The organism is Pseudomonas sp. RG1, from assembly GCF_025910115.1.
Taxonomy (GTDB): domain Bacteria; phylum Pseudomonadota; class Gammaproteobacteria; order Pseudomonadales; family Pseudomonadaceae; genus Aquipseudomonas; species Aquipseudomonas atacamensis.
Map to the genome: position 1 here is coordinate 1 of NZ_JAPCIK010000014.1, position 57671 is coordinate 57671.

A 57671-nucleotide genomic window follows, 5' to 3' on the forward strand; every position below is an offset into this window, starting at 1 on the left:
TGCGCCTTCGCGAGCAGGCTCGCTCCCACAGGGTGAAATGTCGTTCTGGAGATTGCGATGAGCTCAACCAAAGACCCCTGCATCAGCCTCTGCAAATTCTCCGACGACATCTGCCTCGGTTGCGGTCGCAGCAAGCGCGAGATCAAGGCCTGGAAGAAGCTCGACAAGGACGACAAACGCACGGTGCTGGCCGAAGCCGCGCTGCGCCTGATCAAACTCGGTGGTGCCGGTCGGCGGAAAAAGAAATAACCGGCAATCGATCAGCTAGTCTCTGATGCGCGACGGCGCACATCCGCGTATGATTCGCGACCCTTCGCCGATCCCTTCGGCCTGGACCCAGTTTTCAATACTTCAGGCGCCGCCTGAACAGACCACACCGGGAGGTGCCCAGATGAGTGACATCAATCAGAAAGACGACCAGGAAATCGGCCCAGCAGGCGAAAAGCTGCAGAAGGTCCTCGCCCGTATCGGCGTCGGCTCGCGCCGTGACGTGGAATCCTGGATCAGCCAGGGCCGGATCAAGGTCAATGGCAAAGACGCCACCCTCGGCCTGCGCGTCGACATGCACGACGCCATCACCATCGATGGCAAAGTGATCAAGCGCGAAGAGGCCGCCGAATCGGTGCGCCGCGTGATCATGTACAACAAGCCCGACGGCGAGATCTGCACCCGTGACGACCCGGAAGGCCGTCCGACCGTGTTCGACAAGCTGCCGCGCCCCAAAGAAGGCCGCTGGATCAACATCGGCCGTCTCGACATCAACACCACCGGTCTGCTGATGTTCACCACTGACGGTGAGCTGGCCAACCGTCTGATGCACCCGTCCTACGAGATGGACCGCGAGTACGCCGTGCGTGTACGCGGTGAAGTCGACGATGAGATGATCGAACGCCTGAAGGCCGGCGTGGTGCTGGAAGACGGTCCGGCGCGTTTCACCGACATTCAACAGGCGCCGGGCGGTGAGGGTTTCAACCACTGGTACCACTGCGTGGTCATGGAAGGGCGCAACCGTGAAGTGCGTCGTCTGTGGGAATCCCAAGGTCTGGTGGTCAGCCGTCTGAAGCGCGTGCGTTTCGGTCCGGTGTTCCTCAACTCCGACCTGCCGATGGGTCGCTGGCGCGAAATGAGCCAGTACGAAGTCGACGTCCTCAGCGCCGAAGTCGGCCTGACGCCGGTGGCAATGCCGCAGCTGAACGCCAAGAGCAAGGACAAACTCGAACGCATGCAGCGCAAATCGTCGCGGCCGATGGCCAAGACCGAGCGCGTACGCACCCTGCGTCCAGCCGCCGGCGCACCGACCGCGCCGCGCCCGAGCCGTGAGCCGCAGATCGAAGGCGAGCGTCCAGGTCGCAAGCCAGTCGCCCGTGACGGCGAGCGCGCACCGCGTCCGGCCAGCGGTCGCACTGAGCGTGGTGAAGGTCGTGCACCGGCCGGTCGCGGTACGCCAGTGGCGGATCGTCCAGCCGACACCACCAACAAGCGCCCGGCCAAACCGGCGCCGAAGCGTCCGGGGATCAAACTGGTCGATGGCGACAAACCGTCGGGCAAGCGTCGCGGCGCACCGGCTGGTTCCGGTCAGCGCCCGGGTTTCGGTCGCAAGAAACCGGAATAAGGCAGCTGTGAGTTACTAGCTGCAAGCTACAAGCTACAAGCTACAAGCTCCAAGCTACAAGCTACAAGCTGAAGCAAAAACGCCAACCTCAGGGTTGGCGTTTTTTTTGTCTGGACGAAAGTCTGTGCTGACACCGATCGTTCCCACGCTCTGCGTGGGGATGCCTCAACGGACGCTCCGCGTTCGGCTTTGGAAGGGACGCGGAGCGTCCCGGGCTGCATTCCCACGCGGAGCGTGGGAACGATCATCTGCGGCTTACATAATCCCCTGTGGGAGCGAGCCTGCTCGCGAAGGCGTCAGTCACCTAAAACACAAACCGCCCGTCAAACACCGGCTTGTCATCCAGCGCCAACACCCCGCCAGAAAAGATCAGGTCCAGGTGATGACTGCCCTTGGCGCCACCGCCTAATCCAAGATGCAACCCACAATGCCGCTCCTCAAACCCGGCATTGCGTGCATATAGATCCTTCACGCCTTCGTTTGTGCCAATCCCCAACTCCTCAATCCGCCGGTTCGACGGGTTGGCATCCAGGTACTTGTTGAAGTCATGCTCAAGCCCCGGCACGTCGGTGGCGATGCGGCTGATGGTCGAGTTCTCGATCCACAGCTCGAGCGGCGATTCCAGCACGCCGTACTTGCGCGCGAACGGGATGGTGCTGAGGAAGGTGCCCTTGAACTTCACATGGCCGTTGATGGCTTCGCTGTGGGTGGCGATTTCGCCGGGGGCGAGGTCGAAGTTGCCGACGCCGTTGATGTCGGTCCACTTCTTGATGCTGCTCATCGGCGTTTCGAACCATGAGCCGTGGTCATCCTTGAAACTCAGCGTGGTCGCTTGGGACATGCGCTGGATCAGGTGACTGTTGAGCCCGGCGATGCGTTGCGGGGTGATGCTGAAGGTGTCGTAGAAATAGTCGCCGTAATCCTTGAACAGCAGCGACTTCTTCCAGTTTTCCGCCATCACCGCTTGCAGCGCACGAACGAATTCCGGGCCGTCGGGGCGTGGGTTGGGCAGGGTGGAAGAGTCGTAGAAGAAAATGTACAGATCGCTGTCGGCAATTGCCTCGGACAGCGCTGTGGTGCTTTCCAGGTCCAGACGCCGGGCACTGAACTGAAAGCGCGGATGCTCGCCGGCCTGTTCGGCAATGGCGCCGGTCAGGGCTTCGTAATCGGCGGTGTGGCCCAGCATGACCTTCGCCGAGTCGAGGCCGGCGAGGGCAGGGTGATGTTCGAGGTAGTAAAGGAAATGCGAGATGGCGCGGGGCTTGTCCATGAATCCTCCCTGACTGACCGGGGAATGAAGCGGCAGGCACGACCGGCCGGACCGTGCCTGCCCGGGATGTCTTACAGAGGCCACATCGCCGTGCCGAACGGAACCACCGCGTCGGCTTGCATCATTTCCACAGCGGCCTCATGGGTTGGCGCTTCAAACCATTCGTCCAGTTGCAGTTCGGTATCCAAGTCTTTTTCCAGTGCTTGCATGGTCGATCTCCTAGAGAATTTCACGGTTTATGACTGACCGGTCGAGGTGGCCGGTGAGACGTGAAAAACCTAGTTGAGGCTTTTTGCGAATGCAAAATTTTATCCATTTAATTTTTAAATAGACTTTTTGTTCTGTTTTTCAGGATCGATTTTCTTTTTTGAAAACAAAAAACTAGGCAGGCGAAATTGATAGCAAGCTAGCTACCGTCAATATGCAGACATCCTTCGGAAATTTCTGATTCGGAAGATATTCGTTACGCGTTGTAAACAAAACGTGACGAATAGGCCCCGCCGGAGCGGTGATTTCCCGCCTCCGCATCGGTTGTAAGGAAAAGCTTCCGTAAGCCGGGAGAACAGCTGCCGCGCAGGGCTCTGGCGCGCTTGTTTCCAGCCTTCAGGCAGGGTGTGATGCGCCCCATGCCTGTCGTGCAGGCGAATAACAAGAAGGAGGCGCAATGGACGCCGCGACTGATTTCCACTTCTCCCCGTGGGACGGTTTTTTCCTCGTCCCCGTCGATGGCCTGCAAAGGCCTGACTCATATTTTGCAGCCGCTCGAGACTGTCGAGGCGGACACATGCAATCCCGGCAACCGACACGCTGATCAGGCGGGTCTGGCAGCAGGGGGTTAGCGGTGTACAATGCGCCGCGTTTTAACTGTGACCCTCTGCGTAATCGCAAAAATCTCGAGGCTATCCGCCTTGTTCACTCCGCCGCGCCACAAGCGTGCCGGGTTCGATTTCGTCACAGATAAAAACAAACAGGTGACGCATGACCGTTGTAAATGAGCTGAACTCCTGGTGCCTGCGCTGGGGTTTGATCGGGGCTGCCTGAAATCGCAACCTTGCAGCAACGTCTACTGAACATCATCAAACCTTGCGTGAGACCTTTTTCATGAGTGGACAACCCTCGCAATCAGGCGAGCTTAAACGCGGCCTGAAAAATCGCCATATTCAACTGATCGCCCTCGGTGGCGCGATCGGTACCGGATTGTTCCTCGGTTCTGCCGGGGTCCTGAAATCCGCCGGGCCGTCGATGATCCTCGGCTACGCCATCTGCGGCTTCATCGCCTTCATGATCATGCGCCAGCTCGGCGAAATGATCGTCGAAGAGCCGGTGGCCGGCTCCTTCAGCCATTTCGCGCACAAATACTGGGGCGGTTTCGCCGGGTTCCTGTCGGGCTGGAACTGCTGGATTCTGTACATTCTGGTGGGCATGTCCGAGCTGACAGCGGTTGGCAAGTACATCCATTACTGGGCGCCGGACATCCCGACCTGGGTCTCCGCTGCTGCATTCTTCGTGCTGATCAACGCGATCAATCTGGCCAACGTCAAAGTCTTCGGTGAAGCTGAATTCTGGTTTGCGATCATCAAGGTTGTGGCCATCGTCGGCATGATCGCGCTGGGCAGCTACCTGCTGGTCAGCGGCCATGGCGGCCCGCAAGCCTCGGTGAGCAACCTGTGGTCCCACGGCGGTTTCTTTCCCAACGGGGTGAGCGGTCTGGTGATGGCCATGGCGATCATCATGTTCTCTTTCGGCGGTCTGGAAATGCTCGGTTTCACCGCCGCTGAAGCCGACAAGCCGAAAACCGTGATCCCGAAAGCGATCAACCAGGTGATCTACCGCATCCTGATTTTCTACATTGGCGCACTGGTGATCCTGCTGTCGCTGACCCCGTGGGACAGCCTGCTGGAAACCCTCAACGCGTCCGGCGATTCCTACAGCGGCAGTCCGTTCGTGCAGGTGTTCTCGATGCTCGGCAGCAACACCGCCGCGCACATCCTCAACTTCGTCGTGCTGACCGCTGCGCTGTCGGTATACAACAGCGGCACCTACTGCAACAGCCGCATGCTGCTGGGCATGGCCGAGCAGGGCGATGCGCCAAAAGCGCTGGCGAAGATTGACAAGCGCGGCGTGCCGGTGCGTTCGATTCTGGCGTCGGCGGCAGTGACGCTGGTTGCCGTGCTGCTCAACTATCTGATCCCGCAGCACGCGCTGGAACTGCTGATGTCGCTGGTGGTTGCGACGCTGGTGATCAACTGGGCGATGATCAGCTACTCGCACTTCAAGTTCCGCCAGCACATGAACCAGACCAAACAGACGCCGCTGTTCAAGGCGCTGTGGTATCCGTACGGCAACTTCGTCTGCCTGGCGTTCGTGGTGTTCATCCTCGGCGTGATGCTGCTGATCCCGGGGATTCAGATCTCGGTGTATGCGATTCCGGTGTGGGTGGTGTTCATGTGGGTCTGCTACCTGATCAAGAACAAGCGCAGTGTGCAGGCGGTGGTGGCTGCAACAGCGAAATAACCTCGCAGGCAGAAACGACAAACCCGGCCAGAGTGCCGGGTTTGTTGTTTTGAAATGGAAAAATCTGGCATCACACCGAACCCTGTGGGAGCGAGCCTGCTCGCGAAAGCGGTCCATCAGAAACATCTGCATCGACTGACACACCGCCTTCGCGAGCAGGCTCGCTCCCACAGAGGTTGAGTGAATCAGGTTATCCTGCACGCTCTGATTACGGACGCTTTTCCATGCTGGTGATTTCCAACAATGTGCATCTGCCGGATGCCGAGATCGAATTGACCGCCATCCGCGCGCAAGGCGCCGGTGGGCAGAACGTCAACAAGGTCTCCAGCGCCATGCACTTGCGCTTCGACATTCCCAACTCGTCGTTGCCGGAGTTCTACAAGGAACGCCTGCTGGCGCTGCGAGACAGTCGTATCACCAGCGACGGCGTGCTGATCATCAAGGCGCAGCAATATCGCACCCAGGAAGCCAACCGCGTCGATGCGCTGGAGCGGCTGGTCGAGCTGATTCTCAGCGCCACCAAAGTGGAAAAGAAACGCCGCCCGACCAAGCCGACCCTCGGTTCGAAGAAGCGTCGGCTGGAGTCGAAAACCAAGCGCGGCAGCATCAAGGCCGGGCGCGGCAAGGTGGACTTCTAAACCTCGCGATACTTCGCCGTGTGCTTGTACAGATAGACACTCAAGCCAAGGCCGCTCAACGCAGCGAAGGCTGCGAACAGAAAGATCGAAGCAAAACCGAACCCCGCCGCAATCGCCCCGGCCAGCGGCCCGGTGATCCCCAGCGACAAATCAATGAACAGCGAATAGGCACCGACCGCCGCACCACGGCTCGAGGCCGGCACCAGATTCACCGCCTCCACGCCCAGCGCCGGGAACACCAGCGAGAAGCCGAAACCGCTCAGCGCCGCACCGGCCAGTGCCCAATGCGCATCCGGAGCAATCCACAACAGCAACAGTCCCAACGTTTCCACCGACAGGCAGGCAATCGCCACGCGGAAGCCGCCGAGGCGGTTGATCAGATTGCCGAACAGCAGCCGCGCGCCGATGAAGCTGGCGCCGAACAGGCTCAGGCACAGCACCGCGTTGTCCCAGTGCTGGGTCGCGTAATACAGGGTAATGAACGTGGCGATGGTGCCAAAACCGATCGAACCCAGCGCCAGTCCGCAGCCGTGAGGGAAGACTTTGCCCAGCACATGCATGAACGGCAGACGTTCGCCGGCAACAATCGGCGCAGCGGTTTTTGGCCATGCCAGCGCCAGACCGAGCAGAGCGAGAAGGATGATGCTCACGCCCATGCTCCACAGCCCCAGCCGGCTCACCAGCCAGACACCGAACGGCGCGCCGATCGCCAGGGCGCCGTAACTGGCGATGCCGTTCCAGGAAATCACTTTCGCTGTATTCGCCGCGCCAACACTGCCGATGCCCCAGCCAATCGAGCCGGAACCGACCAGACTCTCGGCGCTGCCCAACACCAGGCGGCCGATCAACAGGCTGATCAGGCTCAGCAGTGGCAGGTTCGGTGTCCACGCGGAAATCAGCATGAACACACCGCTCAAGCCACAGCCAGCGAGGCCGATCATCACTGCGCGTTTGCTGCCCTGGTTGTCGATGATCTTGCCCGCGTACGGGCGGCTGAGCAGGGTGGCGAGGTATTGCACGCTGATCACCAGCCCGGCGATCACCGCACCGAAACCCAGGTCACTGTGGACGTAGCCCGGCAACACGGCGAGCGGGATGCCGATGTTCAGGTAACCGATGAAGGTGAAAAGGACGATGGAGACTACTTGCAGCGTAACCGCCAGCGGACGCTGGGGCTCGGGTATAGACGACATGGGTAACGATCCACGGGAGCAGCAGATTAGATAGGCTGCTCATGATACCGGCGTGAACCGCTCAAGGGCGGGGAAAAGTAAAACTATTTGCCGGGCGGCGTTTTCAGGATTTCGCCGGGGCGACCAGTTGCGTGGTGACGAGGGCGGCGAGGGCGTTTTCTTCGCTGCCGAAACGCTCGAGCAGGGCGGCCTGTTTCGCGGGTGAGAGGCGATTCCAGATCTCGATCATTTTCTCGGTGGCGCCGATCAGCACGGCAGCTTGGCTTTCGGAGAATTCATCGGTCATGGCGGGCTCGGGTTTCAGGCAGTGTGGAAAGCGCATGTTAGCGCTTTCCACACGGTCTGTACGGCGGGTCTTACTCTTCGCTGTCGGCTTTGCGGCTGTCAGCGGCTTCTTGCGGCTCGGGCTTTTCAGCACCGGCGTGTTGCGGGGTCGTCTGCTCAGGTACGTGCAGGCTTGGGAAGGGGAGATTGGGAATCTCGTGCATGGTTGCGCTCCTCGCTAAGTCTGTTGATAGATCAGGTGCTCCGCGCTTTACAAAGCCTGCGCAGGATACAGCAGGAAAAATGACAATCAGACTTTTAATTCAAATTAATGCGACAGATGGCCGCAGGGCGCGAGATCAACCGAAAACTAAATGTGCTGATCGTTCCCACGCTCTGCGTGGGAATGCCTCAATGGACGCTCTGCGTCCGCTGTTGGGACGCGGAGCGTCCCGGGCTGCATTCCCACGCAGAGCGTGGGAACGATCAGTCGGGCGGGGGGATTATTTGCAGGCGTCGGCGATGGCGTCCGCAAGCAATGCGAGGCGGGTGGCGTCAATGCCGGCGACGTTCGCCCGACCCGAGCTGACCATGTACACGCTGTGCCGCTCGCGCAGGTTCTTCACCTGTTCCGGCGACAGGCCGGTGTAGGAGAACATCCCGCGTTGCACGCCGATGTGCGCGAAACGCTCACGCAAACCGTGGGGTTCCAGCGCTTCGACCAGACCGCTGCGCAACTGCGCGATACGCAAGCGCATCGCTTCCACTTCATCGGCCCAGCGCGCTTTCAGCTCTGGATCGGCGAGGATGGTCGCGACCACCGCCGCGCCGTGATCCGGCGGCGTCGACCACAGATTGCGGGCGATATTGGCCAGTTGGCTGCGGATGTCGATGAGCTTGTCAGCGCTGGTCGCGCAGACGATCAGCGCACCGGTACGGTCGCGATACAGGCCGAAGTTCTTCGAGCAGGAACTGGTGATCAACAGCTCCGGGAGCTGTGCCGCGAACAGCCGAGTCGACCAGGCGTCCTGATCGAGGCCATCGCCAAAACCCTGATAAGCGAAGTCGATCAGCGGCAGCAGATCGCGGCTGCGCACCACTTCAAGCACGCGCTTCCAGTCGTCATGGCTCAGGTCGAAACCGGTCGGGTTGTGGCAGCACGCATGCAGCAGCACCACGTCGCCCTTCGGCACTTCCCTGAGCACGGCGAGCATCGCTTCGACGTCGAGGCGGTTGTCACTTCCCACGTACGGGTAGTGGCTGACCTTGACCTTGGCGGCGGCGAAAATGGTTTCGTGGATCGGCCAGGTCGGGTTGCTCAACCACACGCCTTTGCCCGGCAGGCATTGCGCAATGAAGTCGGCCGCCAGACGCAGGGCACCGGTACCGCCCGGGGTCTGGGTGGCGCCGGCGCGTTGTTCGGCGATCAATGCCGAGTCGCTACCGAGCACCAGTTCGTTGATGACCTTGCCGAACAGCGGATTGCCGTGGCCACCGAGGTAGGTCTTGGTGTCCTGGCTTTCGACCAGTCGTGCCTCGGCGATTTTCACCGCCTCGGGGATTGGCGTCAGACCCTGGGCATCCTTGTAGACGCCAACGCCGAGGTCGAACTTGCGCGGATTGGCATCCTGCGCATAGGCCTCCATCAAACCGAGAATCGGGTCGCCGGGGACCCGGCCGATGGCGTCGAAGTGCATTACTTGCGTCCTTCTGCGGTCTTGGCCACTTCGTCAGTGCGCGCAGCCATGATGAAGTCGTTGCGGTGCAGGCCTTTGATCGAATGGCTCCACCAGGTCACGGTGACTTTGCCCCACTCGGTCAGCAGGCCCGGGTGGTGACCTTCGGCCTCGGAGATTTCGCCGACGGCGTTGGTGAACGCCAGCGCGTGCTTGAAGTTCTTGAACAGGAAAACTTTTTCCAGCTGCATGATGCCGTCGCGTACTTCGATGTTCCAGTCAGGGATCTGCTTGATCAGGATCGGCAGTTCTTCGTCGCTGACTTGTGGCGCATCGGCGCGGCAGGCTTCGCAGTGGGCTTGGTTCAAAGTCGACATGGTGTATTCCTGAAAACGAGTGTGTTTTTTATTAAAGCGCGTGTGCCGCCAATGCCGTCACGCTAAAGCAAAGTGGCGGCCACGGACAGGCGCAATTGTCAGCAAAAGTCGCGGTTCAGGCGGCTTTGGGTTTCGGCGGAAATTTCGGCGCGTGCAAGCCCAGCTGCATGCCTTGGCGAACCATGGCCATGATGTCTTCATGGGCCACGTCGAACAGGCGCTTGAGATTGGGCAGGACGAAGTACAGCGGCTGCAGGATGTCGATGCGATACGGCGTGCGCATGGCTTCCAGGGGATCGAAAACCTGATGCTCGGGCTCGTCCGACAGGCAGTAAACGGTTTCTTTGGGCGAGGACAGAATCCCGCCACCGTAGATGCGCTTGCCTTGCGGGGTGTCGACCAGACCGAATTCGATGGTCATCCAGTACAGCCGCGCCAGATACACGCGCTCTTCCTTGGTCGCTTGCAGGCCGAGCTTGCCGTAAGTGTGGGTGAATTCGGCGAAGTACGGGTTGGTCAGCAACGGACAGTGGCCGAAGATCTCGTGAAAAATGTCCGGCTCTTGCAGATAGTCGAGTTCTTCGCGGGTACGAATGAAGGTGGCGACGGGGAATTGCTTGCTGGCGAGCAATTCGAAAAAGGTCTGGAAGGGAATCAGCGCCGGCACCCGGGCAACCTGCCAGCCGGTGGTCTCGCCGAGCACTTTGTTGATCTCGGCCAGTTGCGGGATGCGGTCGTGGGGCAGACCGAGTTTTTCGATACCGTCCAGGTATTCCTGGCACGCGCGACCTTCTATCACCTTCAACTGGCGAGTGATCAGCGTGTTCCACACCGCGTGTTCTTCGGCGGGGTAGTCGATAAAACCTTGCGCATCGGGCTCGCGAGCCACGTATTGCGTCTGCTTCATGCTGCTCTCCTGCTAGGAAAATCGTTTTTGTTATGTCCAGCGATGGTTAAAGGAATACCCCAGAGCGCGAAGCTGCGCAGCATGTTGAGCGGTGATTGCGTAGGAAAATTCTGCTTGTTTCGTAAATTTATCGTTACGCTTTGTCGGGTGATGCGCATTTACGGTGATTGGCGGGTTTGAAAAGGGTTGGGGCTGTCACATAATCTTGACAACTATCTGCGTGCCTCGACAAAAAACAGTTCGGCGCGCAACGCGTTTCCCTGTGGGAGCGAGCTTGCTCGCGAAAGCGGTGGGCCTGACACATCAATGCAGGATGTGCCGCCACCTTCGCGAGCAAGCTCGCTCCCACACGGGCATTGGTCAATTTCCCAATCTTGTCGGGCCTTTTTCTATGCGCATCAAAGTCCACTGCCAGAACCGCATCGGCATCCTGCGCGACATTCTCAATCTGCTGGTGGCATACGGGATCAACGTTGCCCGCGGTGAAGTTGGCGGTGAGCATGGCAATGCGATCTATCTGCACTGCCCGAACCTGATCAACATCCAGTTCCAGGCGTTGCGCCCCAAGTTCGAGGCGATCGGCGGGGTGTTTGGGGTCAAGCGCGTCGGGCTGATGCCCAGTGAACGCCGACACATGGAATTGAACGCACTGCTCGGCGCGCTGGAGTTTCCGGTGCTGTCGATCGACATGGGCGGCTCGATCGTTGCGGCCAACCGCGCGGCGGCGCAGTTGCTCGGGGTGCGCGTCGATGAGGTGCCGGGGATTCCGCTGTCGCGCTACGCCGAGGATTTCGACCTGCCCGAACTGGTGCGCGCCAACAAGTCGCGAATCAACGGCATGCGGGTCAAGGTCAAAGGCGACATCTTTCTCGCCGACATTGCACCGCTGCAATCGGAGCACGACGACAGCGAGGCCATGGCCGGCGCCGTACTGACGCTGCACCGCGCCGATCGGGTCGGCGAGCGTATCTACAATGTGCGCAAGCAAGAGCTGCGCGGTTTCGACAGTATTTTCCAGAGCTCGAAAGTCATGGCCGCTGTGGTCCGCGAAGCGCGACGCATGGCGCCGCTGGATGCACCGCTATTAATAGAAGGCGAAACCGGCACCGGCAAGGAACTGCTCGCGCGCGCCTGTCACCTCGCCAGCCCGCGTGGACAGTCACCGTTGATGGCGCTCAACTGCGCCGGACTGCCGGAGTCGATGGCCGAGACCGAACTGTTCGGCTACGGCCCCGGCGCTTTCGAAGGCGCTCGCGCTGAGGGCAAGCTTGGCCTGCTGGAGTTGACCGCTGGCGGCACGCTGTTTCTCGATGGCGTCGGCGAGATGAGCCCGCGCTTGCAGGTCAAGCTGCTGCGCTTTCTTCAGGACGGTTGCTTCCGTCGCGTCGGCAGTGATGAAGAGGTCTATCTCGATGTGCGGGTGATCTGCGCAACCCAGGTGGACTTGTCCGAATTGTGCGCGCGCGGCGAGTTTCGTCAGGATCTCTATCACCGCTTGAACGTGCTGTCGCTGCACATCCCGCCACTGCGCGAATGCCTCGACGGTCTGACGCCGCTGGTTGAACACTTTCTCGATCAGGCCAGTCGGCAGATCGGCTGTCCGCTGCCGAAACTGGCCCCGGCGGCGATGGATCGCCTCAGCCATTACCACTGGCCGGGCAACGTGCGGCAGCTGGAAAACGTGCTGTTCCAGGCGGTTTCCCTGTGCGACGGCGGCACGGTCAAGGCCGAACATATTCGCCTGCCGGATTACGGCGTGCGTCAGCCGCTTGGCGACTTCTCCCTCGACGGAAGTCTGGACGAGATCGTCGGGCGTTTCGAAAAAGCGGTGCTGGAACGCTTGTATTCCGAGCACCCGAGCAGTCGGCAGTTGGGCAAGCGGCTGGGGGTTTCGCACACCACCATTGCCAACAAGTTGCGCGAGTATGAGGTTGCCAAAACCTCCGAAAGCTAAATAGAGCCTTTGTGGCGAGGGGATTTATCCCCGATGGGCGGCGAAGCCGCCCCGCTTTTCCTTCCCAGCGACCTCATTTGCAGGCTTGGCGACTGCTGCGCAGCCGAACGGGGATAAATCCCCTCGCCACAGGATCTCCATCCCCCGCCGAACTGAGGATTGCCACTAACCGGCATGACACCGCCGGTTTTTCGTCTTCGACCCATTTGAGATTCCCCCCTCCGATCCCCCCAAGTCCCCTGTTTACCGGGCCTTCGCCCGCCAATAAAAAGTTGGTCTGCAAATTGCTTATGGCTGAGCAGTACAGCGGTGGGCGGCAAACGTCCGGCATGCAGAGGAAACACAGTGGACAAGTACCTTTATGTGGCAATGACGGGCGCCAGCCAGAACGCACTGGCGCAGCGGGCGCATGCCAACAACCTGGCGAACATCTCCACCAACGGCTTTCAGCGCGACCTCGAGCAGGCGCGTTCGATGCCGGTGTTTGGTGACAGCTTTCCGGCGCGGGCGTTTGCCATGAGCGAACGTCCCGCCACCGACTTCACCCCCGGCTCGCTGGTGCAAACCGGGCGTGAGCTCGACGTCGCGGTATCCGGCAACGGTTTCATCGCCGTGCAAAACCCCAGCGGTGGTGAAAGCTACGTGCGCACCGGCAGCCTCAACATCGACGCCCTCGGCGTACTGCGCGCCGGCAACGGCATGCCGGTGATCGGTAATGGCGGCCCGATCGCCGTGCCGCCCGAGCAGCAGGTCGAAGTCGGTGAAGACGGCACCATCAGCATTCGCGCAATGGGCGAAGGTCCGCGCGTCATGGCCGAAGTCGACCGCATCAAGCTGGTCAACCCGGACATCAAGAACATGAACAAAGGCCTCGACGGTTCGATTTACACCAAGGACGGCCAGCCGGCGCAAGCCGACGCCAACGTCAAACTGGTCTCGGGTTTCCTCGAGTCGAGCAACGTCAATGCCGTGGAAGAAATGACTTCGGTGCTGGCCCTGGCCAAGCAGTTCGAGTTGCACGTCAAGATGATGAACACCGCCAAAGACGACGACCAGGCCATGGCTCGGGTCTTGCAGATCAGCTAATTATCAGAACGTCGCGCCGTAAAACAGGCGCACGAGGAGAATCGAATGCTTCCGGCTCTATGGGTTGCCAAAACCGGTCTGTCCGCCCAGGACACCAACCTGACCACCATTTCCAACAACCTGGCGAACGTCTCGACCACGGGTTTCAAACGTGACCGTGCCGAGTTCCAGGACCTGCTCTATCAGATCAAGCGTCAGCCAGGCGCCCAGTCGACCCAAGACAGCGAACTGCCGTCGGGTCTGCAAGTGGGTACCGGTGTGCGCATTGTCGGCACCCAGAAAAACTTCACCGCCGGCAGCCTGCAAACCACCGAGCAGCCGCTGGACATGGCCATCGACGGTCGCGGTTTCTTCCAGATCCTGCAGCCGGACGGCACCACGTCCTACACCCGTGACGGTACTTTCCACCTCGACTCCAATGGCCAGATCGTCAACGCCAGCGGTTTCGCCCTGGAACCGGCGATCATCATTCCGAACGATGCGCAGACCTTCACTGTCGGCCGTGACGGCACCGTGTCGATCACCATCGCCGGCAACCCGGCCTCGCAAGTGATCGGCAATCTGCAGACCGCCGACTTCATCAACCCGGCCGGCCTGCAAGCCGTGGGCAACAACCTGTTCCTGGAAACCGCTGCTTCCGGCGCGCCGCAGATCGGCACCCCGGGCCTCAACGGTTTCGGTACCACGCTGCAGAACACCCTGGAAACCTCCAACGTCAGCACCGTTGAAGAGATGGTCAACATGATCACCACTCAACGCGCCTACGAGATGAACTCCAAGGTGATCTCCACCGCCGACCAGATGCTCTCGTTCGTAACGCAGAATCTGTAATCCAGTCTTTGGGGCGGCCTGAGGTCGCCAGCAACACCGTGAGGTAGGGTCATGAAGCGCTTTGTATCTGTTCTGGCATTGAGTGGGGTCGTCTCGCTCGCGGGCTGCGTCGCCCCGACGCCCAAGCCCAATGACCCTTACTACGCCCCGGTGTTGCCGCGCACACCGTTGCCGGCGGCGGCCAACAACGGCTCGATCTATCAGGCCGGCTTCGAGCAGAACCTGTACAGCGACCGCAAGGCGTTCCGGGTCGGTGACATCATCACCATCACCCTGAACGAGCGCACGCAGGCAAGCAAGAACGCCAACTCGCAGATGGACAAGAACAGCGATAACTCGATCGGCCTGACCTCGTTGTTCGGCTCCAGCCTGACCACCAACAACCCGATTGGTGGTGGCGACTTGAGCCTGAACGCCGGCTACAGCGCCGACCGTTCGACCAAGGGCGACGCCAAGTCCGGGCAGAGCAACAGCCTGACCGGTTCGATCACCGTGACCGTGGCCGACGTGCTGCCCAACGGCATCATCGCCGTGCGTGGCGAGAAGTGGCTGACGCTCAACACCGGTGACGAACTGGTGCGCATCGCCGGCATGGTCCGCGCCGATGACATCGCGACCGACAACACCGTGTCGTCGACCCGCGTCGCCGATGCGCGCATCACCTACTCGGGTACCGGCGCGTTTGCCGATACGAGTCAGCCAGGCTGGTTCGACCGTTTCTTCCTCAGCCCGCTGTTCCCTTTCTAGGTGGCTACGTTGAATCTGAAAAGCCTTATGGTGGCCGCGTTGTTGATGTCTGCGGCGTTCACCGCACACGCCGAGCGGCTGAAAGACATCGCCAGCATTTCCGGCGTGCGCTCCAACCAGTTGATCGGTTACGGCCTGGTGGTCGGGCTTAACGGCACCGGTGACCAGACGACGCAGACCCCGTTCACCCTGCAGACCTTCAACAACATGCTCTCGCAGTTCGGCATCAAGGTGCCGCCGGGATCGGGCAACGTGCAGTTGAAGAACGTTGCGGCGGTGTCGGTGAGTGCCGATCTGCCAGCGTTTGCAAAGCCAGGTCAGCAGGTCGACATCACCGTGTCCTCGATCGGTAACTCCAAGAGCCTGCGCGGCGGCACCTTGCTGCTGACGCCGCTCAAGGGTATCGACGGCAACGTCTATGCGATCGCTCAGGGCAACCTCGTGGTTGGCGGTTTCGACGCTGAAGGCCGTGATGGTTCGAAGATCACCGTCAACGTTCCGTCGGCCGGTCGCATCCCTGGCGGTGCGTCGGTGGAACGTGCGGTGCCGAGCGGTTTCAACCAGGGCAACAGCCTGACGCTGAACCTCAACCGCTCCGACTTCACCACCGCCAAGCGTATCGTCGACAAGGTCAACGACATGCTCGGCCCTGGCGTCGCCCAAGCCATCGACGGCGGATCGGTGCGCGTGACTGCGCCGCTGGATCCGAGCCAGCGTGTCGACTACCTGTCGATCCTGGAAAACCTCGAAATCGATCCGGGTCAGGCGGTGGCAAAAGTCATCATCAACTCGCGTACCGGCACCATCGTCATCGGCCAGAACGTAAAAGTGTCGCCAGCCGCCGTGACCCACGGCAGCCTGACCGTGACCATCACCGAAGACCCGATCGTCAGCCAGCCGGGCCCGCTGTCCAACGGCCAGACCGCCGTCGTACCGCGCTCGCGAGTGAATGCCGAACAGGAAGCCAAACCGATGTTCAAGTTCGGCCCGGGCACCACCCTCGACGAGATCGTCCGTGCGGTGAACCAGGTCGGCGCAGCACCGGGTGACCTGATGGCAATTCTCGAAGCTCTGAAGCAGGCCGGCGCATTGCAAGCCGACCTGATCGTGATCTGAGGCCGGCCACCATGGATATGCGCAAAAGCGGTCTGGTCAGCAGCAGCGATTCGGGTTCCTACTCCGACCTCAATCGTCTGAACCAGCTGAAGGTCGGCGACAAGAACAGCGACGAAAACATGCGCAAGGTTGCGCAGGAGTTCGAGTCGCTGTTCCTCGGCGAAATGCTCAAGTCGATGCGTTCGGCCACCGAAGCGCTCGGCCAGGACAATCCGCTGAACACACCGGCGGCCAAGCAGTATCAGGAAATGTACGACCAGCAGCTGGCGGTTTCTATGTCCCGCGAGGGCGGTGGTATCGGCCTGGCCGACGTACTGATCCGGCAGATGTCGAAGAACAAACCGATGGCGCCGGGCGAGGCTGCGGCCGCGTCCGCCGCCAAGCAGCAGGAAGCGCTGGCCAAGGCCGCCGCCGTGCCGACGCCGATTGCCGCCGGCACCGTCGCCACCGGTCCGCTGTCCCGCGTGAACGGCGAGCGTCCGTTGTGGGCATCGCGCTCGGTGCATGCGCCGAACAACACCGATATTTCCCATCGCAACGACATGGCGCTGATCAACCAGCGGCGTCTGGCATTGCCGCCGAAACTGGCCGATCGCTTGCTCGCTGGTCTGGTGCCGTCGGCGCCGAGCGTGGCCAGTGCCAGCACTGCGGCCGCAGCGACCAACGCCTTGCCGCAACGGGCTGCGACTACCGCCGTCACAGGCTCCGGCGCTTTGTACAACGGCGACTGGCTGGCCCGTGCCGAAGAGCAGAAAGCCGCTGGCGGGCAGATGCAGGTCTACGGCCGCGCCATGGTGCAGATTCCGCTGGCACCGGCGAAGAAGGCCTTCAGTTCCGCCGACGAGTTCGTCAACACCATGCTGCCGATGGCCAAGGAAGCCGCCGACCGCATCGGCGTCGATCCGCGTTATCTGGTGGCGCAAGCGGCGCTGGAAACCGGTTGGGGCAAATCGGTCATGCGCGCTCAGGATGGCAGTAGCAGCCACAACCTGTTCGGCATCAAGGCCAGCAGTAACTGGAAGGGCGATTCGGCCCGCGCGATCACCAGCGAGTTCCGCAATGGCGCGATGGTCAAGGAGACGGCCGAGTTCCGTTCCTACGCCTCGTACAAGGACAGCTTCCACGATCTGGTGACGTTGCTGCAGAGCAACAATCGCTATCAAGAAGTGCTGAAGTCGGCCGATAACCCAGAACAGTTTGTACGCGAGTTGCAGAAGGCCGGTTACGCCACCGACCCGAACTACGCGACGAAGATTTCGCAAATTGCCAAGCAGATGAACAGTTTTGAAAACTACGCTGCGGCGGGTGTCTCCACCACGCCTTTATAAGGCACCAGGTAATAAGGTCTGAACCATGAGTTTGCTCAATATCGGGATGTCGGGACTGTCGGCCAGCCAGTCCTCTCTGGCTACGACAGGCAACAACATTGCCAACGTCGACACCGCCGGTTATTCACGTCAGCAAACCGTGCAGGGCACCAAGTCCTCGCAGCAGTACGGCAGCGTTTTCATCGGCACGGGCACGACCCTGGCCGACGTGCGCCGGGTGTACAACTCGTACCTGGAATCGCAGCTGCACACCGCGACTTCGCTGGACAGCGAATCGGCTGCGTTTCTCAAGCAGGCGACGCCGCTGGACGCCATGCTGTCGGACACCAACACCGGCCTGACCGGTGTGCTGCAGAAATTCTTCACCTCGATGCAGGGTGTATCGACGTCGGCCACCGATGACACTTCGCGTCAGTCGGTGCTGACCGGCGCGCAGGCGCTGACCAGCCGCTTCAATACCCTGGCCAAGCAGCTCAACGACCAGAACACCACGATCAACGGCAGCCTCGGCGACATGACTGCCCAGGTGAACAAACTCGCCACGGCGATCGCCAATCTCAACCAGAAGATCGGCGAAATCTCCACCAGTGGCGGGGCGCCGAACGACCTGCTCGACAGCCGTAACGAAGCCGTGCGTCAGCTCTCCGAGCTGACCGGTGCGCAAGTCGTCGAGCGCGGCACCAGCTTCGACATTTATGTCGGCAGCGGCCAGCCGCTGGTCATCGGCAACACCACCAACAGCCTGAGCATGGTTGCGAGCAAGACCGACCCGTCGCGCATGTCGATCCAGATGGATCGCGGTTCGAGCACCATCGACATCACTTCGGTGATCAGCGGTGGCGAAATCGGCGGTCTGCTGACCTATCGCAAGGAAGTCCTCGACCCGTCGCTTAACGAGCTCGGTCGCGTGGCCCTGGTGATTGCCGATCAGATCAACAGCCAGCAAGCCCAGGGCATCGACAAGAACGGTGACTTCGGCGCGGCGATTTTCAACAACATCAACAGTGCCGCTCTGATCAGTCAGCGCAGCATTGCGAAGGACGGCAACAGCGCCGGTTCGGGCAACCTCGATGTGACCATCAAGGACACCGGCAAGCTGACCACCAGCGACTATCAGGTGACCTTCACCAGTGCCACCGATTACACCGTCAAGCGTTCCGACGGCACCGATCTGGGCGCATTCAGCACTACGACCAATCCGCCGCCAGTGATCGACGGCTTCACCCTGGCCTTGAATGGCGGCGCGCTGAGCGCGGGTGACTCGTTCAAAATCACGCCGACCCGCAACGCGGCGGCGAGCATTCAGACGGTCCTGACCGATCCGAAGAAAATCGCTGCGGCCGGTCCGCTGACCGGCGTCGCCAGCGCCAACGGTCTGGGCACTTACACCCAGCCGACGCTCAGCGACAAGATCGACATCTACAACCCGACCGCCCAGGCTGACATGCAGGCAGCGTTGAAGAATTCGACGCCGGTCAAACTGGTGTTCGGCGCAGCCAGCGGCGGCAGCCAATCGTACAACCTGGTCGACGCCAAGGGCGCGACCATTGGCACCGGTACCATCGTGCCCGGCCAGTCGAACACGCTGAATCTGAAGGTCGGCATCGTCGACGCCAGCGGCAACCCGGTGATGGACACTACGGTCACGCCGAACGTGCAGAAGACCTTCACCGTGCAGACCACCGTGGGCGGCACGCCGAAAACCGGCGAGACCTTCACCATGAACCTGACCGGCGCGGCGTCTTCGGACAACCGCAACGCCCAGGCACTGGTCGCATTGCAAACCAAACAGACCGTGGACACCGGTTCGGCGAGCAAGGGCATCAGCCTGACCGACGCCTACAACACCCTGGTGACCAACGTCGGTACCAAGACCGCCCAAGGCAAGTCCGACAGCGCCGCGACCACGGCGATTCTGGAGAACGCCAAGGGTGCCCGCGATTCGCTTTCCGGGGTCAACCTGGACGAAGAAACCGGCAACCTGGTCAAGTACCAGCAGTACTACACAGCGTCTTCGCAGATCATCAAAGCTGCGCAGGAAACTTTCGCCACGCTGATCAACAGCCTTTAAGGAGTCGTAATTCATGCGCATTTCCACCGCCCAGTATTACGGAACGCAAGCTTCGGATTATCAGCGTAACTTCAACAAGGCTGTCGCCACCGCGAGCGAGGCGAGCAGCCTGCAACGCATCAACACCGCCGCCGATGATCCGATCGGTGCCGGGCGCTTGCTGCAATTGGGCCAGCAGGCAGCGATGCTCGATCAGTACAAGACCAACGTCAACACCACCAAAAGTGCGTTGACCGTGCAGGAGTCCACGCTGGATTCGATCACCACGGCTTTGGCACGGGCCAAGGAACTTGCGCTGGCCGCGAACAACGGCACGATCACCGACAAGGACCGCCAGGCTTACGCCTCGGAACTGGGTGAGATCCAACAGCAAGTGCTGGGCCTGATGAACGCCAAGGATGCCAACGGCAACTACCTGTTCTCCGGTTCGAAAACCGATACCGCGCCGTACTCGAAGAATTCTGACGGCACGTTCAGCTACAACGGCGACCAGACCACCATCGATCTGGGCATCGGCGACGGCATGACCGTGGGTACCAACACCACCGGTTGGGACGCGTTCCAGCAGACCATCAACACCGGCCGCACCAACACCAAAATGACTGCGCCAGCTGTGGATGACGGCCGTGTCGTGCTGTCCAACGGCACCGTCGGCACTGTTGCCACCTACGATGCCAAGTTCACTGCCGGGCAGCCGTACACCGTCGATTTCGTCAGCAGCACCCAGTTGAAGATCACCGATGCGCTGGGCAACGATGTGACCGCCGAGGCGAGCCAGAATGGCCTGATCAGCAACAGCAGCGGCGCCAACCAGACCGTCAGTTTCCGCGGCGTCGATCTCAAGCTGAACGTCAACCTGAAGGCCGGCGATACCAATCCGGACGCCGTTATCGCAGGGCACAGTTTTCAGCTGTCGGCCTCGCCGGACTCGTTCACCACCACGCGTAATCCGGGTAACCCGTCGACCAGCGTGATCACCGGTTCGACCATCACCGATCAGGCAGCCTACACCGCAGCTTTCCCGCAGGGCGGAGCAGTGCTCAAATTCACCAGCGCCACCGATTTCGATCTGTATGCCGCGCCAGTGACCGCCGACAGCAAGCCGGTTTCCTCGGGCACGGTTGCCGGTGGTAACGCCACCGCTGCCGGTGTGACATTCGCGCTGGGCAGCGCGCCGGCCGCTGGTGATCAGTTCTCGATCCAGCCGAACAATCATCAGACCCAAAACGTGCTCGACACCCTGGGCCAGATGATCACCGCGCTGAATACGCCAGTCGATGGCGATCCGGTTGCCAAGCAGAAATTGCAGGGCGCGATGGAGGCAGGCCTCGGCAACATCGATGCCGCTTCCAACCAGATCGGCACCGCAGTCACCACCATTGGTGCCCGCGGCCAGGCGCTGGACATGCAGGCCATCACCAACGACAGCCTGACCACGGCGAACAGCACGACCCAGGGTTCGATCCGTGATTCCGATCCGGCTGAAGTCATGACCCGTCTGACCCTGCAACAGACCATGCTGCAAGCCGCGCAACTGGCGTTCAGCAAGATCAGTCAGTTGGGTCTGTTCAACAAGATCTGATGATTGGCGGGTGCGTGAGCGCCCGCCAACGTTGTGCCTCTGTTAATGATTTTTTGCGGTATCAAGGGCTCGTTTTTGCGAGCGGGCTCGTACCGCCTGTGAGCCCGCCGTGAATTCACTTCCTCTCGTCAGCATTGCCATCCCTGCGTTCAATCCGCGCTTTTTCGAGCGGGCATTGAACAGCGCCGTCAGCCAGACATACGCGCCTCTTGAGATCATTGTCTGCGATGACAGTCGTGGTCGTGAGATCGAAGGGATTGTCAGCGCTGTGGCCGAGCGCTCGGGTGTTGCCGTGCGCTATGTGCGCAACCCGCGCACACTGGGCCTGGTCGGCAATCTCAAGGCGTGCCTTGATCAGGCGCAGGGTGAATTCGTCAAGTTCATGTGTGACGACGACCATCTCTATGCCGCCTGCATCGAGCAGCAGGCGCACGAGATGTTGCGTGAGGAAGTCAGCCTGGTGCTGGCTCAGCGGCTGTTCTGGGACGCCGACGACATCATTCTGCCGGCGCGCCTTGAAAACACTTCGTTGTCACCGGCCAGCGGTCTGTTCAAGGGTGATGACCTGCTGGGCATCTTCGAAAAATTTCCGGTCAATGTGCTGGGCGGTTTCTCCAGCGCCTTGTTCCGTCGTTCGGACCTCGTCGACTTGTTGCCGGCGCTGACTCAGGACGGCCACTGCTTTGTTGCCACCCTGGATTTCGCCTTGTACGTATGCCTGCTGCGACGCGGCAATCTGGCGATGTCGAACACCGTGCTCAGTGCCGAGCGGCTGTATCCGGAGCGCTTGAGTGCTCAGCAGCCGATGAAAGACGCGGTCGAGGTCGAGCGCGAGTGGATTCTGCAAATGCTCAAGGCGCGCAGTGGCGAGTCGGCGCCAGCGCCGGGTTGGGTGCGCTATGTCCCGCTGACCAAGGCTGACGCAATGCCGCGCGTCTGGGAAGAGCTGCCCCTGAGCCGTACGCTGGGTACCAAGCAGAGTCGCCAGGAGTGGTGCGTCGGCATCGATAGCTGGAGCTTCGCCGAACTCTACGCGCACTGGCTGCAGTGCCGCAGTCTCACTGAAGGGCAGCGCAAGTTACTGCCGGAAACTCTGGCCGCCTGGCCACAACAGCCGCGAATAGTGCCGATCGTCATTGATGCCCAGGGCAGTCGCGATGGAGTCGAGCGCACGCTTGAGGCGCTTGCTCGGCAGGACTATGCGCCTGAACTGATTCTGGTGCTGTCCGCTTCCTGTAACGAGGCGACGCTGGATGGGCGCGTGTTCCACATGCCACTGGAAGGTGACGGGCTGGGTCAGATCAACGCTCTGTTGCCCCAACTGGAGGGCGCCGACTGGTTCTACCTGTTGCAGGCCGGTGACCGGCTGATGGTGCCGGCCTTGCTGGTCATGGCTGACCGGATTGCGCACTCGCCGTCGCTCGGTTGCGTGTACAGCGATGAAGGCGGTCTGCGCGACGGTGAGTCCGTGGAACCCGCCTTCAAACCCGATTTCAACCTTGATCTGATGCGCAGCTACCCGTATGTCGGGCGCGCCTTGGCGTTCAAGCGCGAACGCTTTCTGGCGCTGGGTGGTTTTGACACGACGTTCACCGAACTGGCTCCTCACGATATGCTGTGGCGCATGGTCGAAAGCGACGGCACCCAGGTGATCGGGCATGTCGCCGAAGTTCTGCTGGAGTCGCCATTCGATCTGTCGCGGTGGTTGGCCGAGCCAGGCGTCATCGAACAGAACCCTCGTGTGCTCGAAGCGCATCTGCAACGCATTGGCGTTGCCCATGAAATCCGCCGTGGCAGTTGCCAATTGCTCAATCGTGTCGACTATCGGCACGCGCGCCGTCCGCTTGTGTCGATCATCATCGTCACCCGGGATCAGACCGCTGCCTTGCAGCGGTGTGTCGAGACCGTGCTGGAAAAAACCGCCTACGCCGACTACGAACTGCTGCTGGTCGACAACGGCAGCGAAACCGCTGAGGCCAGAGCATGGCTGGACGGCATCGCGCAATTGGGTGGTGACCGAATCCGCGTGCTGACGTACCCGCAGCCGGACAACATGGCTGCCCTGCACAATTTTGCCGTGACCAAGGCTCGTGGCGAATATGTGCTGCTGCTCAATACCTTTGCAGTGATCACCCACGCCGACTGGCTGGACGAACTGCTCAATCATGCGCAGCGCCCGGAAGTCGGCGTGGTCGGCGCCAAGTTGTTCAACCCGGATGGTTATGTGCTGCATGCCGGCATGATTCTGGGGATGCAGGGCGCGGTCGGGCTGCCATTTTATGGACAGTCGCTGCAGTCGGACGGTTATATGTTCCGGCTGCAGGCCACCCACGATCTGAGTGCAGTCGGCGGTGATTGCCTGATGGTGCGCAAGACGGTTTTCGAGGCGGTGGCAGGGCTTGACGAAGAGGATTTGAAGCAGGCGCTGAACGTGGTGGATCTGTGCCTGCGCATCGGCCAGGAAGGCTACCTGGTAGTGTGGACGCCTTATGCCTTGCTGGCTCAGGGCGTGCGCCCGACTGTCGAGTCGACAACTGAGCAAGGCCAGCAACATTTGCACGAGCAGGAGATCTTCTACAAGCGCTGGCTGCCGCGCATTGCCCGCGATCCGGCCTTCAACGTCAACCTGTCACTGCAGGGCGTCGGAGCGACCAGTTTCAGCCTTGAGCCGGGCCTGCGTACGGGGTGGACTGCTTTTTCCAGGCCGCAATTGCCCAACGTACTCGCTGTGCCGATCAATGCCTCAGCCATTGGCCATTACCGCATGAGTCAGCCGCTGATAGAGCTGGAAGCGGCGAACCGGGCCGAAGGGTGTATTCGTTACGGCTTGCCGTCGATCATTGAAATCGAGCGTCAGTCGCCGGATGTCATCGTCCTGCAAGGGCGCTATTCCCAGGGCGCGATCGATGAAATCCCGCCGCTGAAAAAGTTCTGCCATGCCCGGCGCATCTTCGAGCTGGATGACTATGTGATCGATGTTCCGCATCGCAATGCGCATATCCGCAACATGCCCAGCAAGCAGGAAATGGAACGGATGGTGCGCCAGGCGATCAGCCTGTGCGACCGCGTGGTGGTGTCGACTCAACCACTGGCCAATGCGCTGTCGGACATGCATCACGACATTCGCGTAGTCCCCAACATGCTTGCGCAAAACCTCTGGACCGGTCTGCGGGGGCAGCGCCGCACCTCGAAAAAACCTCGCGTGGGTTGGGGCGGAGGCACCAGCCACCATGGCGATCTGGCGGTGATTGCCGATGTCGTGCGTGAATTGGCCAACGAAGTTGACTGGGTATTCTTTGGCATGTGCCCGGATGACCTGCGTCCGTACATGCACGAGTTCCACGGTGTGATTCCTCTGGACGTCTATCCGGCCAAGCTGGCCAGTCTTAACCTCGACCTGGCTCTGGCACCACTGGAGTTTCACATTTTCAATGACTGCAAGAGCAATCTGCGTTTGCTGGAATACGGCGCCTGTGGTTATCCGGTCATCTGCACTGACACCGAAGCCTATCAGGGCTACCTGCCGTGCACGCGGGTGAAGACCAACAGCACTGATGAATGGCTGCAGGCGATTCGCATGCATCTGGCCGACCCTGACGCGAGTTATCGCATGGGTGACGAGCTGCACGAGGTGGTCATGCGCGATTATGTGTTGCGTGGTGACAATCTGCGGTATTGGGAGAATGGCTGGCTGGCGGATTGATCGTTTATATAGGCGGCTTTTTGGGGTTGCCTTTTTTTGGGCCTTGGCGGCCTTTGGGCCGACCAGGCTGTTGGGGTTTTGGGTGTAGATCCGTTTCTGCGGGTGTTGCTGATTACGGTTCCGCCCTTACGGCGGGTCACCTTTTTCAAACGCCAAAAAGGTAACCCAAAAGGCTTGCTCCTACGTTCGGCCCTCGCAGGCTCGGGTCCCTTCGCTGCGGGACTGATCCGGGCGCAGCGGCTCCGGTTTGCTTCGCTGCACCTCCTTCCGCTGTGTCTGGCTGCGCCAGACGGTCGCTACGCTCCCACGCCCGGATCAATCCCTCCGCTCAGCCTTCCGACGTCGCCGGTGGATCAAGATCAAAAGCGGTACTCGAGCTTGCGCTCATTGTTGAGTGGGGCGGCTTTGCCGCGGGCAGCTGCGCTGCTTTGCTTTTCTGTGGGAGCGAGCCTGCTCGCGAAGGCGGCCTGACAGCCGACCCATTTCTTGCTGGATGCACGCGATCCAACTGTAGGAACTGGCGAAGGCTTGGGCCGTGATCGGACGATCTTTTGCTTGCTCTTGCTCTTGCTGTTCTGTGGGAGCGAGCCTGCTCGCGAAGGCGGCCTGACAGCCGACCCATTTCTTGCTGGATGCACGCGATCCAACTGTAGGAACTGGCGAAGGCTCGGGCCGCGATCGGACGATCTTTTGCTTTGGCTTTTGATCTCTTGCTCCTCCACGCCCTCAGCTCGTCCGTCATTCTGTTGCCACTTCCACCGACGCCTCTATCAGCCATCTCCGAAAACCCGAGTCTGAGCTGGCGCGTTTCCTGCAAGTGCCCCACAAATCGCCATAAAACGAGCGCTCGCGGTGTTTCCTCCTGCGCCCGTAGCGGCAGAAGGTTTAGCCAGAAGGCCTGCAACGCTCAAAAAGCAGTGCGCAGCCCGGTGACGTACGAGAGGGGAGACGATGAAGGCAGTAATTTTGGCGGGTGGTCTCGGCACGCGCATCAGTGAAGAGTCGCACCTCAAGCCCAAGCCGATGATCGAGATCGGCGGCAAGCCAATTCTCTGGCACATCATGAAGCAGTATTCCGCCCACGGGATCCACGACTTCGTCATTTGCCTGGGCTACAAGGGCTACGCGATCAAGGACTTCTTCGCCAACTACTTCCTGCATACATCCGACGTCACTTTCGACATGCGCAACAACCGCATGGACGTCCATCAGAATTACAGCGAGCCGTGGAGTGTGACCCTCATCGACACCGGCGAGGAAACCATGACCGGTGGCCGCCTGTTGCGTGCCGCGCGTTATCTCAAGGATGAAGAGGCGTTCTGCTTCACCTATGGCGATGGCGTTTCCGACATCAATATTGCTGAGCTGGTCGGCTATCACAAGGCTCACGGCCGCCTGGCGACCGTCACTGCGGTGCAGCCGCCAGGTCGTTACGGCGCGCTTGAACGCCAAGGTGACCAGGTGCTGGGTTTCACTGAAAAACCCCGTGGTGACGGTGGCTGGATCAATGGCGGTTTCTTCGTGCTGTCGCCAAAAGTGCTGCCCTACATCAGCGATGACAGCACCACTTGGGAAGCCGAGCCGTTGGCCCGTCTGGCTCAGGACGAACAACTGAAGGCCTTCGAGCATGAAGGCTTCTGGCATCCGATGGACACCCTGCGTGACAAGAACCATCTCGAAGCGCTGTGGCAGAACGGGGAGGCCCCATGGAAGCAATGGGCCTGAGTGCGGATTTCTGGCGTGGCAAACGCGTTCTCGTCACCGGACACACTGGATTCAAAGGCAGTTGGCTGACCCTGTGGCTGCAAAGCCTTGGTGCGCAGGTCAGCGGTTTTTCTCTGGATCCGTCGACCGAGCCGAGCCTGTTCGAACTGGCGCGCGTGCGCGAAGGCATCAATGATCAACGCGGCGATCTGCGTGACCTCGGTGCCTTGCTGGAAATCATCGCCGAGACCGAGCCGGAAATCGTCCTGCATCTGGCGGCCCAGCCTCTGGTGCGCGAGGGCTATCGCGATCCGCTTGGCACCTATTCCAGCAACGTCATGGGTACGCTGAATCTGCTCGAAGCGATTCGTCAGGTCGGCGGCGTGCGGGCCTGCGTGCTGGTGACCACCGACAAGGTCTACGCCAACAAGGAATGGCTGTGGCCATACCGCGAAGACGAAGCCCTCGGTGGCCACGATCCTTACAGCAGCAGCAAGGCCTGCTGCGAATTGCTCGCGCAGTCGTATGCCGCGTCGTTCTTCCCGGCGGACAAACATGCCGAACATGGTCTGGCCCTGGCGACCGCACGCGCCGGCAATGTGCTGGGCGGTGGTGATTTTGCGCCAGAACGACTGATTCCCGACGTATTGAAGGCATGGACCGCCGACGAGCCAGTGACCCTGCGTTACCCGCAAGCGGTGCGCCCGTGGCAGCACGCGCTGGAGCCGCTGGCCGGTTATCTGCAACTGGCTGCCGCGCTTTACGAATACGGCCCGGAATACGCCGGTGCGTGGAACTTCGGTCCCGGTGAGGCCGACATGTGCAGCGTCGGTGAAGTGGTCGAACTGCTCGCCAACCGTTGGCCGCAGGCCCGTGGTTTGCGCATCGAGCCGAGTGAATTGCACGAAGCCGGTCTGCTGCGTCTGGACAGCAGTCGTGCGCGGCAGGTGCTCGGCTGGCAGCCGCGCTGGTCGTTGCAGGCGTGCCTGGCGCAGACCCTCGATTGGCACTTGGCCTGGCAGAACGGCGACGACATGCGCGCCGTAACTCTGGGCCAATTGAATCTGTACCGAGGCGCGCTGTGAGCGAGTTTTCCCTGCAAGCGTTGCCATTGGCCGGCCTGTTCAGCGTTCAGCACAAACGTTTCGAAGACCAGCGCGGGCACTTCGCCCGGTTGTTCTGCGAGGGCAGCCTGAGTGCGTTCGGCAATGAATTTCATATCCGCCAGATCAATCATTCCTGCACCCGCGAGAAGGGCAGTGTGCGTGGCCTGCATTATCAGAATGCCAACGCCCCGGAAGCCAAACTGATCACGTGCCTGCGCGGTGAGGTCTGGGATGTGGCGGTGGATCTGCGCCCGGACTCGGAGACGTTTCTGCACTGGCATGCCGAGCATTTGAAGGCGGGCGATGGCCGCAGCCTGTTGATTCCGGCCGGTTTCGCTCATGGCTTTCAGACGCTTACCGAAGACGCCGAATTGCTCTATCTGCACAGCGCCGATTACGCGCCGGAGCACGAGGGCGGCTTGTCGGTGAACGATCCTCGGCTGGCGATTGCCTGGCCGTTGCCTGTCAATAATTTGTCAGCGCGCGATTCCAGCCATCCTGCGCTCGATCAACACTTTGCTGGAGTGCGTCTATGAATTGCCGTGGGTGCGCAGCACCGCTGAATCTGCCGCTGATCGACCTCGGCACTTCGCCGCCGTCCAACGCCTACGTGCACGCCGATCGCCTGGAGCAGGCCGAGCAATGGGTGCCGCTCAAAGTCGCGGTGTGCCAGCAATGCTGGCTGGTGCAGACCGAGGATTACACCAGTGCCGACAGCCTGTTCGATGCCGAGTACGCCTACTTCAGTTCGTTCTCCAGCACTTGGCTGAATCACGCCGAGCGTTATGTCGCCGAGATGAGTGAGCGCTTCGGGCTTAACGCCGACAGTCGTGTGGTCGAAGTCGCCGCCAACGATGGTTACCTGCTGCAATACGTCGCCGCGCGCGGGATCCCATGCCTGGGCGTCGAGCCGACTCGCAGCACCGCACAGGCTGCACGCGAGAAAGGCCTGGAGATTCGTGAGCTGTTCTTCGGCTGCGACACCGCCACGCAATTGCGCAACGAAGGCTGGAGCGCCGACCTGATGGCGGCCAACAACGTGCTCGCGCACGTGCCGGACATCAACGATTTCCTCGCCGGCTTCGCGACGTTGCTCAAGCCGACCGGCGTCGCCACCTTCGAGTTTCCGCAACTGCTGACGCTGATGGCTGGCGCGCAGTTCGACACGCTGTATCACGAACACTATTCCTACCTGTCACTGACCGCCGTGCAGACCCTGTGCGAGCGCAATGGCCTGGAAGTGTTCGACGTCAGCCAGTTGAGCACTCACGGCGGCTCGCTGCGCGTATTCGTGCAGCGCAAGGACGGCCAGCACCGCGCTGTTCTCCCGGCAGTTCAGCAACAATTGCAGGCCGAACTCGCTGCCGGGGTAAAAACCCCTGAGTACTACGCGACCCTCGCGCCTGCTGCCGAACGCATCAAACATGACCTGCTGCGCTTCCTGTTGCAGGCCAAGGCCGACGGTAAACGTGTGGTTGGATACGGCGCGGCAGCCAAGGGCAATACCTTGCTCAATTACGCCGGCGTCAAAGCGGATCTGCTGGCCTGGGTGGCCGATGCCAATCCGCACAAGCAGGGCAAGTTCCTGCCGGGCAGCCGCATTCCGATCGTGGCGCCAGCGCAGATCGAAATCGACAAACCGGACTACGTGCTGGTGCTGCCGTGGAACCTGCTGCAAGAGGTCAGTCAGCAACTGGCGCAGGTGCGTCAGTGGGATGGGCGCTTCGTCATCGCCGTGCCTGAGTTGAAAGTGCTGTGAAAGTTCTGGTCACTGGCGCCACGGGCTTTGTCGGTCGGCATCTGGTTGCTGCATTGCTTGCGCGCGGCTGCGAAGTCCGCGCGGTGGCGCGCAACGCAGAAACGGCGCAGGGCATGCCATGGATCAACCACGTCGAATTCGTCGCGGCAGACATTCACGCTGCCGACCTGAATGTTGTCGCGCTGACCGAAGGCATCGACGTACTAGCGCATCTGGCCTGGCCTGGGCTGCCGAACTATCGGGCGCTGTTTCATTTCGAGCATAACCTGATGGCCGACTACCGCTTTATCAAGAGCGTGGTCGCGGCAGGCGTGTCGCAGGTGCTGGTGACCGGCACCTGCTTCGAATACGGCATGCAGAGCGGTCCGCTCAGCGAGTCGACCGAGCCACGGCCGAGCAATCCCTACGGTCTGGCCAAACATACGCTGCACCTGTTTCTGCAGAATTTGCAGCAGGAGCAACCGTTCACATTGCAGTGGGCGCGGTTGTTCTATCTGCATGGTCAAGGGCAGAACCCCAACAGCCTGTTGGCCGCGCTGGACCGGGCAATCGATGCTGGCGAGGCGTCGTTCAACATGTCGGCCGGTGAGCAGTTGCGCGATTTCCTCGCGATTGAAACCGCCGCAAGTCATCTCGCTGCGATCCTCCATCAGCGCGAGTTCGACGGCGTGATCAACTGCGCCAGCGGTCAACCGGTGTCGGTGCGTGCGCTGGTCGAACAGCGCTTGCGTGAGCGTGGCGCAACACTGGATCTGAACCTCGGCCACTACCCGTATCCGACCCACGAACCGCTGGCGTTCTGGGCCGTCACCGAGCGCTTGCAACAGTTATTGGGAGAGTCGCCATGAGGCACGAGTTGTACCGGGCCACCGGCCTGCCGGTGTTGCAGAACCGCACTTTCGCCGATGCCGAATCGGCGCGTGCCTCGGCCAGCGCCGACATGCTGCTGGTTCAGGACGAGCGCAGCGGTCTGGTTTTCAACGCCGCGTTCGATGCCGACAAGCTAAGTTATGACGCCGACTATCAGAACGAGCAGGCGCACTCCGGTCAGTTCCAGAAGCATTTGAGTGACGTCGAAGGCATCATCGCCAAGCACTTCAAGGGCCAGGAACTGATCGAAGTCGGCTGCGGCAAGGGCTACTTTCTCGAGTTGCTCAAAGGCCTGGGCTATTCGATCACCGGTATCGACCCGGCTTATGAAGGCGACAATCCCGAGGTGATCAAGGCGCCGTTCACGCGCGGCCTCGGCCTGGCGGCAGACGCCATTGTGCTGCGTCATGTGCTGGAGCACATCGAAGACCCGGTGAGCTTTCTGGCCGTGATCGCCGAGGCCAATCAGGGCGGGCAGATCTACATCGAAGTGCCGTGCCTGGACTGGATCCTCGAGCACAAGGCCTGGTTCGACCTGTTCTACGAACACGTCAATTATTTCCGTCTCGATGACCTGCGCCGGATGTTCGGCACGGTGCATGAGGCCGGGCATCTGTTCGGGGGCCAGTATCTGTACATCGTCGCCGATCTGTCGACGTTGCGCCTGATACCCGAACAACCGGTGCCGCGCCTGACTCTGCCTGAAGATTTCAGCGCCAGTCTCGACCGCGCTGTGCAGATCATCCGCTCGGCGCCTGCGCAGGGTTCGGCGATCTGGGGTGCCTCGTCCAAAGGCGTGATCTATTCGCTGTACCTGCAACGCGCCGGCGTCGCGGTCGATCGCGTAGTCGATATCAACCCGGCCAAGCAGGGGCGTTATCTGCCGCTGAGCGGCGCGCGGGTGTCCTCGCCGCAAGAGGCCATGGATGCGCTGCCGGAAGGCGCGCACCTGTTTGTGATGAATTCCAATTACCTCGAAGAGATCAAGCGGATGACCGGTGGACGCTACGTCTATCACGCCGTCGACAGCGCTTCGTTTCAGTGACCCTTGAGATGACCAAAATGACCGACAACAGCATCAACCAAGCCTTCGAAGCCGAGTGCCGCGAGCAGATCGCCCAGCAAGGTGACGACCCCAAACTGACCGGCCTGGCCCGGGAATTTTTCAACGAATCGGCCAAGCACAAATACAGCTACCACTTCTCGTGGATGGGCCGTCCGATCATCCAGCTGCCGCAAGACATGATGGCGATGCAGGAGATCATCTGGCAGGTCAAGCCGGACCTGGTTATCGAGTGCGGCATTGCCCACGGCGGTTCGATCATCTACTACGCCTCGCTGCTCGAGCTGCAAGGCCACGGCGAAGTGCTCGGCATCGACCTCGACATTCGTCCGCACAACCGCGAAGCCATCGAAAGCCACCCGATGGCCAAGCGCATCAAGATGATCGAAGGTTCGAGCATCGACCCGGCCATTGCCGCTCAGGTGCAGGCCGCGGCCAAAGGCAAGAAAGTCATTCTGGTCCTCGACTCCAACCACACCCACGATCACGTGCTCGAAGAACTGCGTCTCTACGCGCCGCTGGTATCGGTCGACAGCTATTGCGTGGTCATGGACACCGTGGTTGAAGACATGCCAGCCGATTTCTTCCCGGATCGTCCCTGGGGCCCGGGCGACAACCCGAAAACCGCCGTGTGGAAGTACCTGGAAGAGAACCAGGACTTCGAAATCGACCAGCAATTGCAGAACAAACTGCTGATCACCGTGGCGCCGGACGGCTACCTGCGTCGCGTTCGTTAATTCGCAACATTTACCCAGAGTTGTTTCGGCGAGTCGCCGGTTGTGGAGAGAAGTTATGCAAGGCAAGTACAGTTCTGAACTGACGCTACCGCTTGATGAGCTGTTGACGGTGGTGCTGATTACCCACAACCGACCGGCGTTCCTGCGTCGGGCTGTGAAGTATTACAGCGACTTGCCCTGCAAGATCATGGTGCTCGACTCCTCGCCGGAACGTCCGGAAGGCGATTTTTCCGCCGTCGATTACCATCATGTGCCGCAATTCGCGTACTGGGGGATGCAGGCCAAACTGGCCTATGGTGTCGAGCAACTGACCACGCCGTACATGGTGCTGGCGGCCGATGACGACTTCATCCTGCATGATTCATTGGCCGAATCCGTGGGTTTCCTGCAGGCCAATCCGGATTACGGCATGTGCCACGGCTACTGCCTGATGTACCTGACGCTGGCCGGTGGCGTCAGCTACTACCGCCGCGACAAAAAGGTCCAGGAAGACTACTGCTCCGAACAGGCTCAGGAGCGGGTGATCGATTACATGAGCCAGTACATCCCGCCGTTCTATGCGGTGACCCGTACTGATCTGATGAAGACCTGGCACTCGGCATTGCCACCCGGCACCAGCTTCCAGTGGCAGGAAATCGGCCATGTCTATTTCCTGCTGGCCAGTGCCAAAGCACGGATTCTGCCGATCCCTTATGTGGTTCGGGAGATCAACTATGGTGCCTCCGAGCACAGCACCGAGGTGTATCACTCGCTGACCTACGTCGATGCCAAATCGGTGGCCGAGCGTGAAGCCTTTGCCGAGTTCCTTGCCGCGCTGCCAACCCAGATCAAAGGGCTGGACGCCGAGCAGGGCAAAGCGCTTGCCCTGCAAAGCTTCGAGGCAATGGTCGACAGCCTGCAATCGAATCGAGCGCTGACCGCGGAACTGATCATCCAGTCCACCTGGAATCAGGAGCTCAAGTACCCGGATCGTCGTTTCGGGCCTTTGCAGTACGTGGAAATGCCGTTCTACAACGAGGCATTTTTCGACCGCCTGGCGCAGTTCGAATTCATGCTGCACGCCATGCCGGCGGGGCGCATCCAACTTGAAGGCCTGGAGGGCGTCTGGACCCGTCAGGCGCACTTGCTGCAAGCACGCAACAACGACACCCCGGAAAGCGTTCTCGATCGTTTGTGGCAGGCTCACGATCTCAATGCGTTCAATCGCACCGTGATCAAGCGGCTGGCGGCTCAGCTGACTTCGATGGGCCAAGCCGAAGAGGCGCAAGCGATGCAGGCCTGGATCGAGCGTCTCGAAGCGTTGACCGTCGATGACCATCATGCGGTCATGGACAAGATGCAGTCCGGTCGCCTGCTCAACTGGCTGGCCGCACGTGCGCCCGGCGCTCACCTCGAGGCAATCGGCCAACATCTGGCGGTGAATGGCGGCGGGCCGCAGTTCGGCATTTTCCTGCTGGATCTGGACGACGACATCGACAAGCTTCAGGTGTCTCTCGACAGCTTGCTGGAAGGACAGTGCAAGGCCTTCCGCATTGTCGTGTTCACCACCGGCGAAGCGCCCGCCGCGACCACGGCACAGAACACCCTGCATTTTGTCCGAGTGACCGCGGGCAATCTGATCGACAAGCTCAATCAAAGCGCTCGTCAATCACCGTGTGACTGGCTGCTGTTGGCTGAAGCCGGTGATGAGTTCACTGCCAGCGGATTGTTGCGCGCCAGCCTGGAGTTGATGAACGCCGGCGATTGCCGCGCGGTATCCACCGACGAAATCCAGCGTCAGGAAAACGGTGCCCTGACCGACGTGTTCCGGCCGGGCTTCAACCTTGATCTGCTGCTGAGCCTGCCAACGCTGATGGCGCGGCACTGGCTGGTACGACGCGATGCGCTGGTCGAAATCGGCGGCTATCGAGCTGATTTCAATCAGGCACTGGAGCTCGATGTGCTGCTGCGTCTTATCGAAGAACATGGGCTCAACAGCCTGGCTCACCTCGACGAGCCGCTATTGATCAGCCAGGCACCAGAGCTGGTCGAGAATGCTGACGAGCGCCTGGCGCTGCTGCGCCATCTGGGCAATCGCGGCTACAAGGCCAAAGTGACGTCAGCGGTTCCAGGGGTTTACCAGATCGACTACCACCACAGTGATCGGCCTCTGGTATCGATCGTTATTCCGGCGGGCAGCGATCTGGCGGTGCTGCAACGTTGCCTTGAAGGTGTGCTGCTGCGTACCCGTTACCATCACTATGAAGTGCTGATCGCCACCGCTGCGGATCAGACGGCTGAGATCAATGATTGGCTCGGCACTTACAAGCACTCCAGAGTGCAGGTGCTGCGCACTGACCGGACGTTGAGCGAAGCAGGATTGTTCAACGCGGCCAGTCGTCAGGCGCGGGGCGAGTACCTGGTGCTGCTCGCCGCCGATGCGGAAGTGGTCAATCCGAACTGGCTCGACTCTTTGCTCAACCATGCTCTGCGTCCAGAGGTTGGCGTGGTCGGGCCGAAACTGATCGACCGTGATCGCAAGATCAGCCAGGCGGGATTGATCCTGGGCCTGAACGGCGGGGTCGATTCGCCCTTCGTTGGTGAAGATCACGATACCGACGGTTACCTGCATCGCTTGGCGGTGGAACAAAACTACTCGGCGGTATCAAGCGTGTGCCTGATGGTCCGCAAAGAGCTGTACGAGGCGCTCGGCGGTCTGGACGAAAGCACATTTGCCGAAGGCTTCAGCGATGTCGATCTGTGCCTGAGCGCCGGGCAGGCCGGTTATCTGACGGTATGGACTCCGGCGGTGCAAGTCATCCATCAGGGCGGTATGCCTGACGCCCCGCAAGCGCTGCTGGCCCTGCGCGAAAAATGGCCGGCGGCATTCGTTCAGGATCAGGCCTACAACGCGAACCTGAGCCTGAAGGGCAAAGGCTTCGTGCTCGATGACAATGCTTCACTGGACTGGGCACAGTTGCTCGCTTAAGCCTGGCGACAGGGACGGAATTGACAAAATGTTCAACGGTAAATCGATCTTCATCTCCGGCGGCACCGGCTCGTTCGGGCGCAACTTCATCCGTCGCTTGCTCGAGCAATACCAGCCCAAGCGCGTGGTGGTGTTCTCCCGCGACGAGCTCAAGCAATACGAAATGCAGCAGACCTTCAATGCACCGTGCATGCGTTATTTCATCGGTGATGTGCGCGATGCCGAGCGCTTGCGTCAGGCGATGCGCGGCATCGATTACGTCGTGCATGCCGCCGCGTTGAAGCAGGTGCCGGCGGCGGAGTACAACCCGACCGAATGCATTCGCACCAACGTCAACGGCGCGGAAAACATCATCGCGGCCGCCATCGATAACGGTGTGAAAAAAGTCGTCGCGCTGTCCACCGACAAGGCGGCCAGCCCGATCAATCTGTACGGCGCGACCAAGTTGCTTTCGGACAAATTGTTCGTCGCCGCCAACAACATTGCTGGCGAGCAGCAGACCCGTTTCGCCGTGGTGCGCTACGGCAACGTCGCCGGTTCGCGCGGCTCTGTAGTGCCGTTTTTCAGCAAGCTGATTGCAGACGGTGCGCAAGAATTGCCGATCACCGACGAGCGCATGACGCGGTTCTGGATCACTCTCGACCACGGCGTGCAGTTCGTCCTCGACAGCTTCGCCCGCATGCACGGCGGTGAAGTGTTCGTGCCGAAGATTCCGTCGATCCGCATCGTCGATCTGGCGCGCGGCATGGCCGAGCATCTGCCGCACAAGAACGTCGGCATTCGTCCCGGTGAGAAGCTGCACGAACTGATGGTGCCGCTGGACGATGCGCGCATGACCCTTGAGTTTGACGACCATTACACGATTCAGCCGTCGATTCGTTTTACCAGCGTCGACGTCGATTTCGCCGTCGATAAACTCGGTGAACGTGGCCGTGCCGTGGACGAGGATTTCGAGTATCGCTCGGACACCAACCCGCATTTCCTTTCAGTGGGGCAGATCGCCGATCTGCACGCGAAGCTGTCGGTATGATCCCTTACTGTCGGCAGAGCCTTGATCAGGCGGACATCGACGCGGTGGTCGAAGTCATGCAATCGGACTGGCTGACCCAAGGGCCGACCATCGAACGCTTCGAGCAGGCCATGGCCGAACGCTGTCAGGCCGATTTCGCCGTGGCGGTGTGCAACGCCACGGCGGCGCTGCACATCGCCTGTCTGGCCGCTGACCTGGGGCCGGGCGATCGCTTGTGGACCTCGCCGAATACGTTTCTGGCTTCGGCCAATTGCGGGCGTTATTGCGGCGCTGATGTTGATTTCGTCGACATCGATCCGCTGACCTGGAACCTCGACGCGGTGGCGCTGGCCGCGAAGCTGGAACAGGCCGAGCGCGACGGCACGCTGCCGAAAGTCCTCGTCGCCGTCGCGTTCTCCGGGCAGAGCTGCGATATGCGGCGCATCGCCGAACTGGCGGAGCGCTACCACTTCACCGTGATCGAAGACGCCTCGCACGCGGTGGGCGCGAGCTACGCCGGGCGCCCGGTCGGTTGCGGCGAATTTGCGGCGATGACGGTGTTCAGTTTTCACCCGGTGAAAATCATCACCAGCGCCGAAGGCGGCATGGTCCTGACCAATCGCCCGGTGCTGGCCGAACGTCTGCGACGCCTGCGCAGCCACGGCATGACCCGCGATCCCGAGCACATGACCGAGCCGAGCCACGGGGCGTGGTATTACCAGCAGATCGAGCTGGGTTTCAATTACCGGATCACCGATCTGCAAGCGGCGCTGGGCCTGTCGCAACTAGGCAAACTGGATGAGTTTGTCGCGCGTCGCCGCGAATTGGCGGCGCGTTACGACCAGTTGCTCGCCTACCTGCCGCTGACTTTGCCGAGCGCGCAGCCCGAGGCCGAATCAACGTGGCATCTGTACGTGGTGCGCGTGCAGGCCGAGCGCTGCAACCTCAGTCATCGTCAGGTGTTTGAAGGTTTGCGCGCAGCCGGTATCGGCGTGAATCTGCACTATATTCCGGTGCATCTGCAGCCGTACTATCGCGAGCTGGGTTTTGCCGAGGGCGATTTCCCCGAGTCTGAACGTTATTATGCCGAGGCGATCAGCTTGCCGCTGTTCCCTTTGCTCAGCGAAGCACAACAGGATCAGGTGGTCGAGCAACTGCGTCGGCTGCTACTGGAGGAGTAAGGCACCGTGAGCTGCGTCGCGATCATCCCCGCCCGTGGTGGCAGCAAGCGCATCCCGCGCAAGAGTCTCAAACCGTTCGACGGCGTACCGATGATCGTCCGCTCGATTCGCACGGCGCTGGAGTCAGGGCTGTTCGAGAGCGTTGTGGTCAGCACCGACGATGACGAAATCGCCGACGTCGCACTAGCACATGGCGCTGAAGTGCCGTTCATGCGACCGGCCGATCTGGCCGATGATTTCACCGGTACCGCTGCGGTGATCGTGCATGCCTTGCAGCAATTGCCGACGTTCGATTACGCCTGCTGCGTGTACTCGACCGCGCCGTTGTTGCAGGCGCGTTATCTGCGTCAGGGTCTGGATTTGCTCAAGCAGCATCCGCACAAGTCGTTTGCCTTTTCGGTGTGCGGCTTCGGTTTCCCGGTGCAGCGCGCACTGACCCTCGACGAGGAGGGCGCCTTGATGTCGCTTTATCCGGAATATCGCACCACCCGTTCGCAGGATCTGCCCGAAGCGTTTCAGGATGCCGGGCAATTTTACTGGGGCCGCAGCGAAGCGTGGTTGCGCGGCGAGACGCTGTTCTCGCCAACCAGCCTGCCGGTGATCCTGCCGCGTCATCTGGTCCAGGACATCGACACCCCCGAGGACTGGAAACGCGCCGAATACCTGTACGCCGCGCTCAAGGCCGGCGGAGAACTGCGATGAGGGTGCTGATCCGCGCCGACGCCTCGCCAACCATTGGCAGCGGCCACATCGCCCGTTGCCTGACGCTGGCGCGGGTGCTGAAACAGCAGGGCAGTCATGTCGCATTTGCCTGTCGGCGTTTGCCCGGGCATCGACTGGATACCTTGAATGCCGAAGGCTTCGAGACCTTCGCGCTGCCCGAGCGCTATCGTGATGAAGACCCGCTGCAGGCCATCGAATCGATGTTGCCGTGGCAGTTCGACATTGATGCACTGGGCCTGCTGCTGGACGGGAAGGCACCGTTCGACTGGATCATCGTTGACCATTACGGCCTCGATCATCACTGGCAAACTGCCGCCCGGCGCTGGGCGCATCGAATCGCCGCCGTGGATGATCTTGCCACGCGGCGCTACAGCGTCGATCTGCTTCTCAATCAGAACCTCTCTGGCTTGAGTGAAAACTACGCGCCGCTGCTGCCGCCAGGCTGTCGCACCTTGCTCGGCCCGCGCTACGCCATGCTGCGCGAAGAATTCAACTGCGAGGCCATCGAGATCAAACCGAAGGCCCAACGCGTGCTGGTGAATTTCGGCGGTTTCGACGCGGCGAGGCAGACTCATCACGCGATGCTGGCGCTGGCTGATTTCACTGAGTTGCAGGTGGATTTCGTCGCTGGCGCCGACAACCCGGCGTGGACGCAGATGCAAGCGTTGGCCGAGACGCGACCGAACTGGCGCCTGCACAGTTTCGTCAGTGATTTCCATCAGCGCATGACTGACGCCGACCTGTTTATCGGCGCTGGCGGTGGCACCAGTTGGGAGCGCGCGGCGTTGGGCTTGCCGACCATATGCATCGCAGTGGCAAACAATCAACAGGCCAACGGCGAAGTCATGGCCGCTGCCGGTGTGCATGTGTTCATGGGTGCTCGCGAGCAGGTCAGCGTCGAGCAGTTGCGTGATGCGGTCGGCTTCGTCGTGAACAATCATTTTCTACGCCGCAGCCTCGCCGAGCGCTCGCGGCAACTGGTCGACGGGCGCGGTGCCGCACGCGTCGCGGCGGCGCTGGCCGGCGCGGTGCTGAAACTGCGCCCGGCGACGCTGGACGATGCGCAGTTGCTGTTCGATGGGCGCAATGCTGAAGCGGTACGGCGCTGGTCGCTGGAAACCGGTGTGATCGATTGGACTCAGCATCTGAACTGGCTGACAGCGACCCTGCGCAATCCGCAACGGTTGCTGTTGATCGCCGAGGCGGACGACGGCCCGGTCGGGGTGCTGCGTTACGACTTGCGCGGGTTCGAAGCCGAAGTGTCGATCTATCTGCTGGAAGGGCGTTTCGGCCTCGGTTGGGGCAGGGCAGTGCTCAGCCGTGGCGAAGCGTTTGTCGCTGCGCACTGGCCGCAACTGACACGCATCACTGCCCGGGTCATGCCGGCCAATCAGTCCTCATTGAAAGTTTTTCGCGACGCCGGGTTCACTCAAGAGACCTGCGCGTTCAGCCGTGTTTTGAAGGATCACCCGCATGTCTAGTTTCAAGATTGGCCAGCACACCATCGGTGCCGATGCGCCGCCGTTCATCATTGCTGAGATGAGCGGCAACCATAACCAGTCCCTCGACGTCGCTCTGCAAATCGTCGAGGCGGCGGCCAAGGCCGGGGCGCATGCCTTGAAGCTGCAAACCTACACCGCCGAAACCATGACCCTGGATCTGGCTGAAGGTGAATTCTTCATCAAGGATCCGGGCAGTCTGTGGGCCGGCACGTCGCTCTACGATCTCTACGAAAAAGCTCACACACCGTGGGAGTGGCACGCGCCGATTTTTGCTCGGGCCAAGGAGTTGGGGATGCTCGCGTTCTCGACGCCGTTCGATGACAGCGCGGTGGATTTTCTCGAAAGCCTTGAAGTGCCAGCGTACAAGATTGCCAGTTTTGAAAACACCGATCTGCCGTTGATCCGTCGAGTGGCAGCGACCGGCAAACCACTGATCATCTCCACCGGCATGGCGAGTATTGCTGAGCTGGATGAAACCGTGCGTGCCGCACGCGAGGCCGGGTGCAAGAATCTGGTGTTGCTCAAGTGCACCAGCACTTATCCGGCCACGCCACTCAACAGCAATGTGCGCACGATCCCGCATCTGCGTGAGTTGTTTGGTTGCGAGGTCGGGCTGTCAGATCATTCGATGGGCGTTGGCGTGTCGGTGGCAGCGGTGGCGCTGGGGGCGACGGTGGTGGAGAAACACTTCACCCTTGATCGTTCGGCCGGTGGCGTGGACGCGAGTTTCTCCCTGGAGCCTGCGGAGCTGGCCAGTCTGGTCGTCGAAACCGAGCGTGCCTGGCAGGCCATGGGGCATGTTCAGTACGGTCCGACCGAGGCCGAGCGCAAGTCGCTGGTCTATCGCCGCTCGCTGTATGTCACCGCTGACATGGCCGCCGGTGAAGCCTTTACTGGCGACAATCTGCGCGCCATTCGTCCCGGTCTCGGTCTGCCGCCCAAGCACACCGAAGCCGTCCTCGGACGCCGTGCGCGCACCGCGATCAAGCGCGGTACGCCGCTGGACTGGTCGCTGGTCGAATAGGCCAATCTGCCATCGATTCGGCAAAATAGCGTGACCTGCGAGTCATAACGCGCATCTTCACTGTATTGTATTGACCGGGGAGATGGCGCCTGGCCCGTTTTGCGGTTCCAGTGATAGCCCTTTGCGCTTCCCGTGGCTGCCCGTTGTGGCGGCCGTTTTCTGTTTGTCGGCGCCCCTCGAATCCTTGCGAGCGGTGGTTTTGGGCTGTTTTTTATTGGGAAGCCGTAATGATTGGCATAAAAAGCATTGCGAGCTACGTTCCTGTAGCCGGCGTGGACAATTACGCACAAGGTGCAAAATTCGAAAAGGATGAAGAGTTCATCCTTGGCAAGATCGGTTCGGCGTTCCTGCCGCGCAAAGACGCTGAGCAGGAAACTTCCGATCTGTGCGTGGAAGCGGCCAATGCGCTGTTTGCCAGCAACCCTGAACTGAAGCGTGAATCGATCGACGCGTTGATTGTCGTCACTCAGAACGGTGATGAAGAAGGCCTGCCGCACACCGCAGCAATCGTCCAGGACAAACTCGGCCTGCCGACCAATGTCGCAGCGTTCGATATCTCGTTGGGCTGCTCCGGTTACGTCTACGGCATCTACGCGATCAAGGGCTTCATGGAAGCCGCCGGCCTGAAGAACGGCCTGCTGATTACTGCTGACCCATATTCGAAAATCGTTGACCCGGAAGACCGCAACACCACCATGCTGTTTGGCGATGCCGCCACCGCTACGTGGATGGGCGAAAACCCGACCTGGGCGCTGGGCAAGGCCAAGTTCGGCACCGACGGTTCCGGCGCACCGCACTTGAAAGTCAGCAACGGCGTGTTCTTCATGAACGGTCGTCAGGTCTTCAACTTCGCTCTGCTGAAAGTCCCGGCGCACCTGCACGAGTTGCTCGACGATTCCAATCTCAAGGCCGATGACATCGACGCATTCTGCATTCACCAGGGCAGCGCGGCGATTGTCGACGCCGTGGCGCGACGCTTCGAAGGCGAACCGGAGAAGTTCATCAAGGACATGGTCGAAACCGGCAACACCGTGTCGTCGAGCATTCCGCTGCTGCTGGAAAAACATGTGCTTGATTCCGACTGGCAGCGCGTTGCGCTGAGCGGTTTTGGCGTGGGCCTGTCATGGGGCTCGGCGATCATTTATCGCCCGTAAGCCCGAGCAAAAAGCACTGATACAAAAATAGCGTTCAAGGTTAACCTTGAACGCTATTTTTTTGCCCGAGAAGGAGCGCGAGGCGCCATGAGCGAGTTTTTCCAAGCCAATGCCGAGGTGTTGCAACGGCGCTGGCCGGCGCTGTTCGAGCGATTGATGGCTGAAGACAGCGCGTCCGTGCAGGCCGAACTCGTGCAAGGGCTTGGCTCGACGCTGAGCGTTGACGGCATTCAGTTGACCAGTCGCCATGATCGTCTGCACGAGGCGCAGGTTCAGGCGGCAAGCCTGCCGGCAAAACCGCATCTGCATGTCTATGGCGCCGGCCTGGGCGACTTGCCCGGCGTGCTGCTCGATCGCGCAGACCTGGAAAAACTGTACGTGCACATCCTCAACGGCGCGCTGTTCGCGCTGGTACTGCAACTGCTCGATCAGCGCCAGTGGCTGCAGGATCCTCGGGTCGAACTGTTTTACGCCGGTGATCACCCTGACTTCTTCACGCCATTCTTTGCCTTGCCGGCCGAGATGCTGCTGGCCGATGACTTCAATGCAAAGGTCCGCGACCGGCTGATCAATGAAGTGCACCTGACGTTCAACAATCGCGATTTCGATCCGCAGTCGCCAGAAATCCAGCAACGCTTGCAGGAATGTCTGCCGGTGTTGCTTGGCGATGACGATGTCGCGCAGCTGGTCGGCAGTTGCGCTGGACGTGAAATCTACGTGATCGCCACCGGGCCGACACTGGAGCAGCATTTCGAACGTCTGGCGGCGATCCGTCAGCTTGCCGAGCGGCCGTTGTTCATCTGCGTTGATACAGCCTATCGGCCGTTGCGCGAACATGGCATCGTGCCTGATCTGGTGGTGAGTATCGATCAGCTCATCGGCTTTCGGCATCTGCCGTGCGAGACGTCTGACGGCATTACCCTGGTGTACCTGCCGATGAGCGATCCGCAAGTATTGAAGGCATGGAAGGGCAAGCGTTATGGCGGCTATTCGGCCAGCCCGATCTACAGCGACCTGCGAGAACAGTATCCACGCGGTGAGCTGCACGTCGGCGGCAGCGTGATCCATCCGGCGGTGGATCTCGCGGTGAAGATGGGCTCCGAGCGAATCACTCTGTTTGGCGCTGACTTCGCTTTCCCGATGAACAAGACCCACGCCGGTTGGGACGACGGCGATCTGGGCCCGCCGCTGGCCCAGGCGCGGCACTGGGTGCGCGATGGCCACGGTCAGCGCGTCAGCACTCAGCTGAACTTTCGCGGTTATCTGTGTGTGCTCGAGCGTTATATCGCTGCGCATCCAAAGGTCGAATTTCTCAACAGCAGCCGCGCCGGTGCATTGATTGCCGGGACCGCTTTCAATCCGGAGTTCGTGCAATGAGTGCGCTGGGTCAGTGTCAGGATCAGTGTCGTCAGTGTGCGGCGTTGTTTCGCCTTGGGCGTGACGTTGAGGCGGCACTGACGATGGTCGATGTATTCGAACAGGCCCAGCAATGTCTGGCGTCCGCCTCGGTGGATATCCAGCAGGCGTGGGCACAGGTGCTCACGCAAATGCTCGACTGTCAGGAGCGCCAGGACTGGTTGGGCCTGGCTGACTATATGGAATACGAACTGGTCGAATTGCTGGAAAGTGCCAGGCGCTGAACCGCTGCGCAGCGCTGGCCCGCGGCTTTGCGTTACAGGCGGTTTTATGACGTCATTTTTTCGCGCTGGATGTGCTGCTAAGTCTTTGTTTTCTTGGGGGTGGCGTGGTGATGGCAAAATTTTTTCAAAAAGCCCTCAAGCAACCTGCAATCCCGACGATAACTATTACGAAGGTTCTCTAGGCCATACCCGGCGGTTGCCAGGGCCGGAAGCCGCAGTACCCAACCAACGAGGAATTCGTCATGGCTTTAACAGTAAACACCAACACCACATCGTTGAACGTTCAGAAAAACCTGAACCGCGCTTCCGACGCTCTGTCCACCTCGATGCAGCGCCTGTCTTCCGGCCTGAAAATCAACAGCGCCAAAGACGACGCCGCTGGCCTGCAGATCTCCAACCGTATGTCCTCGCAGATCCGCGGTAACACCCAGGCCATCCAGAACGCCAACGACGGTATCTCCGTTGCCCAGACCGCTGAAGGCGCTCTGCAAGCTTCGACCGACATCCTGCAGCGTATGCGTGAACTGGCTGTTAAAGCTCGTAACGGTACCAACGGCACCGCTGACCAGACCGCTACCAACGCTGAATTCGCTCAGATGTCTGACGAAATCACCCGTATCTCGGCTGCTACCAACCTGAACGGCAAAAACCTGCTGGACGGTTCGGCTGGTACTGTGACCCTGCAAGTTGGCGCAAACACCGGTTCGGCTAACCACATCGACCTGGTACTGAGCTCCAAGTTCGACGCCGTCAGCCTGTCGGTAGGTAGCGGTACTGTAGTTCTGACCGGTACTTCGGGTACTGGTGCTGGTTCTGCTTCGCAGAACATCGACAACGCGATCACTGCAATCGACGCCGCTATCGCTGCAATCGGTGCAACCCGTGCCAGCCTGGGTGCTTCGCAAAACCGTCTGACCAGCACCATCTCCAACCTGCAGAACATCACTGAAAACACCACCGCTGCTCAGGGTCGTGTACAGGACACCGACTTCGCCGCAGAAACTGCTAACCTGACCAAGCAGCAGACTCTGCAGCAAGCTTCGACCTCCGTACTGGCTCAAGCCAACCAACTGCCTTCCGCTGTACTGAAGCTGCTTCAGTAATTTCGGAATGAGTTTAAGCGGGGGAGTGCGCTTGTCGTGCTCTCTCGCTTTTTTACGTTAAGAGGTGATGGGCATGGACATGAGCGTAAAGCTTAACGTGTCTTATCCGGCTCCCAAGCCAGTAACGCCGGTCGCTGACAAGCCGTCAGCAACGCCTGAAGTTGCCAAGACTGAAGCGCCGGTCGCTGCCAAGAGACAGGATACGGACGACGCCAAGTTGAAACTGGCGGTGCAAGAGATAGAAAAGTTCGTACAGTCGATCAAGCGTAATCTGGAGTTCTCGATCGACGAGCATTCCGGCAAGGTCATCGTCAAGGTGATCGCAAGCGAGACGGGTGAGGTCGTTCGACAGATTCCCTCCGCCGAAGCCCTTAAGCTCGCAGACAGCCTGGCCAATGCAAGCCACGTGTTGTTCGACGCCAAAGTCTGATAGCTGGCATGAATAGTGTTTGCCCATTCTCAGGACGCGTGTAACGGTCAAAAGAATGGCAACAATCTGAAGGGAGATGCACATGGCAAGTCCAATTCTACCGGGTTCCGGACTGGGTTCCGGCCTGGACATCGGCGCGATCGTGACCGCGCTGGTCAACGCCGACAAGTCTGCCAAGCAGACGCAGATCGATACTGCTACCAAGACCAATAGCCTGAAGATCTCCGGTGTCGGTTCGTTGAAGAGTGCGCTGACCGCATTCCAGACGGCGATGACCAACCTGAGCAGCAAGACCAACCCTGCGTTTGCCGGCTTTGCGGCGACGTCGGGCAATACCGATATTCTCAGTGCCACCTCCGATAGCACCGCGGTTGCGGGCAAATACAATGTGGTGGTGAACAAGCTGGCCACGGGCTCGAAAATCGCCAGTGCTTCCTTTGCCGGCGGCGCCGCCAGTGCCATTCCGAGTGGTACCCTGAAAATCAGTCAGAATGGCACTGATTACAACGTCGACATCCCCGCCAATGCCACCTTGCAGACCACCCGTGACGCCATCAACAAGGCTCAGGGCGCCAACGGCATTTCCGCCAACATCGTCACCGACAGCTCCGGTTCCTCGCGCCTCGTTATCAGCTCAAGCAAGACCGGCGCAGGTTCCGATCTGACCGTTAGCGGTATTGCCGGTCTGGAAATCGATGGTACCCAGCTGATGGGTACCAGCCCGGCCGCCGGTGCTTCGGGCGCGGTCAACGGCGTTGCGCAAAATGCCGAGCTGACCATCGACGGTCTGACGGTAACCAGCAAGAGCAACACGGTAAGCGGCGCGATCAGTGGCCTGACCTTGAATCTGACCACGGCAACGCCGCTAAATGGCACGCCGACCGTCATCAGCGTCGATGCCAATACCAAGGGGTTGCAGACTTCGATTCAGACGTTTGTCGACGCTTACAATGCGCTAAAGAATACCGTTGACACGCTGTCCAAGGCGACGCCGGACGCAGACGGCAAACTGACTGTGCAGGCAGCCTTCACCGGTGACTCGCTGCCACGTTCGTTGATTGCCGATATCCGTGAGCAGTTGACGGCAGTGGGCGCTGGCGGACCGCTGGCGGTGTTGTCGCAGTTGGGTGTGATGACCGACCGCAACACCGGTAACCTGACGTTTGATACCGCTGCGTTCAACAAAACCATGGATCAGCCGGGCATGACTGGCCAGGTTCAGCAACTGTTCACCGGGACCGACGATACCAACGGTCTGTTGGCGCGCATGAAGGCGGCGGTTGATCCGTACCTCAAAGCTCCAGCGGGTAGCAAGGTTACCAGCGGTTTGCTCGATCAGCGTCTGACCATTCTGAACAACAACACGCGCAATCTAACCAACCAGCAGCTGGCGCTGGATTTGCGTGTCGCCAACCTGACCAAGACGTTGACCGCCAAGTACAACGCCATGGACTTGCTGGTAGGGCAGATGAAGGCAACGGCGAGCAACATCACGTCGTTCTTCAGCTCGCTGAACGCTCAGCAGTCCGCGAAGTAACAGTCAGTAACGACAAAAACCCGGCTACGCTTTATCGGCGTGCGCCGGGTTTTTGTCTTTTGATCTAAAGTTTTCGGACCGGTTGGCGATACACTGGTTATACGAGTCAACGTGGCAATGAGGTAGAACATGAACCCGATGTTAGCCCTTCGGCAGTACCAGAAAGTCGGCGCCCATGCGCAGACGTCCGAAGCGAGCCCGCACCGCCTGGTGCAAATGTTGATGGAAGGTGGACTGGCCCGTATTGCTCAGGCCAAGGGCGCCATTGAGCGCAAGGACATCCCCGCCAAATGCACTGCGATCAGCAAGGCCATCGGCATTGTCAGTGGCCTGCGTGAAGGTCTCGACCTTGAGAACAACGCCGAGGCACTGGCCGATCTGGATGGCCTGTACATCTACATGATGAAGCGCCTCGCCGAGGCCAACATCAGCAGTGATCCGCGTGTCCTTGATGAAGTGGCCGGTCTGCTGACAACGGTAAAAGAAGGCTGGGACGCCATCGCGCCTGTGCCGGCTCCGCAGTTCTGAAGGAGATCACCATGAGTCTTGTATTGCAGCGAATAGCCGATACCCGTGAAGCGTTGGTCGGAGCATTGGCCGAGCGAAACTGGGAAGCCATTGGCGAGTTGGATCTGGCTTGCCGTTCCTGCATGGAAGACGTCATGGCGGAAGCTTCGCTGGACGAAGTTGCGCTGCGCGATAACCTTGAAGAGCTGCTATTTGTCTACAAAGAGCTTCTCGAGGTGGCAATGGGCGAGCGGCAGGCGATAGCCAACGAGATGTCGCAGATCACCCAAGCGCAAAAGGCTGCAAAGGTTTACCATCTGTTTGGTTGATTAACCGTCAGTTAAACCAGAGATGTGCGCCATAAATTTGACTGTGCACGGTTTTTTGACTTAACTAGTGGCTATTATCAGGTTTAGGGCGTCTACAGGCACATGGTGTCCTGCAAGCGTCTCGCTTGCCTTATTTTTCGGGCATTGAGTTGACTAGGGAAGTTGCTATTGCATGTGGCGTGAAACCAAAATTCTGCTGATCGATGACGATAGCGTCCGCCGCCGCGACCTGGCGGTGATTCTGAATTTTCTTGGCGAAGAAAATTTACCCTGCGGCAGCCATGACTGGCAGCAGGCTGTCGGCTCTTTGTCGTCTAGTCGTGAAGTCATTTGCGTACTGATCGGGACCGTCAATGCTCCTGGCGCGCTTTTGGGCTTGCTAAAGACACTCGCAACCTGGGATGAGTTCCTTCCGGTTTTGTTAATGGGCGATAATTCTTCCGTTGACCTGCCTGAAGACCAGCGTCGCCGCGTGCTGTCGACCCTGGAAATGCCGCCCAGCTACAGCAAATTGCTCGATTCGCTGCACCGCGCCCAGGTCTATCGCGAAATGTACGACCAGGCCCGCGAACGCGGCCGTCATCGCGAACCCAATCTGTTCCGCAGCCTCGTCGGCACCAGCCGTGCGATTCAGCACGTCCGGCAGATGATGCAGCAAGTGGCCGACACCGACGCCAGCGTGCTGATCCTCGGCGAGTCCGGCACCGGCAAGGAAGTGGTCGCGCGCAACCTGCACTATCACTCCAAACGCCGCGACGCGCCGTTTGTACCAGTCAACTGCGGGGCGATCCCTGCAGAGCTGCTCGAAAGCGAACTGTTCGGCCACGAGAAGGGCGCTTTCACTGGCGCGATCACCAGCCGTGCCGGGCGCTTTGAACTGGCCAACGGCGGCACGCTGTTCCTCGACGAAATCGGCGATATGCCGCTGCCGATGCAGGTCAAGCTGCTGCGCGTATTGCAAGAGCGCACCTTCGAACGCGTGGGCAGCAACAAGACCCAGAGCGTCGACGTGCGCATCATTGCCGCAACGCACAAGAATCTCGAAAGCATGATCGAGATCGGCTCGTTCCGCGAAGACCTCTACTATCGCCTGAACGTGTTCCCGATCGAGATGGCGCCACTGCGTGAGCGCGTCGAAGACATCCCGCTGCTGATGAACGAACTGATCTCGCGCATGGAGCACGAGAAGCGCGGTTCGATCCGTTTCAACTCGGCGGCGATCATGTCGCTGTGCCGTCACGGCTGGCCGGGCAACGTCCGCGAGCTGGCCAACCTGGTCGAGCGCATGGCGATCATGCACCCGTACGGCGTGATCGGCGTGGTCGAGTTGCCGAAGAAATTCCGCTACGTCGACGACGAAGACGAGCAGATGGTCGACAGCCTGCGCAGCGATCTGGAAGAGCGCGTGGCGATCAACGGCCATACGCCGGATTTCAGCGCCAGTGCACTGCTGCCGCCGGAAGGCCTCGATCTCAAGGACTACCTCGGTGGTCTGGAGCAAGGCCTGATTCAGCAAGCGCTGGACGATGCCAATGGCATCGTGGCACGGGCCGCTGAACGTCTGCGCATCCGTCGCACCACCCTGGTCGAGAAGATGCGCAAGTACGGCATGAGCCGGGCTGGAGGAGACGAACAGGCGGATGATTGACGCCTGTTTTTCAAGCTCTTCATTTATAAGCGGTTTTTTTTAGGCACGGGTATTGCTATAGCCCTCGCAACGTTCCGTTTCACTGACGGTCAGCCAAGCGAGAGAGCCCAATGCCCCAAGCCGCCCAGATCTCTTCTGCCTCCAATATCGTGGGGCAACCCTCGTCCGTAGAGCAGGCAAGTCGTCAGGGGCTTGAGCAGGCCTTTCAGCTGTTCAACCAGATGTCGAGCCAGCTGACCGACTCCTACAGCCTGCTCGAAGCGCGGGTCACCGAACTCAAGGGTGAGCTGGCCGTGGTCAGCGCCCAGCGCATGCAGGAACTGGCGGAAAAAGAACGCCTGGCCAATCGCCTGCAAAACCTTCTCGACCTGTTGCCCGGCGGCGTCATCGTCATCGACGGCCACGGTCTGGTGCGCGAAGCCAACCCGGCCGCCATCGATCTGCTCGGCTCGCCACTCGAAGGCGAACTCTGGCGCCATGTGATCGCACGCTGCTTCGCTCCCCGTGAAGACGACGGTCATGAAATCTCCTTGAAAAACGGTCGACGTCTGTCGATTTCCACCCGCTCGCTGGATGCCGAGCCGGGGCAGTTGGTGCTGCTCAACGACTTGACCGAAACCCGGCATCTTCAGGATCAACTGGCACGGCATGAGCGTTTGTCGTCGCTGGGGCGCATGGTTGCGTCTCTGGCCCACCAGATTCGCACGCCGCTGTCCGCCGCTTTGCTCTACGCCAGTCATTTGACTGAACAGCAATTGCCGGTGGAAACCCAGCAACGCTTTGCGGGGCGCCTGAAAGAGCGTCTGCACGAACTCGAACATCAAGTGCGCGACATGCTGGTGTTCGCTCGCGGTGAATTGCCGCTGACCGACCGCATTACGCCCAATGCCTTGATGCAATCGCTGCAGGCAGCGGCGCTGACCCATGTGCAGGATCTGCCAATTCGCTGGCAGTGCGACAGCCATGCCGGTGAGCTGCTGTGCAACCGCGACACACTGGTCGGGGCATTACTGAATCTGATTGAAAACGCCATTCAGGCCAGCGCCGGCGAAGCGCGCCTGAAAGTGCATTGCTACACCAGAGGCAACACCCTGCGTCTGTGTGTCAGCGACAGCGGCAGCGGCATTGAGCCGACAGTTTTGGCGCGCCTCGGCGAGCCTTTTTTTACTACCAAAGTCACCGGCACCGGCCTCGGCCTGACCGTGGTCAAAGCGGTGGCCCGTGCGCATCAGGGAGAATTGACCCTGCGCTCGCGAGTCGGGCGCGGCACCTGCGCGCAGGTCAGCCTGCCACTGTTTTCCGCTGCACAGGGAGTTGAATAAACGTCATGGGCATCAAGGTGTTGCTGGTCGAGGATGACCGTTCGTTGCGCGAAGCGCTGGCCGATACGCTGTTGCTCGCCGGCCACGACTATCACGCCGTCGGCAGCGCCGAAGAAGCACTGACGGCGGTCGCGCAGCAAGCCTTCAGCCTGGTGGTCAGCGACGTCAACATGCCGGGCATGGACGGCCACCAATTGCTCGCGTTGCTGCGCGCGCGCCAGCCGCACTTGCCGGTGCTGCTGATGACCGCCCACGGCGCCGTCGAGCGTGCGGTCGATGCGATGCGCCAAGGGGCGGCGGATTATCTGGTCAAGCCGTTCGAACCCAAAGCGCTGCTCGATCTGGTGGCGCGCCATGCGCTGGGCAGCATTGACGCGGGCGAAGCGGACGGTCCGGTCGCCGTTGAACCGGCCAGTGCGCAGTTGCTTGAGCTGGCGGCACGGGTCGCGCGCAGTGATTCGACTGTGTTGATCTCCGGCGAGTCCGGTACCGGTAAAGAAGTGCTGGCGCGCTACATTCACCAGCAATCGCGACGGGCGAGCCAGCCGTTTATCGCAATCAACTGCGCGGCGATCCCCGACAACATGCTCGAAGCGACATTGTTCGGTCATGAGAAGGGTTCGTTCACCGGCGCCATCGCTTCGCAGGCCGGCAAGTTCGAGCAGGCGGACGGCGGCACCATTCTGCTCGACGAAATTTCCGAAATGCCCTTGAGCCTGCAAGCGAAGCTGCTGCGCGTTCTGCAAGAGCGTGAAGTGGAGCGAGTGGGCGCGCGCAAGCCGATCAGTCTGGATATTCGCGTGGTCGCCACGACCAACCGCGATCTGGCCGGCGAAGTGGCCGCGGGGCGTTTCCGCGAAGACCTGTTCTACCGCTTGTCGGTTTTCCCTCTGGCCTGGCGTCCACTTCGCGAACGCACTGCCGATATCCTGCCGCTGGCGGAAAAGTTGTTGGCCAAACACGTCAATAAAATGAAGCACGCAGCAGCGAAGCTGTCCCCCGAAGCTCAAGCATGTCTGACCGCGTACCCGTGGCCGGGCAATGTACGAGAACTGGACAACGCTATTCAGCGCGCGCTGATCCTGCAGCAGGGCGGCTTGATTCAGCCGCAGGATTTTTGCCTGAGCGGTGCGGTGACATTTGCGCCGCTTCCGATCGCGGCACCGGTGATTCGCGAGGTGGAAATCGAGGCGGACTCCTCCGGCGCCCTGGGCGATGACCTGCGCCGCCGGGAGTTTCAGATGATCATCGACACCCTGCGCGCCGAGCGTGGCCGGCGCAAGGAAGCTGCCGAAAAGCTCGGCATCAGCCCGCGGACTCTGCGCTACAAACTGGCGCAAATGCGCGACGCCGGGATGGACGTCGAAGGCTATCTGTTCGCCACCTGATTGATGCTGCAAAACATTCCAGATGCTTTTCTCAGAAGGGTGCCCACTAGCTGGCACCCTTGTTGCTAATACCTGTGTACCCGCCGAGTGAGTGTCAAAAAATTGCGGGCCGCCCAAGAGAGTAGACCATGAGCCAAGGTATTGAATTTAATCGGTTGATGATGGACATGCAGGCCATGAAAGTGGATGCCATGTCTGCGCGTAAATCGACTGCCGCTGTCCCTGAAATCGCGGGCAGCAGCTTTTCCGACATGCTCGGTCAGGCGATCAATAAAGTCAGCGATACCCAGCAGGCGTCGACTCAACTGGCCAACGCGTTCGAGATCGGCAAGAGCGGTGTCGACCTGACTGACGTCATGATTGCGTCGCAAAAAGCCAGCGTGTCGTTCCAGGCTCTGACCCAGGTGCGCAACAAGCTGGTCCAGGCTTACCAAGACATCATGCAGATGCCGGTTTAAGGGCGAAATAAGTCATGGCAGAAGCAGTCGCTGATAACGTTCCGGCCAAGGCCACCCCGATCGACGGCAAACCGCCGCTGTTCGGCCTGTCCTTTCTGGAAAACCTTTCCCAGATGACCGTGCTGCGTCAGGTCGGCCTGTTGGTCGGTCTGGCTGCGAGCGTGGCGATTGGCTTTGCCGTGGTGCTGTGGTCGCAGCAGCCGGATTACCGTCCACTGTACGGCAGCCTTGCCGGCATGGACGCCAAGCAGGTCATGGAAACCCTGGCCGCCGCTGACATCCCTTACAACGTAGAACCCAATTCCGGCGCCTTGCTGGTCAAGGCCGACGACCTGTCCCGTGCGCGGATGAAACTCGCTGCCGCTGGTGTCACTCCCAGCGACGGCAACATCGGTTTCGAAATCCTCGACAAGGAACAGGGTCTGGGCACCAGCCAGTTCATGGAAGCGACCCGTTATCGTCGCGGCCTCGAAGGCGAACTGGCGCGGACCATCTCCAGCCTGAACAACGTCAAGGGTGCCCGCGTGCACCTGGCGATTCCGAAGAGTTCTGTGTTTGTCCGTGACGAGCGCAAGCCAAGCGCTTCGGTACTGGTCGAGCTGTACAGCGGGCGTTCGCTGGAGCCGGGTCAGGTGGTGGCGATCATCAACCTGGTGGCGACTTCCGTGCCCGAGTTGAGCAAATCGCAGATCACCGTCGTCGATCAGAAGGGCAACCTGCTCTCCGATCAGGCGGAGAACTCGGAAATGACCATGGCCGGCAAGCAGTTCGATTACAGCCGCCGCATGGAAAGCATGCTCACCCAGCGCGTGCACAACATTCTGCAACCGGTACTGGGCAACGATCGCTACAAGGCTGAAGTTTCGGCCGACGTCGATTTCAGTGCCGTCGAATCGACTGCCGAGCAATTCAACCCGGACCAACCGGCGTTGCGCAGCGAGCAGTCGGTCAACGAACAACGCACCGCCAGCAATGGTCCGCAAGGTGTGCCGGGTGCCCTGAGCAACCAGCCACCGGCGCCTGCCTCGGCGCCGCAGACCACCGGTGGCACCGCCGCACCGGCCGGGATGATCCAGCCGGGTCAGCCACTGGTTGACGCCAACGGTCAGCAGATCATGGACCCGGCCACCGGCCAGCCGATGCTCGCGCCGTACCCGGCGGACAAGCGTCAACAATCGACCAAGAACTTCGAACTCGACCGTTCGATCAGCCACACCAAGCAGCAGCAGGGCCGTCTCAATCGCCTGTCGGTTTCGGTGGTGGTCGACGATCAGGTCAAGATCAACCCGGCCAACGGCGAAACCAGCCGTGCGCCGTGGAGCGCCGACGAATTGGCGCGCTTCACCCGTCTGGTGCAGGACGCCGTCGGTTTCGACGCCAGCCGTGGCGACAGCGTCAGCGTGATCAACATGCCGTTCTCCGCCGAGCGTGGCGAGGTGATTGCAGATATTCCGTTCTACTCCCAGCCATGGTTCTGGGACATCGTCAAACAAGTGCTGGGTGTGCTGTTCATCCTCGTACTGGTGTTTGGTGTGCTGCGTCCGGTGCTCAACAACATCACCGGCGGTGGCAAAGGCAAGGAGCTGGCCGGTCTGGGCAGCGACGTGGAACTTGGTGGCATGGGCGGCCTGGACGGCGAACTGGCCAACGACCGCGTGAGCCTCGGTGGTCCGCAGAGCATTCTGTTGCCGAGCCCGAGCGAGGGTTATGACGCGCAGCTGAATGCAATCAAGAGTCTGGTAGCTGAAGACCCGGGTCGCGTGGCTCAGGTCGTGAAAGAGTGGATTAACGCAGATGAGTGATAACCGAGCCGCCACCGTCAAACTGACCAAGGTCGACAAAGCCGCGATTCTGCTGCTGTCCCTGGGTTCGACCGATGCTGCGCAAGTGCTGCGCCACATGGGACCCAAAGAGGTTCAGCGCGTCGGCGTGGCCATGGCGCAGATGGGCAACGTCCATCGCGAACAGGTCGAGCAGGTGATGAGCGAGTTCGTCGACATCGTCGGCGATCAGACCAGCCTTGGCGTCGGATCCGACGACTACGTACGCAAGATGCTCACCCAGGCCTTGGGCGAAGACAAGGCCAACGGCCTGATCGACCGCATCCTGCTCGGTGGCAACACCAGCGGCCTCGACAGCCTGAAATGGATGGAGCCGCGCGCAGTCGCTGACGTGATCCGTTACGAACACCCGCAGATCCAGGCAATCGTGGTCGCGTACCTCGACCCGGATCAGGCCGGTGAAGTGCTCGGCAACTTCGACCATAAAGTGCGTCTGGACATCATCCTGCGCGTCTCGTCGTTGAACACCGTGCAACCGGCCGCCTTGAAAGAACTCAACCAGATTCTCGAGAAACAGTTCTCCGGCAACTCGAACGCCTCGCGCACCACCCTGGGTGGCATCAAGCGTGCGGCCGACATCATGAACTTCCTCGACAGCTCGATCGAAGGCCAGCTCATGGACTCGATCCGCGAAGTCGACGAAGACCTGTCCGGTCAGATCGAAGACCTCATGTTCGTGTTCAACAACCTTGCCGACGTCGACGACCGTGGCATTCAGGCGCTGTTGCGCGAAGTGTCTTCGGACGTGCTGGTACTGGCCCTCAAGGGTTCGGACGAAGGCGTCAAGGAAAAGATCTTCAAGAACATGTCCAAGCGTGCTGCCGAACTGTTGCGCGACGACCTCGAGGCGAAAGGCCCGGTGCGCGTCAGCGACGTCGAAACCGCACAGAAGGAAATCCTCACTATTGCCCGTCGTATGGCCGAAGCCGGCGAGATCGTGCTCGGTGGCAAGGGCGGCGAGGAAATGATCTAAGCCCATGGATAAGCCTGACGAGTCTGTGACGGATCTGATCCGAGCCCGCGATGTTCGTGGTTTCGAGTCCTGGGCGCTGCCCAGCTTCGACCCGCCGAAACCGGAACCCGAGCCTGAGCCGGAGCCCGAACCGCCGGAAATGGAAGAAGTGCCGCTGGAAGAAGTCCAGCCACTGACCCTGGAGGAACTCGAAAGCATCCGTCAGGAGGCTTACAACGAGGGCTTCGCCATTGGCGAAAAAGAAGGTTTTCACAGCACCACGCTGAAGGTGCGTCAGGAAGCCGAAACAGCGCTGGCGGCGAAAATCGCCAGCCTCGAGCTGTTGATGGCCAACCTGTTCGAACCGATCGCCGAGCAGGATACGCAGATTGAAAAGTCGCTGGTCGACCTCGTGCAGCACATCACCAAGCAGGTGATCAAGCGCGAACTGGCCATCGATTCGTCGCAGATCGAACACGTCATGCGCGATGCCCTCAAGCTATTGCCGCTGGGCGTGGAAAACGTGCGCCTGTACGTCAATCCGCAGGATTTCGCCCAGGTCAAAGCCCTGCGCGAACGCCACGAAGAAACCTGGCGCATTGTTGAAGACGAGTCGCTGTTGCCCGGCGGCTGCCGGGTTGAAACCGAGCACAGCCGCATCGACGCCAGCGTCGAATCGCGGGTGACCCAGGTCATGGCCAAACTGTTCGACCAGTTGCACGAGCAAGCCCTACACCCGGCAACGCCGGACTTGAGCCTGGAAATCCCCGAAGACACCCCAGTGGCTGTCGACTCTGACGAGCCGCGCGCGGACGCCAGCGATGCGCCTTGAACGCACCAGCTTCGCCAAGCGCCTGAGCACCTACGCCGAGGCCACCGAGATTGCCGGCGCGCCGATCCTTGAAGGTCGGCTGCTGCGCATGGTCGGCCTGACCCTCGAAGCCGAAGGCTTGCGCGCCGCCATGGGCACCCGCTGCATGGTTATCAATGACGACAGCTATCACCCGTCCCAGGTGGAAGCGGAAGTCATGGGTTTTTCCGGCAGCAAAGTCTTTCTGATGCCGGTCGGCAGCGTCGCCGGGATTGCCCCGGGCGCCCGCGTGGTGCCGCTGGCCGATACCGGTCGTTTACCGATGGGCATGAGCATGCTCGGCCGTGTCCTCGACGGCGCCGGTCGCGCGCTGGACGGCAAGGGCGGCATGAAAGCCGAAGACTGGGTGCCGATGGATGGCCCGACAATCAACCCGCTCAACCGTGATCCGATCAGCGTACCGCTGGACGTCGGCATCCGTTGCATCAACGGTTTGCTGACGGTCGGCCGTGGCCAGCGTCTGGGTCTGTTCGCCGGTACCGGTGTCGGTAAATCGGTGCTGTTGGGCATGATGACCCGCTTCACCGAGGCCGACATCATCGTCGTCGGCCTGATCGGTGAGCGTGGTCGCGAAGTTAAAGAATTCATCGAACACATTCTCGGTGAAGAAGGCCTCAAACGTTCGGTAGTGGTCGCCTCACCAGCGGACGACGCACCGCTGATGCGTATGCGCGCGGCAATGTATTGCACGCGCATCGCCGAGTATTTCCGCGACAAGGGCAAGAACGTTCTGCTGCTGATGGACTCGCTGACCCGTTTCGCCCAGGCCCAGCGGGAAATCGCTCTGGCCATCGGCGAACCGCCAGCAACCAAGGGCTATCCGCCCTCGGTGTTCGCCAAACTGCCGAAACTGGTGGAGCGTGCCGGTAACGCGGAGAAGGGCGGCGGTTCGATCACGGCGTTCTACACCGTTCTGTCCGAAGGCGATGACCAGCAGGACCCGATTGCCGACTCGGCGCGGGGCGTGCTCGACGGCCACATCGTCCTGTCGCGGCGTCTGGCCGAGGAAGGCCACTATCCGGCGATCGACATCGAAGCGTCGATCAGCCGGGTGATGCCGGCGGTGGTTTCGCCGGATCACATGCAGCGCGCGCAGTATTTCAAGCAGCTTTGGTCGCGCTATCAACAGAGCCGTGATTTGATCAGCGTCGGTGCCTACGTGGCCGGTGGCGATCGCGAGACCGATCTGGCGATTTCCCTGCAACCACAATTGGTCAGGTATCAGCGCCAAGGCCTCAACGACAAAATCAATCTGGGTGAGAGCCAGGCCTATCTGGAAACCCTGTTCGCCCCTGCGGCGGGCGGATAACCGGCCATGGCCGTCAGCCGCGCCGCGCGCCTGGCACCGGTGGTGGACATGGCCGAAAAGGCCGAGAAAGCCGCCGTGCAGCGCCTCGCCTACTTTCAGGGCCAGGTCAAAGTTGCCGAAAGCAAACTGGCCGACCTCAATGCCTTTCGTCTGGATTACTCGCAGCAATGGATCGTGCGCGGCAGCACCGGCGTGACCGGGCAATGGCTGCTGGGTTTTCAGGGTTTTCTGGCGCAACTCGACACCGCCGTCGACCAGCAACGGCAGAGCCTGGTCTGGCATCAGAACAAGCTCGACAAGGCGCGTGAGGAATGGCAGCAGGCGTTTGCCCGCGTCGAGGGTTTGCGCAAACTGGTGCAGCGCTATCGCGACGAGGCGCAACGCCTGGAAGACAAGCGCGAGCAGAAGCTGCTGGATGAACTGTCGCAGCGCTTGCCACGGCGTGATGCCTTCTAAACCACACCGCCAAACCCTGTGGGAGCGAGCCTGCTCGCGACAGCGCCGTGTCAGTCAAGCCTGTAGTCAACTGCCAGAATGCCTTCGCGAGCAGGCTCGCTCCCACACTTGTTCCACCGTTGCGCCTTGCCCCAACCCTATCCAGGTGCTACACCTTGTACAGGTTCGTCAATGACAAGGAAGCCAGTCAATGTCAGTCGTTACAGAAGTC

Annotated in this window: 52 protein-coding genes (1 of these 52 running past the window's edge); 44 read left to right on the forward strand and 8 right to left on the reverse strand. The window is 60.6% G+C overall.

What is annotated here, in order from left to right:
• Positions 1–57 precede the first annotated feature (57 nt).
• Both OK411_RS08630 and rluB read left to right on the forward strand, forming a co-directional pair.
• Positions 58–249 (forward strand): DUF1289 domain-containing protein, encoded by a 192-nt coding sequence (locus OK411_RS08630; protein WP_016771121.1) that lies wholly within the window; start codon positions 58–60, stop codon positions 247–249.
• A 142-nt stretch (positions 250–391) separates the two neighbouring features.
• The gene (rluB, locus tag OK411_RS08635) at positions 392–1612 is read left to right on the forward strand and encodes a 23S rRNA pseudouridine(2605) synthase RluB (protein WP_150742446.1); all 1221 of its coding nucleotides are present in this window, start codon (positions 392–394) and stop codon (positions 1610–1612) included.
• Between the two features lie 304 nt (positions 1613–1916).
• Here the strand turns inward: rluB and OK411_RS08640 are convergent, their stop codons facing one another.
• Positions 1917–2882, reverse strand: a complete 966-nt coding sequence (locus tag OK411_RS08640; RefSeq protein ID WP_071171406.1) for a leucyl aminopeptidase — start codon at positions 2880–2882, stop codon at positions 1917–1919.
• A gap of 71 nt (positions 2883–2953) precedes the next feature.
• Positions 2954–3091 carry a hypothetical protein gene (locus tag OK411_RS08645; protein ID WP_003222780.1) on the reverse strand — a complete coding sequence of 46 codons (138 nt, stop codon included), beginning with the start codon at positions 3089–3091 and terminating at the stop codon, positions 2954–2956.
• Positions 3092–3983: 892 nt separating this feature from the next.
• Between OK411_RS08645 and OK411_RS08650 the strand changes: the two genes are divergently transcribed.
• Positions 3984–5396 (forward strand): amino acid permease, encoded by a 1413-nt coding sequence (locus OK411_RS08650; protein ID WP_016771120.1) that lies wholly within the window; start codon positions 3984–3986, stop codon positions 5394–5396.
• A 224-nt stretch (positions 5397–5620) separates the two neighbouring features.
• The gene (gene arfB, locus OK411_RS08655) at positions 5621–6034 is read left to right on the forward strand and encodes an alternative ribosome rescue aminoacyl-tRNA hydrolase ArfB (RefSeq protein WP_130902801.1); all 414 of its coding nucleotides are present in this window, start codon (positions 5621–5623) and stop codon (positions 6032–6034) included.
• Here arfB and OK411_RS08660 read toward each other — a convergent pair.
• The 6 genes from OK411_RS08660 to phhA form a co-directional block, all read right to left on the reverse strand.
• A complete protein-coding gene (locus tag OK411_RS08660) occupies positions 6031–7218 on the reverse strand; it encodes an MFS transporter (RefSeq protein ID WP_264364757.1) in 1188 nt (395 codons plus the stop codon). The genes arfB and OK411_RS08660 overlap by 4 nt on opposite strands.
• A 112-nt stretch (positions 7219–7330) precedes the next feature.
• Positions 7331–7513: a hypothetical protein gene (locus OK411_RS08665; protein ID WP_123443095.1), complete on the reverse strand. Its 183-nt coding sequence runs from the start codon at positions 7511–7513 to the stop codon at positions 7331–7333.
• Between the two features lie 70 nt (positions 7514–7583).
• Entirely contained in the window at positions 7584–7715 is a 132-nt protein-coding gene (locus OK411_RS08670; RefSeq protein ID WP_016771117.1) for a hypothetical protein, read from the reverse strand.
• 279 nt (positions 7716–7994) lie between these two features.
• Complete coding sequence (locus OK411_RS08675; protein WP_217879533.1) at positions 7995–9188, reverse strand: amino acid aminotransferase; 1194 nt, start codon at positions 9186–9188, stop codon at positions 7995–7997.
• Positions 9188–9544 carry a 4a-hydroxytetrahydrobiopterin dehydratase gene (locus OK411_RS08680; RefSeq protein WP_016771115.1) on the reverse strand — a complete coding sequence of 119 codons (357 nt, stop codon included), beginning with the start codon at positions 9542–9544 and terminating at the stop codon, positions 9188–9190. The genes OK411_RS08675 and OK411_RS08680 overlap by 1 nt, the downstream gene beginning before the upstream one ends.
• A 115-nt stretch (positions 9545–9659) precedes the next feature.
• Positions 9660–10451, reverse strand: coding sequence for a phenylalanine 4-monooxygenase (gene phhA, locus OK411_RS08685; RefSeq protein WP_056783748.1), 792 nt, complete (start codon positions 10449–10451; stop codon positions 9660–9662).
• Between the two features lie 391 nt (positions 10452–10842).
• Here phhA and OK411_RS08690 point away from each other — a divergent pair, with 391 nt between their 5' ends.
• The 40 genes from OK411_RS08690 to OK411_RS08885 form a co-directional block, all read left to right on the forward strand.
• Positions 10843–12405 (forward strand): sigma-54-dependent transcriptional regulator, encoded by a 1563-nt coding sequence (locus OK411_RS08690; RefSeq protein WP_136492187.1) that lies wholly within the window; start codon positions 10843–10845, stop codon positions 12403–12405.
• 345 nt (positions 12406–12750) lie between these two features.
• Complete coding sequence (locus OK411_RS08695; protein ID WP_016771112.1) at positions 12751–13491, forward strand: flagellar basal body rod protein FlgF; 741 nt, start codon at positions 12751–12753, stop codon at positions 13489–13491.
• 45 nt (positions 13492–13536) lie between these two features.
• A complete protein-coding gene (gene flgG, locus OK411_RS08700) occupies positions 13537–14322 on the forward strand; it encodes a flagellar basal-body rod protein FlgG (protein WP_016771111.1) in 786 nt (261 codons plus the stop codon).
• A 51-nt stretch (positions 14323–14373) separates the two neighbouring features.
• Positions 14374–15069, forward strand: coding sequence for a flagellar basal body L-ring protein FlgH (gene flgH, locus OK411_RS08705; RefSeq protein WP_016771110.1), 696 nt, complete (start codon positions 14374–14376; stop codon positions 15067–15069).
• 27 nt (positions 15070–15096) lie between these two features.
• A complete protein-coding gene (locus OK411_RS08710; protein WP_024012083.1) occupies positions 15097–16185 on the forward strand; it encodes a flagellar basal body P-ring protein FlgI in 1089 nt (362 codons plus the stop codon).
• A gap of 11 nt (positions 16186–16196) precedes the next feature.
• A complete protein-coding gene (gene flgJ / locus OK411_RS08715; protein ID WP_264364744.1) occupies positions 16197–17513 on the forward strand; it encodes a flagellar assembly peptidoglycan hydrolase FlgJ in 1317 nt (438 codons plus the stop codon).
• Between the two features lie 25 nt (positions 17514–17538).
• On the forward strand, positions 17539–19584 hold the full coding sequence (gene flgK, locus OK411_RS08720; RefSeq protein WP_071171415.1) for a flagellar hook-associated protein FlgK: 2046 nt from the start codon (positions 17539–17541) through the stop codon (positions 19582–19584).
• A 13-nt stretch (positions 19585–19597) separates the two neighbouring features.
• Entirely contained in the window at positions 19598–21166 is a 1569-nt protein-coding gene (locus OK411_RS08725) for a flagellar hook-associated protein 3 (RefSeq protein WP_136492188.1), read from the forward strand.
• Between the two features lie 109 nt (positions 21167–21275).
• Complete coding sequence (locus OK411_RS08730) at positions 21276–24869, forward strand: glycosyltransferase (protein WP_264364745.1); 3594 nt, start codon at positions 21276–21278, stop codon at positions 24867–24869.
• A 951-nt stretch (positions 24870–25820) separates the two neighbouring features.
• Positions 25821–26594, forward strand: a complete 774-nt coding sequence (rfbF, locus tag OK411_RS08735; RefSeq protein WP_264364746.1) for a glucose-1-phosphate cytidylyltransferase — start codon at positions 25821–25823, stop codon at positions 26592–26594.
• Positions 26576–27658, forward strand: coding sequence for a CDP-glucose 4,6-dehydratase (gene rfbG, locus OK411_RS08740; protein WP_130901816.1), 1083 nt, complete (start codon positions 26576–26578; stop codon positions 27656–27658). The genes rfbF and rfbG overlap by 19 nt, the downstream gene beginning before the upstream one ends.
• Positions 27655–28215 carry a dTDP-4-dehydrorhamnose 3,5-epimerase family protein gene (locus OK411_RS08745; protein WP_122505916.1) on the forward strand — a complete coding sequence of 187 codons (561 nt, stop codon included), beginning with the start codon at positions 27655–27657 and terminating at the stop codon, positions 28213–28215. The genes rfbG and OK411_RS08745 overlap by 4 nt, the downstream gene beginning before the upstream one ends.
• The gene (locus OK411_RS08750; RefSeq protein WP_264364747.1) at positions 28212–29438 is read left to right on the forward strand and encodes a class I SAM-dependent methyltransferase; all 1227 of its coding nucleotides are present in this window, start codon (positions 28212–28214) and stop codon (positions 29436–29438) included. The genes OK411_RS08745 and OK411_RS08750 overlap by 4 nt, the downstream gene beginning before the upstream one ends.
• A complete protein-coding gene (locus tag OK411_RS08755; RefSeq protein ID WP_122505918.1) occupies positions 29435–30286 on the forward strand; it encodes an NAD-dependent epimerase/dehydratase family protein in 852 nt (283 codons plus the stop codon). The genes OK411_RS08750 and OK411_RS08755 overlap by 4 nt, the downstream gene beginning before the upstream one ends.
• Positions 30283–31353: a class I SAM-dependent methyltransferase gene (locus tag OK411_RS08760; protein ID WP_130901813.1), complete on the forward strand. Its 1071-nt coding sequence runs from the start codon at positions 30283–30285 to the stop codon at positions 31351–31353. The genes OK411_RS08755 and OK411_RS08760 overlap by 4 nt, the downstream gene beginning before the upstream one ends.
• A gap of 17 nt (positions 31354–31370) precedes the next feature.
• Complete coding sequence (locus tag OK411_RS08765) at positions 31371–32108, forward strand: cephalosporin hydroxylase family protein (RefSeq protein WP_217879888.1); 738 nt, start codon at positions 31371–31373, stop codon at positions 32106–32108.
• A gap of 55 nt (positions 32109–32163) precedes the next feature.
• Entirely contained in the window at positions 32164–35076 is a 2913-nt protein-coding gene (locus OK411_RS08770) for a glycosyltransferase family 2 protein (protein WP_264364748.1), read from the forward strand.
• Positions 35077–35104: 28 nt separating this feature from the next.
• Positions 35105–36106 (forward strand): UDP-N-acetylglucosamine 4,6-dehydratase (inverting), encoded by a 1002-nt coding sequence (gene pseB, locus OK411_RS08775; protein ID WP_263218077.1) that lies wholly within the window; start codon positions 35105–35107, stop codon positions 36104–36106.
• Positions 36103–37266, forward strand: a complete 1164-nt coding sequence (gene pseC, locus OK411_RS08780) for a UDP-4-amino-4,6-dideoxy-N-acetyl-beta-L-altrosamine transaminase (protein WP_264364749.1) — start codon at positions 36103–36105, stop codon at positions 37264–37266. The genes pseB and pseC overlap by 4 nt, the downstream gene beginning before the upstream one ends.
• A 6-nt stretch (positions 37267–37272) precedes the next feature.
• Positions 37273–37968, forward strand: a complete 696-nt coding sequence (gene pseF / locus OK411_RS08785) for a pseudaminic acid cytidylyltransferase (protein WP_217879539.1) — start codon at positions 37273–37275, stop codon at positions 37966–37968.
• Positions 37965–39470, forward strand: coding sequence for a UDP-2,4-diacetamido-2,4,6-trideoxy-beta-L-altropyranose hydrolase (gene pseG / locus OK411_RS08790; RefSeq protein WP_264364750.1), 1506 nt, complete (start codon positions 37965–37967; stop codon positions 39468–39470). The genes pseF and pseG overlap by 4 nt, the downstream gene beginning before the upstream one ends.
• Positions 39463–40515 (forward strand): pseudaminic acid synthase, encoded by a 1053-nt coding sequence (gene pseI, locus OK411_RS08795; protein ID WP_125917837.1) that lies wholly within the window; start codon positions 39463–39465, stop codon positions 40513–40515. The genes pseG and pseI overlap by 8 nt, the downstream gene beginning before the upstream one ends.
• A 227-nt stretch (positions 40516–40742) precedes the next feature.
• Positions 40743–41669 carry a ketoacyl-ACP synthase III gene (locus OK411_RS08800; protein WP_016771093.1) on the forward strand — a complete coding sequence of 309 codons (927 nt, stop codon included), beginning with the start codon at positions 40743–40745 and terminating at the stop codon, positions 41667–41669.
• Between the two features lie 87 nt (positions 41670–41756).
• The gene (locus OK411_RS08805; RefSeq protein ID WP_264364751.1) at positions 41757–43046 is read left to right on the forward strand and encodes a motility associated factor glycosyltransferase family protein; all 1290 of its coding nucleotides are present in this window, start codon (positions 41757–41759) and stop codon (positions 43044–43046) included.
• A complete protein-coding gene (locus OK411_RS08810; RefSeq protein ID WP_016771091.1) occupies positions 43043–43309 on the forward strand; it encodes a hypothetical protein in 267 nt (88 codons plus the stop codon). Before OK411_RS08805 ends, OK411_RS08810 begins: the two co-directional genes overlap by 4 nt.
• A gap of 242 nt (positions 43310–43551) precedes the next feature.
• On the forward strand, positions 43552–44412 hold the full coding sequence (locus tag OK411_RS08815) for a flagellin domain-containing protein (RefSeq protein WP_016771090.1): 861 nt from the start codon (positions 43552–43554) through the stop codon (positions 44410–44412).
• Positions 44413–44485: 73 nt separating this feature from the next.
• The gene (locus tag OK411_RS08820; protein WP_150742462.1) at positions 44486–44842 is read left to right on the forward strand and encodes a flagellar protein FlaG; all 357 of its coding nucleotides are present in this window, start codon (positions 44486–44488) and stop codon (positions 44840–44842) included.
• A gap of 82 nt (positions 44843–44924) precedes the next feature.
• Positions 44925–46379: a flagellar filament capping protein FliD gene (gene fliD, locus OK411_RS08825; RefSeq protein WP_024012100.1), complete on the forward strand. Its 1455-nt coding sequence runs from the start codon at positions 44925–44927 to the stop codon at positions 46377–46379.
• 129 nt (positions 46380–46508) lie between these two features.
• Positions 46509–46907, forward strand: coding sequence for a flagellar export chaperone FliS (fliS, locus tag OK411_RS08830; protein ID WP_024012101.1), 399 nt, complete (start codon positions 46509–46511; stop codon positions 46905–46907).
• A gap of 11 nt (positions 46908–46918) precedes the next feature.
• The gene (locus tag OK411_RS08835; RefSeq protein ID WP_016771085.1) at positions 46919–47215 is read left to right on the forward strand and encodes a hypothetical protein; all 297 of its coding nucleotides are present in this window, start codon (positions 46919–46921) and stop codon (positions 47213–47215) included.
• A gap of 172 nt (positions 47216–47387) precedes the next feature.
• Positions 47388–48863, forward strand: a complete 1476-nt coding sequence (locus OK411_RS08840) for a sigma-54 dependent transcriptional regulator (RefSeq protein ID WP_016771084.1) — start codon at positions 47388–47390, stop codon at positions 48861–48863.
• Between the two features lie 110 nt (positions 48864–48973).
• Entirely contained in the window at positions 48974–50185 is a 1212-nt protein-coding gene (locus tag OK411_RS08845; RefSeq protein ID WP_024012102.1) for a sensor histidine kinase, read from the forward strand.
• A 5-nt stretch (positions 50186–50190) separates the two neighbouring features.
• The gene (locus OK411_RS08850; RefSeq protein ID WP_264364752.1) at positions 50191–51573 is read left to right on the forward strand and encodes a sigma-54-dependent transcriptional regulator; all 1383 of its coding nucleotides are present in this window, start codon (positions 50191–50193) and stop codon (positions 51571–51573) included.
• 128 nt (positions 51574–51701) lie between these two features.
• Complete coding sequence (fliE, locus tag OK411_RS08855; protein ID WP_016771081.1) at positions 51702–52031, forward strand: flagellar hook-basal body complex protein FliE; 330 nt, start codon at positions 51702–51704, stop codon at positions 52029–52031.
• 14 nt (positions 52032–52045) lie between these two features.
• Positions 52046–53833 carry a flagellar basal-body MS-ring/collar protein FliF gene (gene fliF / locus OK411_RS08860; RefSeq protein WP_071171439.1) on the forward strand — a complete coding sequence of 596 codons (1788 nt, stop codon included), beginning with the start codon at positions 52046–52048 and terminating at the stop codon, positions 53831–53833.
• Positions 53826–54845, forward strand: a complete 1020-nt coding sequence (gene fliG, locus OK411_RS08865; RefSeq protein WP_016771079.1) for a flagellar motor switch protein FliG — start codon at positions 53826–53828, stop codon at positions 54843–54845. The genes fliF and fliG overlap by 8 nt, the downstream gene beginning before the upstream one ends.
• Before the next feature lie 4 nt (positions 54846–54849).
• Positions 54850–55656, forward strand: a complete 807-nt coding sequence (gene fliH, locus OK411_RS08870) for a flagellar assembly protein FliH (protein WP_264364753.1) — start codon at positions 54850–54852, stop codon at positions 55654–55656.
• A complete protein-coding gene (gene fliI, locus OK411_RS08875) occupies positions 55646–57004 on the forward strand; it encodes a flagellar protein export ATPase FliI (RefSeq protein ID WP_016771077.1) in 1359 nt (452 codons plus the stop codon). Before fliH ends, fliI begins: the two co-directional genes overlap by 11 nt.
• A gap of 6 nt (positions 57005–57010) precedes the next feature.
• A complete protein-coding gene (gene fliJ / locus OK411_RS08880; RefSeq protein ID WP_016771076.1) occupies positions 57011–57460 on the forward strand; it encodes a flagellar export protein FliJ in 450 nt (149 codons plus the stop codon).
• Positions 57461–57650: 190 nt separating this feature from the next.
• Positions 57651–57671 carry the beginning of an STAS domain-containing protein gene (locus tag OK411_RS08885; RefSeq protein WP_016771075.1) on the forward strand. 285 nt of this gene lie beyond the right edge of the window, so only the first 21 of its 306 coding nucleotides appear in the window; the start codon lies at positions 57651–57653; the stop codon falls past the right edge of the window.

Excerpts from the sequence above, each read along its gene's own strand:
- OK411_RS08680 (WP_016771115.1), bottom strand. The coding sequence starts at position 9,544 with ATGTCGACTTTGAACCAAGCCCACTGCGAAGCCTGCCGCGCCGATGCG.
- OK411_RS08670 (WP_016771117.1), bottom strand. The coding sequence starts at position 7,715 with ATGCACGAGATTCCCAATCTCCCCTTCCCAAGCCTGCACGTACCTGAG.
- pseI (WP_125917837.1), top strand. The coding sequence starts at position 39,463 with ATGTCTAGTTTCAAGATTGGCCAGCACACCATCGGTGCCGATGCGCCG.
- rluB (WP_150742446.1), top strand. The coding sequence starts at position 392 with ATGAGTGACATCAATCAGAAAGACGACCAGGAAATCGGCCCAGCAGGC.
- OK411_RS08650 (WP_016771120.1), top strand. The coding sequence starts at position 3,984 with ATGAGTGGACAACCCTCGCAATCAGGCGAGCTTAAACGCGGCCTGAAA.
- OK411_RS08675 (WP_217879533.1), bottom strand. The coding sequence starts at position 9,188 with ATGCACTTCGACGCCATCGGCCGGGTCCCCGGCGACCCGATTCTCGGT.
- OK411_RS08820 (WP_150742462.1), top strand. The coding sequence starts at position 44,486 with ATGGACATGAGCGTAAAGCTTAACGTGTCTTATCCGGCTCCCAAGCCA.
- rfbG (WP_130901816.1), top strand. The coding sequence starts at position 26,576 with ATGGAAGCAATGGGCCTGAGTGCGGATTTCTGGCGTGGCAAACGCGTT.
- OK411_RS08665 (WP_123443095.1), bottom strand. The coding sequence starts at position 7,513 with ATGACCGATGAATTCTCCGAAAGCCAAGCTGCCGTGCTGATCGGCGCC.
- OK411_RS08800 (WP_016771093.1), top strand. The coding sequence starts at position 40,743 with ATGATTGGCATAAAAAGCATTGCGAGCTACGTTCCTGTAGCCGGCGTG.
- OK411_RS08725 (WP_136492188.1), top strand. The coding sequence starts at position 19,598 with ATGCGCATTTCCACCGCCCAGTATTACGGAACGCAAGCTTCGGATTAT.
- OK411_RS08645 (WP_003222780.1), bottom strand. The coding sequence starts at position 3,091 with ATGCAAGCACTGGAAAAAGACTTGGATACCGAACTGCAACTGGACGAA.
- OK411_RS08805 (WP_264364751.1), top strand. The coding sequence starts at position 41,757 with ATGAGCGAGTTTTTCCAAGCCAATGCCGAGGTGTTGCAACGGCGCTGG.
- fliF (WP_071171439.1), top strand. The coding sequence starts at position 52,046 with ATGGCAGAAGCAGTCGCTGATAACGTTCCGGCCAAGGCCACCCCGATC.
- pseB (WP_263218077.1), top strand. The coding sequence starts at position 35,105 with ATGTTCAACGGTAAATCGATCTTCATCTCCGGCGGCACCGGCTCGTTC.
- OK411_RS08750 (WP_264364747.1), top strand. The coding sequence starts at position 28,212 with ATGAATTGCCGTGGGTGCGCAGCACCGCTGAATCTGCCGCTGATCGAC.
- OK411_RS08640 (WP_071171406.1), bottom strand. The coding sequence starts at position 2,882 with ATGGACAAGCCCCGCGCCATCTCGCATTTCCTTTACTACCTCGAACAT.
- OK411_RS08815 (WP_016771090.1), top strand. The coding sequence starts at position 43,552 with ATGGCTTTAACAGTAAACACCAACACCACATCGTTGAACGTTCAGAAA.
- OK411_RS08810 (WP_016771091.1), top strand. The coding sequence starts at position 43,043 with ATGAGTGCGCTGGGTCAGTGTCAGGATCAGTGTCGTCAGTGTGCGGCG.
- arfB (WP_130902801.1), top strand. The coding sequence starts at position 5,621 with ATGCTGGTGATTTCCAACAATGTGCATCTGCCGGATGCCGAGATCGAA.
- flgJ (WP_264364744.1), top strand. The coding sequence starts at position 16,197 with ATGGATATGCGCAAAAGCGGTCTGGTCAGCAGCAGCGATTCGGGTTCC.
- pseC (WP_264364749.1), top strand. The coding sequence starts at position 36,103 with ATGATCCCTTACTGTCGGCAGAGCCTTGATCAGGCGGACATCGACGCG.
- OK411_RS08850 (WP_264364752.1), top strand. The coding sequence starts at position 50,191 with ATGGGCATCAAGGTGTTGCTGGTCGAGGATGACCGTTCGTTGCGCGAA.
- OK411_RS08765 (WP_217879888.1), top strand. The coding sequence starts at position 31,371 with ATGACCGACAACAGCATCAACCAAGCCTTCGAAGCCGAGTGCCGCGAG.
- OK411_RS08840 (WP_016771084.1), top strand. The coding sequence starts at position 47,388 with ATGTGGCGTGAAACCAAAATTCTGCTGATCGATGACGATAGCGTCCGC.
- OK411_RS08690 (WP_136492187.1), top strand. The coding sequence starts at position 10,843 with ATGCGCATCAAAGTCCACTGCCAGAACCGCATCGGCATCCTGCGCGAC.
- fliH (WP_264364753.1), top strand. The coding sequence starts at position 54,850 with ATGGATAAGCCTGACGAGTCTGTGACGGATCTGATCCGAGCCCGCGAT.
- OK411_RS08845 (WP_024012102.1), top strand. The coding sequence starts at position 48,974 with ATGCCCCAAGCCGCCCAGATCTCTTCTGCCTCCAATATCGTGGGGCAA.
- fliS (WP_024012101.1), top strand. The coding sequence starts at position 46,509 with ATGAACCCGATGTTAGCCCTTCGGCAGTACCAGAAAGTCGGCGCCCAT.
- OK411_RS08770 (WP_264364748.1), top strand. The coding sequence starts at position 32,164 with ATGCAAGGCAAGTACAGTTCTGAACTGACGCTACCGCTTGATGAGCTG.
- pseG (WP_264364750.1), top strand. The coding sequence starts at position 37,965 with ATGAGGGTGCTGATCCGCGCCGACGCCTCGCCAACCATTGGCAGCGGC.
- flgK (WP_071171415.1), top strand. The coding sequence starts at position 17,539 with ATGAGTTTGCTCAATATCGGGATGTCGGGACTGTCGGCCAGCCAGTCC.
- phhA (WP_056783748.1), bottom strand. The coding sequence starts at position 10,451 with ATGAAGCAGACGCAATACGTGGCTCGCGAGCCCGATGCGCAAGGTTTT.
- OK411_RS08710 (WP_024012083.1), top strand. The coding sequence starts at position 15,097 with ATGGTGGCCGCGTTGTTGATGTCTGCGGCGTTCACCGCACACGCCGAG.
- fliG (WP_016771079.1), top strand. The coding sequence starts at position 53,826 with ATGAGTGATAACCGAGCCGCCACCGTCAAACTGACCAAGGTCGACAAA.
- fliD (WP_024012100.1), top strand. The coding sequence starts at position 44,925 with ATGGCAAGTCCAATTCTACCGGGTTCCGGACTGGGTTCCGGCCTGGAC.
- flgG (WP_016771111.1), top strand. The coding sequence starts at position 13,537 with ATGCTTCCGGCTCTATGGGTTGCCAAAACCGGTCTGTCCGCCCAGGAC.
- fliI (WP_016771077.1), top strand. The coding sequence starts at position 55,646 with ATGCGCCTTGAACGCACCAGCTTCGCCAAGCGCCTGAGCACCTACGCC.
- flgH (WP_016771110.1), top strand. The coding sequence starts at position 14,374 with ATGAAGCGCTTTGTATCTGTTCTGGCATTGAGTGGGGTCGTCTCGCTC.
- rfbF (WP_264364746.1), top strand. The coding sequence starts at position 25,821 with ATGAAGGCAGTAATTTTGGCGGGTGGTCTCGGCACGCGCATCAGTGAA.
- OK411_RS08760 (WP_130901813.1), top strand. The coding sequence starts at position 30,283 with ATGAGGCACGAGTTGTACCGGGCCACCGGCCTGCCGGTGTTGCAGAAC.
- fliJ (WP_016771076.1), top strand. The coding sequence starts at position 57,011 with ATGGCCGTCAGCCGCGCCGCGCGCCTGGCACCGGTGGTGGACATGGCC.
- OK411_RS08630 (WP_016771121.1), top strand. The coding sequence starts at position 58 with ATGAGCTCAACCAAAGACCCCTGCATCAGCCTCTGCAAATTCTCCGAC.
- fliE (WP_016771081.1), top strand. The coding sequence starts at position 51,702 with ATGAGCCAAGGTATTGAATTTAATCGGTTGATGATGGACATGCAGGCC.
- OK411_RS08835 (WP_016771085.1), top strand. The coding sequence starts at position 46,919 with ATGAGTCTTGTATTGCAGCGAATAGCCGATACCCGTGAAGCGTTGGTC.